This is a genomic window from Bradyrhizobium sp. CB3481, assembly GCF_029714305.1.
Classification (GTDB): domain Bacteria; phylum Pseudomonadota; class Alphaproteobacteria; order Rhizobiales; family Xanthobacteraceae; genus Bradyrhizobium.
Window position 1 is genome coordinate 2,141,641 of sequence record NZ_CP121647.1, and the last position, 56,407, is coordinate 2,198,047.

General features: G+C 59.2%; 52 protein-coding genes and 6 pseudogenes (2 of these 58 running past the window's edge). 20 read left to right on the plus strand and 38 right to left on the minus strand.

From position 1 onward, the window contains the following. From ugpC to QA643_RS10375, 9 genes are all read right to left on the minus strand, one after another. Positions 1–153, minus strand: the beginning of a protein-coding gene (gene ugpC / locus QA643_RS10335) for a sn-glycerol-3-phosphate ABC transporter ATP-binding protein UgpC (RefSeq protein WP_283033069.1). The gene continues 933 nt to the left of window position 1, outside the view; the window shows 153 of its 1,086 coding nt (coding positions 1–153); its start codon is at positions 151–153; the stop codon falls past the left edge of the window. Positions 154–158: 5 nt separating this feature from the next. Beyond that, positions 159–1,760 carry an FGGY-family carbohydrate kinase gene (locus QA643_RS10340; RefSeq protein ID WP_283033070.1) on the minus strand — a complete coding sequence of 534 codons (1,602 nt, stop codon included), beginning with the start codon at positions 1,758–1,760 and terminating at the stop codon, positions 159–161. Then, complete coding sequence (locus QA643_RS10345; RefSeq protein ID WP_283033071.1) at positions 1,757–2,734, minus strand: sugar-binding transcriptional regulator; 978 nt, start codon at positions 2,732–2,734, stop codon at positions 1,757–1,759. The genes QA643_RS10340 and QA643_RS10345 overlap by 4 nt, the downstream gene beginning before the upstream one ends. A 7-nt stretch (positions 2,735–2,741) precedes the next feature. After that, positions 2,742–3,635, minus strand: a complete 894-nt coding sequence (locus QA643_RS10350) for a TIM barrel protein (protein ID WP_283033072.1) — start codon at positions 3,633–3,635, stop codon at positions 2,742–2,744. 15 nt (positions 3,636–3,650) lie between these two features. Next, entirely contained in the window at positions 3,651–4,478 is an 828-nt protein-coding gene (locus QA643_RS10355; RefSeq protein ID WP_283033073.1) for a carbohydrate ABC transporter permease, read from the minus strand. Further along, on the minus strand, positions 4,475–5,431 hold the full coding sequence (locus tag QA643_RS10360) for a sugar ABC transporter permease (RefSeq protein ID WP_283033074.1): 957 nt from the start codon (positions 5,429–5,431) through the stop codon (positions 4,475–4,477). The genes QA643_RS10355 and QA643_RS10360 overlap by 4 nt, the downstream gene beginning before the upstream one ends. A gap of 4 nt (positions 5,432–5,435) precedes the next feature. Beyond that, a complete protein-coding gene (locus QA643_RS10365) occupies positions 5,436–5,987 on the minus strand; it encodes an SIS domain-containing protein (RefSeq protein WP_283033075.1) in 552 nt (183 codons plus the stop codon). Between the two features lie 89 nt (positions 5,988–6,076). Beyond that, positions 6,077–7,432, minus strand: a complete 1,356-nt coding sequence (locus QA643_RS10370; RefSeq protein WP_283033076.1) for a sugar ABC transporter substrate-binding protein — start codon at positions 7,430–7,432, stop codon at positions 6,077–6,079. Between the two features lie 55 nt (positions 7,433–7,487). Continuing rightward, complete coding sequence (locus tag QA643_RS10375) at positions 7,488–8,510, minus strand: alcohol dehydrogenase catalytic domain-containing protein (protein WP_283033077.1); 1,023 nt, start codon at positions 8,508–8,510, stop codon at positions 7,488–7,490. Positions 8,511–8,826: 316 nt separating this feature from the next. Here QA643_RS10375 and QA643_RS10380 point away from each other — a divergent pair, with 316 nt between their 5' ends. From QA643_RS10380 to QA643_RS10400, 4 genes and pseudogenes are all read left to right on the plus strand, one after another. Then, positions 8,827–9,024, plus strand: a complete 198-nt coding sequence (locus tag QA643_RS10380) for a hypothetical protein (RefSeq protein WP_283033078.1) — start codon at positions 8,827–8,829, stop codon at positions 9,022–9,024. 80 nt (positions 9,025–9,104) lie between these two features. After that, positions 9,105–9,497, plus strand: a complete 393-nt coding sequence (locus QA643_RS10385; protein ID WP_283035117.1) for a hypothetical protein — start codon at positions 9,105–9,107, stop codon at positions 9,495–9,497. Between the two features lie 391 nt (positions 9,498–9,888). After that, positions 9,889–10,371 carry an SgcJ/EcaC family oxidoreductase gene (locus QA643_RS10395; protein ID WP_283033080.1) on the plus strand — a complete coding sequence of 161 codons (483 nt, stop codon included), beginning with the start codon at positions 9,889–9,891 and terminating at the stop codon, positions 10,369–10,371. Positions 10,372–10,455: 84 nt separating this feature from the next. Then, positions 10,456–10,746: pseudogene (locus tag QA643_RS10400) on the plus strand (hypothetical protein); the annotation flags it as partial. A gap of 287 nt (positions 10,747–11,033) precedes the next feature. Here QA643_RS10400 and QA643_RS10405 read toward each other — a convergent pair. From QA643_RS10405 to QA643_RS10435, 7 genes are read right to left on the minus strand one after another with little or no spacing between them, the layout of a single operon-like run. Further along, positions 11,034–11,993 carry a formylglycine-generating enzyme family protein gene (locus QA643_RS10405; protein WP_283033081.1) on the minus strand — a complete coding sequence of 320 codons (960 nt, stop codon included), beginning with the start codon at positions 11,991–11,993 and terminating at the stop codon, positions 11,034–11,036. Between the two features lie 21 nt (positions 11,994–12,014). Continuing rightward, on the minus strand, positions 12,015–13,658 hold the full coding sequence (locus QA643_RS10410; RefSeq protein WP_283033082.1) for an arylsulfatase: 1,644 nt from the start codon (positions 13,656–13,658) through the stop codon (positions 12,015–12,017). A gap of 25 nt (positions 13,659–13,683) precedes the next feature. Then, positions 13,684–14,466 carry a GntR family transcriptional regulator gene (locus QA643_RS10415; RefSeq protein ID WP_283033083.1) on the minus strand — a complete coding sequence of 261 codons (783 nt, stop codon included), beginning with the start codon at positions 14,464–14,466 and terminating at the stop codon, positions 13,684–13,686. A 4-nt stretch (positions 14,467–14,470) separates the two neighbouring features. Beyond that, complete coding sequence (locus tag QA643_RS10420) at positions 14,471–15,523, minus strand: ABC transporter ATP-binding protein (RefSeq protein ID WP_283033084.1); 1,053 nt, start codon at positions 15,521–15,523, stop codon at positions 14,471–14,473. Next, positions 15,520–16,359, minus strand: coding sequence for a carbohydrate ABC transporter permease (locus tag QA643_RS10425; RefSeq protein WP_283033085.1), 840 nt, complete (start codon positions 16,357–16,359; stop codon positions 15,520–15,522). Before QA643_RS10425 ends, QA643_RS10420 begins: the two co-directional genes overlap by 4 nt. Further along, a complete protein-coding gene (locus tag QA643_RS10430; protein WP_283033086.1) occupies positions 16,356–17,288 on the minus strand; it encodes a sugar ABC transporter permease in 933 nt (310 codons plus the stop codon). Before QA643_RS10430 ends, QA643_RS10425 begins: the two co-directional genes overlap by 4 nt. A gap of 14 nt (positions 17,289–17,302) precedes the next feature. Further along, entirely contained in the window at positions 17,303–18,697 is a 1,395-nt protein-coding gene (locus tag QA643_RS10435) for a sugar ABC transporter substrate-binding protein (protein WP_283033087.1), read from the minus strand. Between the two features lie 2,996 nt (positions 18,698–21,693). On the opposite strand from QA643_RS10435, the gene QA643_RS10445 reads away from it, so the two are divergent. Further along, positions 21,694–21,915, plus strand: a complete 222-nt coding sequence (locus tag QA643_RS10445; protein ID WP_283033088.1) for a hypothetical protein — start codon at positions 21,694–21,696, stop codon at positions 21,913–21,915. A 247-nt stretch (positions 21,916–22,162) separates the two neighbouring features. On the opposite strand, the pseudogene QA643_RS10450 reads toward QA643_RS10445, so the two are convergent. The 8 genes and pseudogenes from QA643_RS10450 to QA643_RS10485 all read right to left on the minus strand — a co-directional run. Further along, positions 22,163–22,366 (minus strand): annotated as a pseudogene (locus tag QA643_RS10450) (PRC-barrel domain-containing protein); the annotation flags it as partial. 267 nt (positions 22,367–22,633) lie between these two features. After that, positions 22,634–22,723: pseudogene (locus QA643_RS10455) on the minus strand (SOS response-associated peptidase); the annotation flags it as partial. Between the two features lie 27 nt (positions 22,724–22,750). Continuing rightward, positions 22,751–22,990, minus strand: coding sequence for a hypothetical protein (locus QA643_RS10460; protein WP_283028218.1), 240 nt, complete (start codon positions 22,988–22,990; stop codon positions 22,751–22,753). Then, entirely contained in the window at positions 22,987–24,633 is a 1,647-nt protein-coding gene (locus QA643_RS10465; protein WP_283028219.1) for an IS66 family transposase, read from the minus strand. Before QA643_RS10465 ends, QA643_RS10460 begins: the two co-directional genes overlap by 4 nt. A 69-nt stretch (positions 24,634–24,702) precedes the next feature. Continuing rightward, positions 24,703–25,050: an IS66 family insertion sequence element accessory protein TnpB gene (gene tnpB / locus QA643_RS10470; RefSeq protein WP_349253214.1), complete on the minus strand. Its 348-nt coding sequence runs from the start codon at positions 25,048–25,050 to the stop codon at positions 24,703–24,705. Between the two features lie 236 nt (positions 25,051–25,286). Beyond that, positions 25,287–25,442, minus strand: a pseudogene (locus QA643_RS10475) (transposase); the annotation flags it as partial. Positions 25,443–25,530: 88 nt separating this feature from the next. After that, positions 25,531–26,031, minus strand: a pseudogene (locus tag QA643_RS10480) (SOS response-associated peptidase family protein); the annotation flags it as partial. Between the two features lie 682 nt (positions 26,032–26,713). Beyond that, on the minus strand, positions 26,714–27,118 hold the full coding sequence (locus tag QA643_RS10485; RefSeq protein WP_283034768.1) for a hypothetical protein: 405 nt from the start codon (positions 27,116–27,118) through the stop codon (positions 26,714–26,716). Between the two features lie 179 nt (positions 27,119–27,297). Here QA643_RS10485 and QA643_RS10490 point away from each other — a divergent pair, with 179 nt between their 5' ends. From QA643_RS10490 to QA643_RS10500, 3 genes are all read left to right on the plus strand, one after another. Continuing rightward, positions 27,298–27,525, plus strand: coding sequence for a hypothetical protein (locus QA643_RS10490; RefSeq protein ID WP_283033089.1), 228 nt, complete (start codon positions 27,298–27,300; stop codon positions 27,523–27,525). Between the two features lie 608 nt (positions 27,526–28,133). Beyond that, complete coding sequence (locus QA643_RS10495) at positions 28,134–28,313, plus strand: hypothetical protein (RefSeq protein WP_283033090.1); 180 nt, start codon at positions 28,134–28,136, stop codon at positions 28,311–28,313. A gap of 418 nt (positions 28,314–28,731) precedes the next feature. Next, positions 28,732–28,980, plus strand: a complete 249-nt coding sequence (locus QA643_RS10500) for a hypothetical protein (RefSeq protein ID WP_283033091.1) — start codon at positions 28,732–28,734, stop codon at positions 28,978–28,980. Positions 28,981–32,177: 3,197 nt separating this feature from the next. Here the strand turns inward: QA643_RS10500 and QA643_RS10515 are convergent. From QA643_RS10515 to QA643_RS10530, 4 genes are all read right to left on the minus strand, one after another. Further along, positions 32,178–32,633, minus strand: a complete 456-nt coding sequence (locus tag QA643_RS10515) for a nuclear transport factor 2 family protein (RefSeq protein WP_283033093.1) — start codon at positions 32,631–32,633, stop codon at positions 32,178–32,180. Positions 32,634–33,294: 661 nt separating this feature from the next. Next, positions 33,295–33,555 carry a hypothetical protein gene (locus QA643_RS10520; protein WP_283033094.1) on the minus strand — a complete coding sequence of 87 codons (261 nt, stop codon included), beginning with the start codon at positions 33,553–33,555 and terminating at the stop codon, positions 33,295–33,297. A gap of 312 nt (positions 33,556–33,867) precedes the next feature. After that, positions 33,868–34,077 (minus strand): PRC-barrel domain containing protein, encoded by a 210-nt coding sequence (locus QA643_RS10525; protein ID WP_283033095.1) that lies wholly within the window; start codon positions 34,075–34,077, stop codon positions 33,868–33,870. A gap of 161 nt (positions 34,078–34,238) precedes the next feature. After that, on the minus strand, positions 34,239–34,877 hold the full coding sequence (locus QA643_RS10530) for a phasin family protein (protein ID WP_283033096.1): 639 nt from the start codon (positions 34,875–34,877) through the stop codon (positions 34,239–34,241). Positions 34,878–35,434: 557 nt separating this feature from the next. On the opposite strand from QA643_RS10530, the gene QA643_RS10535 reads away from it, so the two are divergent. The 5 genes from QA643_RS10535 to QA643_RS10555 all read left to right on the plus strand — a co-directional run bounded on the left by QA643_RS10535 (position 35,435) and on the right by QA643_RS10555 (position 40,221). Continuing rightward, complete coding sequence (locus tag QA643_RS10535; protein ID WP_283033097.1) at positions 35,435–35,917, plus strand: Phasin protein; 483 nt, start codon at positions 35,435–35,437, stop codon at positions 35,915–35,917. Between the two features lie 247 nt (positions 35,918–36,164). Then, entirely contained in the window at positions 36,165–37,043 is an 879-nt protein-coding gene (locus QA643_RS10540; RefSeq protein WP_283033098.1) for a BA14K family protein, read from the plus strand. Between the two features lie 583 nt (positions 37,044–37,626). Next, positions 37,627–37,800, plus strand: a complete 174-nt coding sequence (locus QA643_RS10545) for a hypothetical protein (RefSeq protein ID WP_283033099.1) — start codon at positions 37,627–37,629, stop codon at positions 37,798–37,800. Positions 37,801–37,867: 67 nt separating this feature from the next. Then, on the plus strand, positions 37,868–38,140 hold the full coding sequence (locus QA643_RS10550; protein WP_283033100.1) for a hypothetical protein: 273 nt from the start codon (positions 37,868–37,870) through the stop codon (positions 38,138–38,140). 1,175 nt (positions 38,141–39,315) lie between these two features. Beyond that, positions 39,316–40,221 (plus strand): hypothetical protein, encoded by a 906-nt coding sequence (locus tag QA643_RS10555; protein WP_283033101.1) that lies wholly within the window; start codon positions 39,316–39,318, stop codon positions 40,219–40,221. 1,340 nt (positions 40,222–41,561) lie between these two features. Here the strand turns inward: QA643_RS10555 and QA643_RS10560 are convergent. Both QA643_RS10560 and QA643_RS10565 read right to left on the minus strand, forming a co-directional pair. Further along, positions 41,562–41,864 carry an H-NS histone family protein gene (locus QA643_RS10560; RefSeq protein ID WP_349253262.1) on the minus strand — a complete coding sequence of 101 codons (303 nt, stop codon included), beginning with the start codon at positions 41,862–41,864 and terminating at the stop codon, positions 41,562–41,564. A 77-nt stretch (positions 41,865–41,941) separates the two neighbouring features. Further along, complete coding sequence (locus QA643_RS10565; RefSeq protein ID WP_283033102.1) at positions 41,942–42,556, minus strand: PEPxxWA-CTERM sorting domain-containing protein; 615 nt, start codon at positions 42,554–42,556, stop codon at positions 41,942–41,944. Between the two features lie 261 nt (positions 42,557–42,817). Here QA643_RS10565 and QA643_RS10570 point away from each other — a divergent pair, with 261 nt between their 5' ends. Then, positions 42,818–43,558, plus strand: coding sequence for a hypothetical protein (locus tag QA643_RS10570; protein ID WP_283033103.1), 741 nt, complete (start codon positions 42,818–42,820; stop codon positions 43,556–43,558). 770 nt (positions 43,559–44,328) lie between these two features. Here QA643_RS10570 and QA643_RS10575 read toward each other — a convergent pair. Then, positions 44,329–44,472 (minus strand): annotated as a pseudogene (locus QA643_RS10575) (VapC toxin family PIN domain ribonuclease); the annotation flags it as partial. Positions 44,473–44,726: 254 nt separating this feature from the next. On the opposite strand from QA643_RS10575, the gene QA643_RS10580 reads away from it, so the two are divergent. From QA643_RS10580 to QA643_RS10590, 3 genes are all read left to right on the plus strand, one after another. Continuing rightward, complete coding sequence (locus QA643_RS10580) at positions 44,727–45,410, plus strand: PEPxxWA-CTERM sorting domain-containing protein (RefSeq protein WP_283033104.1); 684 nt, start codon at positions 44,727–44,729, stop codon at positions 45,408–45,410. An 83-nt stretch (positions 45,411–45,493) separates the two neighbouring features. Further along, on the plus strand, positions 45,494–45,766 hold the full coding sequence (locus QA643_RS10585; protein ID WP_283033105.1) for an H-NS family nucleoid-associated regulatory protein: 273 nt from the start codon (positions 45,494–45,496) through the stop codon (positions 45,764–45,766). Positions 45,767–46,568: 802 nt separating this feature from the next. Beyond that, entirely contained in the window at positions 46,569–46,874 is a 306-nt protein-coding gene (locus QA643_RS10590; RefSeq protein WP_283033106.1) for a hypothetical protein, read from the plus strand. 127 nt (positions 46,875–47,001) lie between these two features. On the opposite strand, the gene QA643_RS10595 is transcribed toward QA643_RS10590, so the two are convergent. The 6 genes from QA643_RS10595 to QA643_RS10620 all read right to left on the minus strand — a co-directional run bounded on the left by QA643_RS10595 (position 47,002) and on the right by QA643_RS10620 (position 53,436). Beyond that, complete coding sequence (locus QA643_RS10595) at positions 47,002–48,501, minus strand: glycosyl transferase family protein (RefSeq protein ID WP_283033107.1); 1,500 nt, start codon at positions 48,499–48,501, stop codon at positions 47,002–47,004. A 3-nt stretch (positions 48,502–48,504) separates the two neighbouring features. Next, a complete protein-coding gene (gene wecB, locus QA643_RS10600) occupies positions 48,505–49,632 on the minus strand; it encodes a UDP-N-acetylglucosamine 2-epimerase (non-hydrolyzing) (RefSeq protein WP_283033108.1) in 1,128 nt (375 codons plus the stop codon). A gap of 786 nt (positions 49,633–50,418) precedes the next feature. Further along, entirely contained in the window at positions 50,419–50,619 is a 201-nt protein-coding gene (locus QA643_RS10605; protein WP_283033109.1) for a hypothetical protein, read from the minus strand. Positions 50,620–50,961: 342 nt separating this feature from the next. Then, complete coding sequence (locus QA643_RS10610) at positions 50,962–51,633, minus strand: PEPxxWA-CTERM sorting domain-containing protein (protein ID WP_283033110.1); 672 nt, start codon at positions 51,631–51,633, stop codon at positions 50,962–50,964. Between the two features lie 241 nt (positions 51,634–51,874). Beyond that, positions 51,875–52,894, minus strand: coding sequence for a hypothetical protein (locus tag QA643_RS10615; RefSeq protein WP_283033111.1), 1,020 nt, complete (start codon positions 52,892–52,894; stop codon positions 51,875–51,877). Between the two features lie 137 nt (positions 52,895–53,031). Then, positions 53,032–53,436 (minus strand): hypothetical protein, encoded by a 405-nt coding sequence (locus tag QA643_RS10620; protein ID WP_283033112.1) that lies wholly within the window; start codon positions 53,434–53,436, stop codon positions 53,032–53,034. 263 nt (positions 53,437–53,699) lie between these two features. Between QA643_RS10620 and QA643_RS10625 the strand changes: the two genes are divergently transcribed. After that, positions 53,700–54,047, plus strand: coding sequence for a hypothetical protein (locus QA643_RS10625; RefSeq protein ID WP_283033113.1), 348 nt, complete (start codon positions 53,700–53,702; stop codon positions 54,045–54,047). A gap of 52 nt (positions 54,048–54,099) precedes the next feature. Here the strand turns inward: QA643_RS10625 and QA643_RS10630 are convergent, their stop codons facing one another. Beyond that, on the minus strand, positions 54,100–54,363 hold the full coding sequence (locus QA643_RS10630) for a hypothetical protein (RefSeq protein WP_283033114.1): 264 nt from the start codon (positions 54,361–54,363) through the stop codon (positions 54,100–54,102). A gap of 312 nt (positions 54,364–54,675) precedes the next feature. On the opposite strand from QA643_RS10630, the gene QA643_RS10635 reads away from it, so the two are divergent. Next, positions 54,676–56,019, plus strand: a complete 1,344-nt coding sequence (locus tag QA643_RS10635; protein WP_283033115.1) for an undecaprenyl-phosphate glucose phosphotransferase — start codon at positions 54,676–54,678, stop codon at positions 56,017–56,019. Positions 56,020–56,294: 275 nt separating this feature from the next. Further along, positions 56,295–56,407: the 5' end (the start) of an H-NS histone family protein gene (locus QA643_RS10640; protein ID WP_283033116.1), read on the plus strand. Its footprint extends 268 nt past the window's final position; 113 of the gene's 381 nt are visible here — the first part of the coding sequence; it begins with the start codon at positions 56,295–56,297; its stop codon lies beyond the right edge, outside the window.

Sequence of the window (56,407 nt, forward strand, 5' to 3'; positions counted from 1 at the left end):
GCCCGCGATCATGCGCAATAACGTAGACTTCCCGCAGCCCGACGGGCCGACGAAGACGACGAACTCGCCCTTTTCCGCTTCCAGGCTGACGCCGTGGATTACAGGGATCGATCCGTAGCGTTTGACAACCTTGTCGAGTTTGAGAAAGGACATCGCGTTCAGAATACTCCTGTGGACGCGGAGGGACGGCCAGCCAGCCGCCGACCCTCGGCCTCGATTTCGTTGCGGACTGCGAATAGCTTCAGGTAGGTCGAATAGGCGACGTCGTTGGCCATCGCCCATGCTGGATCTGCCGTGTGGATGGTTTGCTCCGGCGCCATGGCGTCGAGCGCGGCGAACAGATCCGGATGCAGCCCGGCGGCGACGGCGGCGACCATTGCAGTGCCGAGCAGCACCGGTTCGGGTGCATGGGAGATCACGAGGTCCGCGCCAAGCGCATCGCGATACAGGCGCACCATCAGCGGGTTCTTGGCGTGTCCGCCGGAGAGGCACACGCGATCGATCGCATAACCATGCGCGTTTAGATGCTCGCGGATGTGCCGGCTTTGCAGCGCGAGCGCGCGGGCCGTCGCGTAGTAGTGTTCGAGGAAGGAGCGCGGGCTCGTTTCCAGGCCGATGCCGCTGACCAGCGCGCGCACCGTCCCATCACCATAGGGCGCGCGATTGCCAAGCCAGTCGGGTACGATATGCCGTCGTGCGGCGAAGGCGCGGCCTTCTAGATCGAGCAGCGCGAGGATGTCGCGGGCGGTCTCCGCATGCCGCTCCGGCGAAGCCTTGCCCGGGCTCGCGGGATGCTGATCCAGCACGGTGTCAAGCGCAGCGCCCGAGATGCTCATTCCGGCCTCGTGCATCCAATAGCCGGGAAATACCGCGTCCTTGAAAGGCCCCCAGATGCCGGAGACGTGCCGCTCATCCTCCGCCCAGCACATGTAGCAGGTTGACGTGCCACCGATCAGCGCCAAGGAGCGGTTCATCTTGTCGCGAAATCCGCGGCTTGCGACGCCGAGAGCGCCTGCTTCCGCGTCGATCAGGCCGATCGCGACCGGAGTGCCGGGCGCGATGCCGAGCGCCTGCGCCGCCTCCGAGGAAACCGTCCCTTGGACTTCGCCGACTCGGCCCGGCGGCTCGGCGAGATTGCCGCGCTGCAGAAGATCGGGCAGACCGAGCGTTGCCAGCAGTTCGCGGCGCCACGGGCTGGGATCAGCGGGCAGGTAGGGAAACTTGCAGGCAAGCCCGCAGACGGAGTGACGATCAACGCCGGTCAGGCGACGGGCCACTTCGTCCGAGAGATCGCGTACAGCGGTGATGCGCGCCCAGGCCTCCGGCCTGTGTCGCTTCACCCACAGAATCTTGGGCAAATACATCTCCGGGGAGACCGTGCCGCCGACATGATCGAGATAGCGGTCGCCGGACGCCTCGATCTCCTCGGCCTCGCGCTCGCCACGATGGTCCATCCAGCAGATGACGTCCGCATCGCCTTCAAGCGGCCGTTCACCTTGCGCCTCGAAAAAAGTGGAGGAGGTCGCGTCGACAGCAATGCCCGCAATCGCAGCCGCCGCTCCCGGTGCTTCGCTGACAGCTGCCCGGATTGCGGCACACACTGCCGCCCAGATATCGTCCATTCGATAGACGGCGTGGTTTTCCGCCGGGTGCAGCAGCTCGAACGGATGACTGCGTGCTGTCACCAGCCGGCCCGACGCATCGAACAGGCCGGCGCGAGCCGACAGGGTGCCGACATCGATAGCCAGAAGCAGGCTCATTGCAGCAGCACCTCCGCCGCCGATTCGTCGGTGACGAGACAGCGCACATAGCGCGCGTTCAGAATGCCTCGGATCACCGGCGCCTTGGGTACTCCGCCCGAAGCCAGGATGGAGATCGGGTATGCCTTCAGTTCCAGTGGGCTTAGGGCCATGACGCGGGAGTTGAGAGGGTGGTCGACCGGCCGGCCATATTCGTCGAGGAATGTTCCGAGCAGGTCACCGACCGCGCCGGCCTCCCACAGCCCGTCCAGCGCTTCGCTCACGATATGGGTCGACGCAAGCAGCGAGCGTGGCGTCAGGTCGCCGCAGGACACAAGCGCGATCTGGCCTTCGCGCGCTCGGCGCATTACGTCCGCGAGACCGTAATGGGTCAGGAGCATCGAACGGCTCTCGACCGACGGGCAATAAATCGGTGCGGCGACATAGTAGCATTCGGCGCCGATCAGGCGCGCAAACTCGGTCGCGACCTCGAAAGTGTTGGTGCCGGCACCGCGTGTCAGGCCGCCCATCAGCGAAGTCACCCATCCCTGAGCGAATCGTCGCTGTTTAAGCGCGCGCGCAGCGGCGCTCAACGTGCGACCCCAGCCGACACCGAGGCCGATGCCATCTTTCAGCAGGGGATGAAGCATCGTGCTCGCGGCTTCCCCGACCACTTGCTGCAGTGCGTCGGGATCGGGCAAGGTCGGCACCACGGAAACATCATCGAGCGCAAAGCGTGCCTTCAGCTTCTCTTCCAGCGCGACGCAATTGGCGAGTGGCAGCTTGATTTCGACGCTGACGAGCCCGTCCTGCCGAGCCTGTCCGAGAATCTTGTTGACCCTGAGCCGCGTCAGCCCCAGCCGATCGGCGATCTCCTGCTGCGTCATCGCGCCGACATAGTAGTACCAGCAGGCTCGTGCCTGGATTTGCGCTTCAGTCAGGTCCTCGGCGTTTATGCGCATTGTCGTCATGTCTCTGTTGGGTGTGTCGCTCACGGTCCCCTCACGCATACGCCGGCTTTAGAAGTGCAACCGACCGCTTGATCGCCTCAAGCACGGAAGCGTCGTCGCGCTCGAAGGGATAGAAGACCTCGAGAAATACAGGTGTTTGGCCGAGTCCGTGCGCCCTTTGCTGGGCAGCCATCGCAACGGGATCGAGTCGGCCGGGCTCGGTAAAATCCCAGTGCCGGTCATATTGGAAATCGGTTTGCTGCACATGGATCACGCCGACATTGGCTCCGAGCGCCGCAAACCAGTCGGCCATGCCGGCCCGGTAGCTTCCGTAGAGCGGCTCGAACGTCCCGTGGCCCCAATCCAGGCAGAACTTCCACGGCACCGCCGACGTCTTGAGGTCGGCGGCCATCGTGAGCGCCTGATCCACCGTCCAGGGCCACTCGCGCCGCATCGGCGTAGGCTCAACGTATAGTTCGACGAGCCCTTCGGCCTTTGCGGCGTCAGCCAATTTGTGCATGCGCGCGATCAAGTCTTGATAGTCTGCGCGGGGCAGGGCGTCGGCCTCGCGACCGTCGCGGCGCGCGGCAATCGCGCCGAGCGGCCCGCCGACACGCACGATGCCGGCGCAAGTCGCAAAACGATAAGCGCGCCGCAGCCAGGCTTCTGCGACATCGCGCACGCCAGGATCGGGATGCAGCAGTTGGTTGAACGTGTAGTGAGCAAGGCCGATGAAAGCGCTATGCACGTTGATGCCAGTCGCGTCTGTGCATCGACGGATGTCACGGGCAAGCGATACCAGTAGATCGTCGGGCCAGGTCGGATCGACGAGATCGAACGACAGCTGAACGACATCAAGGTCGAGATCTTCGCGGACCAGCGGGGCCCAGAGCTCAGGCGTTACCCAGCGCTTGACGCAGAAAGAAAGATTCACGCCGAACGGCATGGCCTCGGATTCCCGTTATTTGGTCGCGCCCATGGTCAGTCCGCGTATCATGTGTCGGCTGACGAGCATTGCAAAGACCGTCACCGGCAGCACGATCACCGTGCCTGTCGCCATGATCTTTCCCCAGGGCAGCTCGTAGCCCGACATGAAGTTCGTGGCCACCACTGGAGCGGTCTTGAGTCCCTGGCTTGTGATCAGCACGAGCGCATAGAGCAATTCGTTCCAGGAGAAGATGAAGGCGAAGATGGCGGAAACAGCGACGCCGGGTAGACCAAGCGGCAGGTAGATGCGCCAGAATATGTCGAACTGCGATGCGCCCTCCAGCCGCGCCGACTGCTCCAGATCTGGTGGAATGGAGCGGAATTGGTCGGTACAGATCCAGACGACGATCGGAAGGTTGAAGGTGAGATAGATCAGCACGAGCACCAGGTGCGTATTTAATAGGCCGACCTGCCTTGAGAGCAGGTAAACCGGCAGCGCGAGCACGATCGGGCTGATCATGCGATTCGAGATGAACCAGAACCAGAGATCCGCCTTGCCGCGAAACTCGAAACGCGCAAGGGCGTAGGCCGCGGGCGTGCCGAGAACGACGGACAACAGCGTGGTCGAGACCGCAACGATTAGCGAATTGAGGACTGCCGTGGTCACCTTCGTGTCGGCGAAGATGTCCATGTAATTCGAAAGCGTCGGACGGAAGAACCAGACAGGCGGCGAGGCGAGCAGCTCGGTCTGGTCCTTCAGACTGGATGTGATCATCCAGTAGAAGGGAAATAGAGCGAAGGCGAGAACGACGAGCAGGCCTAGCGCGTGCAGCAGCGAGCGAATCCGTGTTGCGGCCATCATTCGATCTCCCGATAGAAGATGTGAATGTAGAGGCGGCTGAGCACGATGGTGAGTATCAGCAGCAGGATCGCCTGTGCGGAAGCCAACCCGAGGTCGAAGACCTTGAAGCCGACCCGCTGGACATAGATCGAGATGAGATCAGTGGCAGCGCCAGGCCCGCCGCGCGTCATCACGAATACCGTATCGAACAGCTTCAGCACGTCAGCGGAGCGCAGGATCAAGATTGCGGTAAGACCCGGCAGCATGTAGGGGAGCTGCACGTAGCGGAGCAGGGCCCAGGGGCTCTTCGTCTCAAGCCGAGCGGCTTCCTCGATCTCGACCGGCACCATCGACAGGCCCGCGAGGAAGATCAGCGCGACGAACGGCGTCCACTGCCAGATGTCCATTACGACGATTGCGACAAAGGCTCCCGTCGGATTACCAAGCCAGTCGGATGAGGAGACGCCGAGCCAGCTCATGAACTGGTTGGCGACGCCGAAATCGCGATTGAAGACGAGGCGGCCTATCAACCCCACGACGGCATAGGTCGTTGCCAGCGGGACCACCAGCGAAACGCGGGTGATCGCGCGCAAGAGACCCCAACCTGGCCGATGTAGCATCAGCGCGATCAAAATGCCGAGCGCGATCTGCACCGGCACCACGCTCAGATAGAACTTGCCGGTGAGCAGAAGGCTGTCCCAGAAACCCCTGTCGTGGAGCACGGCGAAATAATTGTCGAAACCGACGAAGGGGAAACCGTCCTGCAGGTCGGCGCGCCGCGTGATGTTGTAGCGCCGGAATGAGGTCGCGATCGCGAAGAGGGTCGGATAAATGCCGATCGAGAACAGGACGATGACCGCCGGCGCGAGGAAGAAGAACGGCATCCAGCGGCTATAGCCGGGGTGATGGCGCCGCGCGCCGCGGGCGTCAGGCGACGCCAATTGCGTGGACAGATTTTGCGGTACCGACGTCAAGAGGTTATTCCAGGTTCGTGTGGTTAGCGCGCATCGCCTCAGGGGTGACTCCGAGGCGTTCCCGCAACCGGAGGATCATGATCTCGAACAGGATGTACTGGGCACCTTCGAAAAGCGACCCCATCGGCAGCACCGAGCCTGACGGGCCAGTATCGTCGGCCATGGTTTGCGCGGGGACCGACAACACGGCATCGGCCGCGCGCGCGCATTGACCGTTCGGCTGAGCGGTGATGACCAGGGACCGGGCACCGTCGCGGCGCGCAACGCCCATCAGGGCTGCCACGGTTGAAAAATGGCCCGGTCCCGCCGAGGTGATCAGCAAGTCACCTGTCCCAAGGTGCGGCGTCGTCATGTCGCCGACCATAGCTGCCTGGCGGCCAAGGTGGAATAGGCGCATGCAGAATCCCTTCATCTGCAGCCCCTCACGGCCGACGCCGTAGAGCGCGATGCGTTTCGCGCCTGCAATCTCGTCGATGGCCCGGTCGACGGCGCTCTCATCGATGCGGTCGAACACGCATCTGAGTTCGTCGAGTGCGGCGCGATAGAGCGTCGTCATGACTTGGCCTCCGAGCAGGAGCATCCGGGTTGCGAATGCCTGGAGCAAGGACAGCGAACGCGTGCAAAACGCGTTCGCTGTTGGGCGGCTCACTGCCGCAGGGCTTTCTTGCCGTCGTAGTAGCCTTCCTTCTTGAGAATGTTTTCCATACGCGCGCCGATCTGCTTGGCGCCGTCTTCGGTCGAGACTTCGCCGAGCATCATCTTCGAGCCGACCTCGGCAACGATCTCGGAGATAGAGGCCCAGGCCGGAAAGCGCGGACGGAACTCCGGAACGCCCTTCTGCCAGGAGGCGACCATCGGCTCGACGAATTTGTACTTCGCCTTGATGTCCGCTTGTTCGTAGACCGAGCTGCGCCCGGAGACGCCACCCGCCTCGACATAGGCGCGGGCGATATCCTCCGAGGTTGCCCATTGGATGAATAGCCAGGACGCCTTCTGCTGCTGCGGGCTGGCCTGGGACGCGACGGCGAGCGAGAAGCCGCCGAGCGCGGGTAGACGGCCGGCCGGTCCGGCGGGTTCAGGTGCGACCGCAAGGCAATCGCCGAGCTTGGAGGTCTTCGGATCGGTCAGCGTGCCATAGAAGGCCGACCATTCCGTGATCATCGCCACCTGGCCCTGGGCCAACGCGTTGACCGCCTCGACGTGGTCATAGGAGACGACGCCCGGCGGCATGTACTTCATCAGGTCCTGGCGGAACTTCAAGCCAGTCTGGCTTTCCTTCGACATCAGGTTCGAATGGAACGTCTTGTCGAGCAGGGAGCCGCCGAAAGGCCAGAGCACGCGCATGAAACTGTCGGCTGACTGCGTCTCGCCGCGCAACGACTGCAGGGCGAAGGCATATTGTTTCTTCTCGGGGTTGGTCAGCTTCGGAGCGTAAGTGGTGTAGAGCTCTTCCCAGGTCGCGGGCGGTTTTTCGAAGCCGGCGTCCTTCAGCATGCATTTGTTGTAGAAGAGCAGGCCCGAGTAGTTGTCGAAGGGCAGGCCGTAGACCTTGCCGCCCCATGAGCCAAATGCATCGAGCAGCAGCGGGAAGAAACCCTTGAGATTGAGGCCGGGGTCGGTGATTGACGCGTCGCTGGTGAACGTCTCAATCGGAGCGATCCAGCCATTCTCTGCGAACTCGCCGATCCAGACGAGATCGACCAGTGCCATGGTCAGATCGCCCTTCGAGCTGAAGTTGAGCACCTGCTTCTCGCGGCTGTTCTCGTAGGGCACGATCTCGTAGTTCACCTTGATCCCGGTTTTTTTCTCGAACTCGGGCAACAGCTTGATGATGGCGCGGTAGCCGGGGCGATCGAGAAAGATGATGTTGATCTCGGTGCCCTTGTAAGGCGCGGCTGCTTTGTCGAGCGCCCATTCGGCCTGGGCAAGGGTGGGGTCGCCGACGGCGGCACCTGCGGTGATAGCGAGCGCGCTAAGCGTCGCCAGAAGCCATTTTCTCATCGTGATCCTCCCTTTTTGTTATCTATCGTCAGCTACGTGTCAGTCCGGCGTCGGGTCATGTCCTCTTCAAATCGACGAGAACCTTGACATAGCCCGGTGCGTTCTCGGCGAGCGCCGTGAGCACGCCGGGCGTTTCCTCCAGCCCGATGCGATGGGTGACGATCGAGCGCACGTCGACCTTCCCCGCTGCGAGGAACTCGATGGCGAGCGGATAGACGTCTCCCATCCGCCGCGCGAACTTGATGTTGAGGCCGCGGCGACGCGCATCCGCGGCCGGCAAGGCGTAGATGTCGCCGTCCGGAATGCCGACAAGCACGACGCGTCCGCCAATGCGTGTCGCGGTCACGGCGTCGCGGAAGCCGAACGGCGAATTCGTCGCCTCCATCACGAGAGGACAACCGCCTTTGGACCATTCGATGAGGTCGGCGGCGGTTTCGCCAACCCGGTCCGCGCCGATTCTTTCGGCCATTGCACGGCGATGCGCCAGCGGATCGCAGGCGAGGACTTGTCCAGCGCCGGTCGCCTTCAGCACCTGGATGATGAGCAGGCCAATCGAACCGCAACCTAGTACGGCCACACGCTCCAGCATGCGCGGCTTGGCGAGTTTGACAGCGTGAATTGCCACGCCGAGCGGCTCCAGCATCACGGCATCGAGCGCGTCGAAGCTCACCGGCAGTGCAACGAGCTGCGATCGAGGCGCCCAGATACGCTCCGTCATTGCGCCATCGAATGGGGGAGCGCCGATAAACTCAACGTTAGGACACAGATTGTGATGGCCTTCACGGCACCAGTCGCACTGACCGCACGCCTTGTTCGGGTCGACGGCAACGAGTTGTCCGCGCGTGAGACCGAGCTCTTCCACGTCTTCACAAAGGTAGCCGCCGAACTCGTGCCCGGGGACAAAGGGCTCCTTGATAACCGTGGCGCCGATACCGCCGTCCTTGAAATAATGCAGATCGCTGCCACAGAGGCCGACTGAGGCGACGTCCATGAGGACTTCGCCCGCGCGTCCCTCCCGCAGATTGAACTGCGCTACCCGCGCCTTGTTTGCGCCATCGACGAAAAGAGCTCGGCTCATCAACCACCCGCCTTGCACCGGGGTTCCTGCGCCAACGCCGTGGCACCGCAAGTCTATTACATTCGTATTTCTTTGGATGCAACATATGAAAAATCATAAAAACATTTGTAGAGCCGTCTATAATTGATGCAAAGAGTTCAAGTTTTTCAATCGGTTAGAAGGCGGTTTGTGCACGGCGCGTGCACCGGGAGATCAATATTTGTCGAAGGCAAGCCCTGGGGCCGCCCGCTCTTCGGAACGATGTGGTCCCCTCAGAAGCTTCTCAGAAGACTCAGACGATCTTGAGGATTGGACCGCGGGCGCGGCACGAGAGCTAATGGTGCTCGTCACGACCGCCGCTCTTCTCCGGCTTTATCCGGAAGGGCCGGCAGCGCAATGGACCGGCGCTCACAAAGGACATGCCTTCTTTGCCTACGCCAACAACTACCTCATCGACCTGATGGTCGCGATCATCATCGACGTCGAGGCGACGCGAGCGATCCGGCAGGCAGAAGTCGGCGGGCACGCACAATGATTGAGCGTGCTGAAGAGCGCCTTCTCTGTCCCGAGCGCTTGGGCCCCCGATAGTGCCTATGGCTCGGCGGAGATTCTGGGATGGCGAGTCAGCGAGCAGGCGATCAAGCTGCAATTCCGGTGTTCGACAAGTCGGCCCGCGCGGATCGGACGTTCTCGCGCGAAGACTTCGCCTACGATCAACAGCGCGACGTTTACATCCGCCCGGCGGGCAAGGTGCTGACTTCCGCGGGGATCCTGGTGAATGACGGAGCGACAAGGCTCTATCGCGCCATTAAACATGATTGCGACGCCTGCACGCTTACAATCGGGCCTCATCGCGAGTCGCTGGCCCGCACCAAATCGTTATTTCCGGCCCTTTCGTCCTCGGCACATTATCGAAAGCCGCCGCGATACATCGGTGGTTCGCTAGTTTCGATCCATATGCAAGTGTCTCACCTTTCGCATGTAATAGCCCTGCGTCTGAAGAGCTGATCTGATTTCCTCGCTGACTTTTGCCACCCTCTTCTTGCTCTTGCGCCATTTTGCCAGCGCCGCAACGGGCGGCATCGGGCACCCCTTCTTCACAACGAGCAGATCACGTCTCGTACTTAGATAAATATCCATACGCCTGTCTCCTAAAGCCGACGGACATTAGCGCTAGAGAGCGGAGCATGGGTTACCCAAACGCAACACCAAGTAACTGTTGTGCGCCCTCCTAATTTACCATTGGCCGGAACGGATCGAAGCGTCTTGACCAAGGTAAAGCGGCTGAGGCGCGATGAGCAGCTAGTTCTCGCGACTACTTGGCATTGGCTGCGTGAAGAAACATGCTAGCCTATGAAAATAGGCGTTGAAATCGACAGTGGACGTTCGGAGTTTGGCAATGATCAAAAATCTTTTTGCACTGACCTTGCTTGCAACAGTTATGTCGTCTTCGGCAAACGCTAAAGATGAACCCCAAGAAGCTGCTATTCGTGCCATTGTGGCAGACCAAGTTGCTGCATGGGACGCAGGCGACGGAGCACGGTTTTGTCAATCTGCAGCGCCAGACATCTCGGCGTTCAACACGTCGGGGGCTGACATGTCTGGCAAAGAGGTTTTTTGCCAAAGACAGCTTCAAATTCTCGGCGGCATCTTCAAAGGCACTACGAAGAAGCAAGTCATTCGACGCCTTCGTTTCATTACTGACGACGTGGCGGTGGTCGATATTGACAATGAAATACATGGCCTGAAGGCCACGCCAAGCGGGGCACCCCTAGCTGCTGACGGTGTAAGCCGAACGCGTCTTATGGAGGTTTTCGTTCGACGCGATGGTCGCTGGCTAATGGAAGCATTTTACAACATCGATATCAAATCTCCAAAATAGACGAGCCTAATATTATCCGCCCATCTAGCACACCTGGCGCTTAGAGGATTGCCCATAGCCGTTCCTGACGCTGTTATTGCCACCATGAGCACCAAGAAGCGTGAGGTCATATGGGGCGGCCGCGTCATGGGCGCGAAGGTGCGCGCCGAGACGGTCCGCCAAGAAGCTAGGAAAGCCACCCGTGCGGCCGATCGCGCCGAGGCGGAAGCATGGTCAGTCCGCATGGAAGGCTATGGCGGGCCAGCGCAGCAAAGTCCGACGATCGCTCAGTGCCTCAACGGCGGGTGCGGCTGGCTGGAGATCGAATGCTGCCGCTGCTAGACGAGGGCGAGCCCGCCGCTGGATGCCATCCGCAGGGCTCGGGACACGCCGATCTGAAAGCTGGATCCGTCATTCCGATGCCTGGCGCCGCAAACAGGACGACCTGCCGGGCCGCCCCGAAGCCATTCGCCGGCTCGTAGAGCTGGGGCTGAAGGCGAAGATGAAGTGATTAATCGGGTCAGACGAACGGTGCTGATGTCTCGGGCCGCTCGACGTCCAAGACCGATGCAAACTGAGTTTGTTCGGGACTGACGAGCAAGATGCCATCAGCTTAACTCGCTGACAGGGTTCGGTAAAAGCTTATCAGATGCTCTAAATCTGCGATAAAAGTGATGGTGCAATCAACACCCGGTGCGGACGACGCGAAAACCGATATTGCTCGCAGAGCTGTCTGGCGTGTTCGAGCTTCGTGCCGCCACGCGATAACGATTGCAATAGGAATCATGACAGAGGAAAGAACCACCGCGCAGCGAGCGGTTGGGAGCTGGGGCATTGTGGAAAGGATCTTCGGCCGCCGTAACCTGATGGTATCGGGGCGAGAACGTATCTTCGCACCATTCCCAGACATTGCCGGCGACGTTGTGTAAGCCGTAGCCGTTCGCCTCAAAGGCATGGACCGGCGCGGTGCCGAGATAGCCGTCTTCCATCGTATTGAGGTGGGGAAAATTTCCCTGCCAGATATTGCAGCGATGCTCGCCCGCGGGCGTCAACTCATTGCCCCAGGGAAAGGTGGCCTGCTCGAGCCCGCCGCGGGCGGCCGTTTCCCATTCGGCTTCCGTGGGCAATCGGGTCCCTGACCACTGGCAGTAAGCCTTGGCGTCATTCCAGGAAATATGCACGGCAGGATGGTCGCTCCGGCCGAGGATGGTCGAGTGTGGTCCCTCGGGCTGCGCCCAATAGGCGTGCGACACCGCGACCCACCACGGCGTCTCGGCTGCGCGATTTAGCGGCTCACGCTTCGCGTTGTCCGACAGCAAACCCTCAAACACAAAGCTCCAACCGTAGCGTTCAGCGTCCGTGGTATAGCCAGTCTGCCTTACGAACTCCGCGAACTGCACATTGCTCACCGAATAGCAAGCGATTGCGAAAGTAGCGACATTGACCCTGCGCACTGGTCCTTCGCCATCATCGGGAAAACGCTTGTCGTCGGAGCCTATCACGAACGATCCACCGATCGGCGGGCTCCAGCGGCGCGGGATGGGCGTCTCACTGGGCGCGATCGTCGTTGCCGATGCGGTAGCCGTCAGCGCCGGATCGCCGGCGCGACGTTCGGCACAGCAGCGGTGAGTTCCGTCAGTCATCAGACACCACCGGCACGGCCGTTAGTTCTGCTTCTCTTCTTCCCAGAACGCCGTCTCGCCCTGCGCCTGCATCAGCGCGAGGATTTTCTCGCGCGGGATCACGCCGCAGCGGTCGGCCCAGCGCTGATATTGCTCGGCCATGTCGCGGACGCGCTCCGGATATTGGGCGGTAAGGTCGTGCATCTCGGTGCGATCTAGCTCCATGTCATAGAGTTCCCACGGCCCGGGATATTTCCGCACCAGCTTCCATTTTCCCACACGCACGGCGGCATTGCCCTCATGCTCCCAGAACAGCGGACCGCGACCGCCATAGGCGGAGGAGAACGACGGCACTAGGCTCTCGCCCTCGCAGGGCAGAATATCGTGGCCGTTGTTTTCCGTCGGATAGGTCGCACCGGATACGTCGAGGATCGTCGCCATCACGTCGGGCAGCTGGCTCGGATTGTGCCGCAGCCCGCCGCGCTCCTTGATGCCGCGCGGCCAGTGCACGATGAAGGGCGTGGCGATGCCGCCTTCATGGATCCAGTGCTTGTAGAGCCGGAACGGCGTGTTGGAGAGATTCGCCCAGGCGGTGCCGTAGCTCTGATAAGTGTGCTCCCCGCCTGGCATCAGCGTGGGATCGTTGCCGAACTGCACGGGCTCGCCCTTGCGCGTCTTCGCCTTAGCAATCATCAGCTGATCGACCAGCTCGCGCGCGGTGACCCCTTGCGGAATGTCCTCGGCGCAGGCGCCGTTGTCGGACAGGAAAATGATCAGCGTGTTCTCCATGTTGCCGGTTTCTTCCAGCGCCTTTAGGATCCGGCCGATGCCCTGGTCCATGCGGTCGATCTGCGCGGCATAGACCTCCATGCAGCGCAGCGTCCACTCGCGATGCTCGGCTTCGTCGAACGGCGGTTGGGTCGGGTCGCGATCGGTGAGTTGCCAGTTGGGATGGATGATGCCGCCATCGATCAGCCGCTTCAGCCGTTGCTCACGCAGGCGATCCCAGCCGGCGTCGAAGCGTCCCTTATATTTCGCGATATCTTCGTCATGTGCGTGCAGCGGCCAGTGCGGCGCGGTGTAGGCGACATATTGGAAGAACGGCTGGTCGGGATGTTCCGTCTTGTGCTGGCGGATATAAGCGGCCGCCTGATCGCTGATAGCGTCGGTATAGAAGAACGACGAATCGTTCTCCGCCTCATGCTCGATATTGTCGTTGCCGCGCGTCAGCGTGTTCGGATTGTAGAAGCTGCCCGCGCCGATGATCGTGCCGTAAAAATAATCAAAGCCGCGCTGCGTCGGCCAGGCATCGGTCGGCTCGGTCAAATTGCTCGCGATGTGCCACTTGCCGCTGAGATACGAAGTATAGTTCTTCTGCTTCAGCACTTCGGCAATGGTTACGCAGCTCTTGTTCAGATTGCCGGCATAACCTTCGGGGCCGTTGCTGTAGGTGAGAATGCCGATGCCGGTCTGATGCGGATGCAAGCCCGTCAGCAGCGACGCGCGTGACGGGCTGCAGCGGGCGGTGTTATAGAATTGCGAGTAGCGCAGGCCGTTGGCCGCGAGTTGGTCGAGGTTCGGCGTTTCAACCTCGCCGCCATAGCAGCCGATATCCGAGAACCCCATGTCGTCGTTAAGGATCAAGAGGATGTTGGGGAGATCGGAAGTCTTGCCGCCATTTGCCATAGTTTTCGGTCCTTCTTGCGTACGTTCAGGAATGCTGCCGCGTCAGGCTGATGCTGAGTCGGAAGTAGTCGGTCAGGTACACTGCGCGCAGCAGCTCTAGTGGCCGTCCGTCGGTGCCGAGCGTCAAACGCTCGATGGCGAGCAGGGGGCTGCCGCCTTTCACGCCGAGCAATTTGGCGCTGGTGGAATCGGCGAGCGCGGCACTGATGGTCTGCTTGGCTTCCTTGATGGGATGGCCGAGCTCTTCCTCGAACACCCGGTACATGATGATGGAGATGAGGTCGCGCTTCTCGAGTTCGAGGCCAATGTCGGGCGGATAGAATGCATGCTCGATCGCGATCGGCGTGTCATCGGCCAACCGCAGTCGCTTGAGCTGCCATACCGCGCGCTCCCTCAATTGTTCGCGCACCTCAGTGTCGTGCCGATTGGTCATGCCTTGCTGCAACACCTTGGCGCCAGGCTGATAGCCGGCGTCGCGAATGGTTTCCGAAAAACCCATCAGCCGGCCGACCCAGTTTTCAGGCTGGTTGGAGCGCAGGAAGGTGCCGCGCCCGCGCGTGCGTGCAAACATGCCTTCGCTCACCAGCGGCGAGATGGCGTTGCGGATGGTGATGCGGCTGACGCCAAAATACCGGCCGAGCTCGGCTTCGGTCATCAGCCGGCCGCTCTTGTCGATCAGCTGGCCGTCGCGCACCTGGCGGCGGATCGTCTCGCGGATCTGGATGTGCAGCGGCGCCGATCCTGCGGTGGCATCAACCGGCGTGGCGGCGGAGAGTGGGGCAGGCTTTTTTCGGGTGCGGAGGGGCATGTGGTCAAAGCCGCTTTCCGGTCTCGGGATCGAACAGATGGATGTCGTGCGGGCGTGCCGCCACCGTGATGACGTCGCCCTCACGCGGCACGTCCTCATGGTTGGCGCGTACGCGCATCAAGGTGCCGGCGCAGTCGACGTCGAGCACGGCGGTGTCGCCGAGGTCCTCAACCAGATCGACCTTGGCCTTCAGCCCGTCCGGCGCGAGACGCAGCGCGCCGGGCCGGATGCCCGCGATCACGTCGCGCGCGCCTGCGCTCTGCAGGGCGGTCTTCAACGCATGGCCGGCGATGGTGACGCTGCCGTTAGCATAGCGGGCGGGCACCAGGTTCATCGGCGGGTTGCCGATGAAGCCAGCAATGTCGATCGAGTTCGGCCGGGCAAACACTTCCGCCGGTGTGCCGACCTGCTGGATTTCGCCCGCCATGAACACAGCCATGCGGTCGGCCAGCGTCATCGCCTCTTCCTGGTCGTGGGTGACATAAACCGCGGTGACGCCGAGCGAGCGCTGCAGCTTCTTCAGTTCGGCCCGCGTCTCGATCCGCAGCTTGGCGTCGAGATTGGAGAGCGGCTCGTCGAGTAGGAACAGTCGCGCCTTGCGCACGATGGCGCGGGCGAGCGCACAGCGCTGCTGCTGGCCGCCGGAGAGTTGCCCGGGCTTACGGTCGAGTAGATGATCGATCTTGACCTTGCGCGCCGCTTCCTTCACCGCGGGCCGGATCTCCTTTTTCGGCAGGTTGCTCATCTCGAGCGGGAAGGCGATGTTTTCCGCGACGGTCATATGCGGATAGAGCGCATAGCTCTGGAACACCATGGCGATGTCGCGATCGCGCGCATCGACGGAGGTTACGTCCTTGCCGTCGATGAAGACGCAGCCGGCGGTCGGGGCATCAAGCCCGGCGAGAATCCGCAAAGTCGTGCTCTTGCCGGAACCGGAGGGACCCAGCAGGGCGAAGAACTCGCCGGGCTTGATTTCGAAATTGACGTTTCTGAGCGCGGCGAACTCGCCGTGCATCTTGACGATGTCCTGGAAACGCACTGTTCCGCGGCCGCTCATCGGCGCCCTCCACCCTTGACGGCGCCGACTGTCAATCCCTTGACGATATGTTTTTGCGCGACCACGCCGAGCACGACAACGGGCAGCATCGCCAGCACCGAGACGGCGGCAAGCTTCGCCCAAAGCGTTTGCTCGACGGAAACGAAATTGAACATCGCAACCGTCACCGGCCGTACCGTATTGCCGCTCAGGACAACGGCGAACAGGAATTCGTTCCAGGCATTGAGGAACACGAACACGACGGTCACGGCGATGCCGCCCCGCACTTGCGGGATGATGATCCGCCACAGCGTGCGCAGCCGGCTCGCGCCGTCGAGATAGGCGGCTTCCTCCATCTCGAACGGGATGTCTTCGAAATAGGAGACCAAAAGCCAGATTGCGAAGGGCAGCGAGAAGGAGAGATAGATCAGGATGATGCCCTGATATGTATCGATCCAGCCGATGTCCTTCAGCACCAGGAAGTACGGGATAATGATGCCGACCGGCGGCAGCATTTGTGTCGCCAGCACATAGAAGCCGGCGAACTTCTTGCCGCGAAACCGCAGCCGCGCGAGCGCATAAGCCGCGGGCACCGCCATCAGCATGGTGACAACCGTGGTGCCGATCGAGATCACCATGCTGGAGATCAGGTTCGGCAGGATCGAGCCGGAGCCGAACAGCACGTCGCGATAGGCTTCCAGTGTCGGCGAGAAGAACAGCTTTGGCGGATAGGCCAGCGCGTCGCGGTCGGTCTTCAGCGAGTTCAGCACGCTCCAGACCACGGGGAATGCCCAAGCCAGCAAAAACACGAGCGAGATCGCCAGCAGCGCAAAGAGGCGAAGGCGTTTTGCGTTCACTTGGCTCTCCGCATCGCAAAGAGAATGGCCGAGATCAGGATGGTGACCATCAGAAGCGCCACCGCCAGCGCCGAGCCGTAGCCGATGGAGAGCTCCGTGAAGGACTTCCGGTAGGCATAGAGATTGAGGATTTCCGTCGCGGTGCCGGGACCGCCCCCGGTCACGGTGAAGATCGCGGCAAAGGCAGTCAGCGCCACCATAGTGCGCATGATGATCACCATCACGATGGCCGGACGTAACAAGGGAAGGGTGATGCGCCGAAAGCGCTGCCAGGCGGTGGCGCGATCGAGCCGCGCCGCCTCGTAGATATCCTCAGGCAGCGCGGCGAGCGAGGCGAGCAGCACCATGAAGGCGAACGGCGTCCACTGCCAGGTATGGATCACGATCACCGAGACCATGGCAAGGAAGGGATCGCCGAGCCAGTTCTTGCTGCCGAGCCCGGCATTGATGGCAAGGAAATCGACAATGCCGAACTCCGGCGCGAGCATGAAGGTGCGCCAGATCATGCCGACCACGGCCGGCGATAGTACGACAGGCAGGATCGCGATGATGCGAAACCAGCCCTGGCCGCGCTTCATGTCCATCACCAAGAGCGCCAGTGCCAGCCCAATGATGACCTGCAGTATGACAGTCGAGCCGGTGTAGACGAGGCTGATCAGGAGCGACGACCAGAACCGTTCGTCGGCCAGCAATACTCGGTAGTTTTCGACGCCGACGAAGCCGTTCATGAACGGCATAGCCAGATCCATTCGGAACGCGCTGGTCCAGACTAGGAACAGCAGCGGGAAGGTGGTGGTCGCTAGCAGCGCCAGAAACGCCGGCGCCAGCAGTACCGCCGCGAACCGGCACTGGCGCTGCGCCAGCACACGGCCGTAATCGCTTGCGACGATTGCGGTCGCCTTGTCGGTTGTTATTGCGGCCGACGCCATCGATCAGCCGAGCGTTAACCGCGCATCATCGGCTCGATGCGCTTCTGCGCATCATCGAGCGCGGCCTTCACGGTGGCCTGGCTGGAGAGGGCGGACTGGATGGCGGTCGCCATGGTGTCGCCGATAGCCGGCCATTGCGGCACGCGCGGCCGCCAGTCGACGTCGGTATCGTTCTCCAGCGCCTGCATGGTGGCTTCGACGAAATTGTCGCCAAAGCCGTTCATCAGCTTTACATAGTCCGGATCCTTCCAGATTGAGGTGCGGTTGACGCCGGAGCGCTTGGTCGGACCTGCAAAGCGATGTGCGGTGCGCGCCTGCGTCTCTGCGCTCGCTGCCCACTGGATGAACAGCCAGGTCGCCTTTTTCTTCTTGTCGGGTAGCGCGGCGTTGATCGGGAAACCCCAGTTCCAGATCGAGGTGACGCGCTTGCCGGACGGGCCCTTGGGCCAGCGCGCATAAGCGATCTTGCCGATCACCTTGGACTTCTCGGGATGGTTGACAACCGACGCCGAGGAATGCGCATCGATATAGTTCGCGACCGTCCCTTGCGAAAAGGCGTCGGCAATATCAGGCCAGTTCCAGTTCGCCGCCGCCTGAGGCGCATATTTGCGCATCACGTCGACATACCAGCCGAGGGCCGCCTCGGCCTCGGAGCCGTTGACGATGAGCTTGCCGTCCTTCATCCAGATGCCGCCGAACTCGCGGAAGATCGAGGGGTAGATGTACATGTTCTGCCCCGCGCCGGCGACGCCGCGCAGCGCGCAGCCCCAGACGCGGTCGTTTGGATTGTTTAGCGCTGCCGCGTTGGCAACATAGGCCTCCAGCGTGTCGGCCGGCTTCAGGCCCTTCGCGTCGTAGAGGTCCTTGCGATAGACTTGGATGGTGACTTCGCCGTCGTACGGCACGCCGTAGAGCTTGCCGTCGATGCTGTCGGCGCTGCGCCAGGCCGGGATGATGTCGTCGAATTTGAACCAGGCCTCATCGGTCAGCGATTTATCTTTAAGATACGTATCGAGCGGCTCCACCCATTTGTTCGCGACATAAAGCGAATAATACATAGGGTCGGCAGCGTGCGTGGCGTAAGTGCCGGTCTTCGAGGTGAGGTCGATCACGCATTTCTGCCGGATCTGGGCCGGCGGAATTTTCTCGAAGCGGACGTCGATGCCGGTCAGCGTCTTGAACTGCGGGACGAGCGTGATGAGGTTCTCGAAATAGCTCGCGGGGATCACAGCGACCGTGATGGTCTCGCCCGACGCTTGCTGCCAGTCGATCTCGGCCGCCTTGTAGGGCGCAAGGTCAGCCTCCTGCGCCGCAGCCTGTCGCAACAGGGCAGGGCCCATCCCGATCAGGGTGGCGGCTGCCGTGCCGGTCCTGAGGAACGTACGTCGCGTGGGCCTGAATGACCGCATCTCCTGTCCTCCCCTCGGCTTTCGTTTAGCCCGGCTTTGCCGGTTAAGTTAAGACAATGTGCCAAATGTTATAACAAGTCAACTCATCGGCTAACTCGAAGGCGGCGCGTATGCTGAATCAGCGCTGAGCCTTTGCAGCCTTCTCGATGTGTTGGGCGACTCCTTCGAGAGCTGTACGGCTAGGTGTCGAAACGTAAGAGCGTCGCGCTCGCATCTGCAGCGTCCGATCTCGCTGAGGGTGAGCCAACGCACAGATCCGTCCATTGGATTTCGACAGTTGAGAACACCCACACGGCTAGTTCTTGCAACAAAGTGAACTTTGCCCGCTCTGCTGAGACAAGCCTCACCATCACGTTGCGCAGCGACCAGCGTAAGCCCCGCCGTGGTTATGGCGAATAGCGTGAGCGGTAATATGTAGTCGGCACCTCAAAGCGAGGATAAATCGCGACGATTGATAGGCCTATCGACAGTGCCGAAGCCAGGAGCCCCGAACCGCGATCAAGCAGCAGGCCAGAGACAAAGACACTTGGCAGCAGCAAAAAAAGACGTGTCAATGCTATTTGCGCCTGAAGTCCAAGCTCCATCAGACCGCTGTTCTGCATAGTCAGCGCCGTGAAGCCGTAACCGTGCAAGCGCTGGAAACTTTCGGTCGGGCAGTAGCTCGATCCAGCGATCCATTCCGGATAAAGCTGTAAGTTGGCCCGCGTCCCCGCCGGAACATGGGAAGGATGAGGCCGTTGAAGGTCTGCATCAACGTCCGGCTAACATCCGAAGGGATATGTCCATGTACTTGCGCCGGAGAGTCCCTCTCATCGTTTTCCTCAGCCTCCTAACTTACATGCAATCAAGGGCGGCCGGCTTGGAGTGGCGAAGGTACAGCATTCCGACCACCGGCCTCAGCGTAGACGTTCCAACATCGATTTTTGAGCAGGATGGGGGTGCGATAGACGGGAACCTTGGCCGGCAGCTCTTCACAAAAGATCGCCGGGCCAACCTCACAATCAGGTCTTTTCCCAATCCGAGTAACGACTCGCCTGCCGTTTTTTTGCAGAGAATGAACCCTCCAGCCGGCATCCAGTACAGGAGAGTGACACCCGAGTTTTTCGCCGTGTCCAGTATTCGAGATGATCGCACTTGGTATAATCGATGTAATCAAGCCAACCGATTCATGAACTGCGTCTTGATCAACTACCCGGCGTCGGAGGAGCGCCAATGGGATGCGGTTGTCACGCGGATCAGCTTGTCGCTGGCGAAATAGCGCGGGAGTCGAAGCATGGCTTCCTCCGTGATTGCGGTGCCTCGCATTGTTGATCGAGGCGCGCTATCGGCCCCCAGGGCGCAGCCTTAGCTATTGGCCACATTCGACCTTGACCTAGATCAAACAATTCCCTTCGATCTGCTGCTTGCAGCCATCCTGGTCTAGGTCAACAGCGTTACCAGTTCTCGAAACTCATCATGCCGCAACGATGACATGCGGGCTGGCATACTGCTGCATCTTCGGCGCTGTTTCCGTGATTAAAGGCGCGCTGCTGCGAAAAGCTGCAGCCGCACAGACAGAGCTGAAGCATTTCAACCAAAGAGGCTCAAGCTGGCGCGCCGGGCCAGCCCAAGTCCGGACGCAGATTCTGAGCACTCGGTGCTGACGAGGGCGCAGCTTTCGCACCTGAACAGCCTGCATTCCGCGTGATTGCCCAAGAACTTCATCGGCTGTAAGCAAAGTTCGCATGCCCTCACGGGCGTACTGCGTCCACCCTCTCCAAAAATAATCTTCATTTCCAAGTCCCCACGTGCCGCTCGGCATAGGAATCTGATTCACACCGCCTTTAAAGAGACAAATGCCGTCCGATGATCAAAGCGCAGGCGCTCTATGCCTCTTCATGCGTGCCGGCATCTGCTTCTAACGATCTGTCCCGCGTCACCAAACTTGAGAGCTGTCTGCTGGACTTCGCCAAACACTGCGTATGAAACCACCACCTCGTCACCTTCGGCCTGCAAACCTTCAAGTTCGCCGGCTGGACTCTGAGCGAATTGCAGCTGCCAATATATTGCGGCACGCGCCAACTGCTGGCGCGTGTCCATTGCAGCATTCCAGCGACGCGCTCTCAGAGTACAGGTCTGCTATCGAAAGATCGCTTACGCGGTAAGCGTCCAGCCAATCGATCGCGGCGGCCATCGGTCGAAGAAACTCATTTGTCCTACCTACTTGCCATCAAGCCAGCGGGTTAGGACCTATCCACTGAATACCAGCTGAACTCCTTGTTCAGGATGGTGCAGCAGCACCGAAACCTAGGACACCTTGCGAGCGGCTTGGAGGATCCTCGAACAATCCGCAGCCGCCGCCCAATCGAACCAATGGCGTCTGCACGTTGGCTGACACTTGGCTAATATGCTCAGCGCTGTGACCCGGCGGCATAAGCGGCATGGGGCGTATCGTCGCCATGATTTAGGCCTATGAACGAGTGGCTTCAATCGCCCGGCCTGAGATCGCTCGACTATGTTGCTCGGTCTCCTATCCGGATCGGTCGGTCTCACGCTCCTGATGGCGCGGACAGTGGTTATGATCCATTTTGACCGGAAAGCCTTCGAGTAGGGCCGCCTAAGTTCGCGCCCTTTTCATTTCGAAGAGGTTCGACGCTGATGTCCGGAACGAATGCTCAAACCCGACTGAAGGCAAACGACCCCGGCGCTATACGCTACGCCAAGGCCGCCAACCCGGTTGGGTTTTCTTCCGGCCTTGGGGCAAGGGCATCAGCCGGAAGCCTAGATTAGACGTTTTGCGGAACTCAGAGTTCCTTACCTATGCTATTCCTCGCCCCAAATGCGATGCTCGAAGCCACCAAGAGGCCGCTCGGGGCGCCTGTTTTTTCCCTGACTAACCCGCCGGATCAATGTAACTCGCAGCTACACCGAAACCCCCGCTAAGCGTTTTTGGCCGTGAACGGGTTCCCGTGGTAGAAATGCCCTTTGTAACGCAGATGGGCTGGGAGGGTTAGAAAATGGCTATCTACCTACATTTGCAAACCCACGTTATGGGGCCGAAAGAGGTTAGCCGCATCACGGACGCTTACGAGAAGACGCTACGTACCCTCTGCGTCAAAGATCGCGACGACCCACTGACGGAAATGATCGCGAAGACGATAATCAAAGTCGCGCAAACCGGTATCAAGGACCCCGCACAGATTTCGGTTCTGGCAATTAAGGAACTTGAAACCCGGTAGAGCCTGGCCGATCTCATCGCCTCTCACGCTGGAACCGAAACCATTTTTACTTGCCAGAATTTACCAACGGGGCGTGGCAAGCGATGAGGCGCGCTATGACCCGGCTCCCAGCGGGCGACGTGTTTCTTACAGTCGCCGTCACGTCTGTCACTTTCCTAATCGAGATCGGGTTTTTCATCTTGGTCGGAATGTTTTGAAAGGAACGCGGCGCTCTGGGCAGCGTGCAGTCGACGCGAAAGGACCAGTTCTCCGGGAACTTGATGATTGAAACTGGCCATCTTCCATCATGACCTTTGATCGAAATCCGAAGCCCGTGCAATTCATCCAGCCAAACGTTCTCGACGGTACCAGCCCTTCCGTCGGTAAGGACGACGGCTTTGCCGATCAATTCAGATTGCGCTTCACCGGGCTCGTTCAAAATCCTTGACGCACGGTGTTTCACCGATGGCATTGCTCGTCCATGTTCGGCCGAACCATCTGCGGCTCAACGGCGAGGTTTTTTCCAATGCCCCGGATCGGGAACGATTGACGGTGAACGCTCCTGCAGTTCGCGGAGCCGGTCGACGTGCTTTCTAATGCTCGCTGGCAGTTCGGCCTCTGGTTTTAGCGACGCCCGCAATCTCTCGCCGATCTCTTGAACGATGGCGCGGCTGTGCCGGTGGTAAACGTCAACGCGGTTGAGCATACGCAACTCTCCGCTTGTGAGCGCGGCCAACAATTGCGGCAACGCCTTCGCCTCATCCCAAGGGGCGTGCAACCAAACATCGCACTCCTCTTTCAGGATTACCGGCATCGGCTTGGGGTGGATCGTATCCATTCGGCGTAGGCCGCAGGGTTAGCGCCTGAGCAATCCAGGGTTCTCTTTGTAGAACCTAATCAGCTCGATGAGGTTTTCGATTCCGAAGTCGGTGAACGCCTGGACGCCGTCTTCTCCGACGCCATAGACCCAGATGACGCCGTCCTCGATTTCCATTTCGTTGGCGATGTCCCACAGCCAATCTTCATCTTCGCCGAGGTCCTTGGCGACCTTGGTAATAGTGGTGACGTGATGGACCTTGTTGACGTGGGTGGTCATGCCGCTCGAGCGGAGAGCGTTGATGCCGGCGTCCAATTCCAGGGCAGAAGTTCGTCCAGCCGATGAGCCGGATGGGCGGCGATGCGGGCGAGGATATCGGTGAGCCAGGCTTGCGGGTCGATGCCGTTCATTTTTGCCGTGATGATGAGGCTGTACATAGCTGCCGCGCGCCGCCCTCCGCGATCAGATCCGCAGAACAGCCAGGACTTCCGTCCAAGAGCGATGCCTCGCAAGCCTCGTTCGGCGGCATTGTTGGAGAGACACACGCGTCCGTCTTCGAGGAACAGCGTAAAGCTCGCCCAACGCTTCAGGATGTAGTTGAACGCCTTGGCCAGGTCGTGACCGCGGGACAGTTTGGCGAGCTGCTCGCGCATGTAGACCTGAAGGTCCTCGACCAGAGGCCGGCTCAGCGTCTGTCGCACCTGAAGTCGCCCTTCGGGGCTCCTGCCATTGATGGAGCGTTCGATCTCGAACAGCGCATCGATCCGCCGCACGACCTCGATCGCGATCGGAGAGAGCGGGATTTCCTTCTTTCCGGCACCCTTGCGCCGCGCATTCTCTTCGATGTCGGCCATGGCAAAGAACGGGCGCCTTCCATGTGACCAGCAGGCAGCCTCCCGGATCGGTCCGGGCTCGCGCCCGGCCAGATAGAGCTGGTTGTACCCGTCATAGGCGTCGGCCTGCAGGATGCCGGCATACCGGGCCAGATGCTGCTGGGGATGTTCGCCCTTGCGGTCGCGTGAGTAGTAGAACATCGCTGCTGGCGGACCCGCGCCCCCAAACGGCCGGTCGTCCCGAACGTAGATCCAGCACCGTCCCGTATCGGTCTTGCCCTTGGCCAGCACCGGCACCGTCGTATCGTCGGCATGAAGCCGCTCGGCTGCCATGACATGGGCTTCTACCAGGCGCAGCAGGGGATCCAGCGACGCACAGACCGACCCCACGGCATCGGCCATGGTCGACAGCGCGATCGGCACCCCTTCCAGGGCATAGCGCTCGGCCTGGCGGTTCAAGGGCTGATGCTGGCCGAACTTCTCGAACATGATCATGGCCAGGAGGCTCGGGCCGGCCCATCCCCGGGCGATGGCATGGAATGGCGCCGGCGGCTGGCTGATCTTCTCGCAATCGCGGCAGGAGAACTTCTCCCGGACCGTCTCGATCACCTTCCACTGGCGCGGCACTACTTCCAGCGTGCGCGTCACGTCCTCGCCGAGCTTGCGAAGGCGATTGCTGCCGCAGCATTCACAAGCCGTAGGTCCTTCGATCACCACCCGCTCCCTGGGAAGGTGCTCAGGGAAGGTCTGGCGCTCAGCGCGCTTGCGCGTAAATCCGCGCACCGTCGTCTTCGCCACGGCTCGTTCCGCCGCAAGCTCGTCCTCGGTGGCGTCGGCTTCCAGCTCTTCGAACGTCAGTGCCAACTGCTCGATCAGCCGCGCCGAACGTTCCGACCGCTGCCCATAGATCTGATGCTTCAGCTTGGCAATCTGCAACTGCTGCTGGGCGATCAGCGCTTCGTCTTCCGACGCCTTCGCGCGAGCGACCGCGAGCTCGGCGGCGATCTCCAAACCCTTCGCGCGCTCGACCGCCAGCGCCTCCTTCAGGGCGGCAACGTCATCCGGAACAGTGTCGCGGTCGGCATCCATGCGACGCAGTGAATCACAGATTGGACGCGATGGGACTCCCAAAATGGCAGCAACCGCAGATTTCTTCGCTCAGCCCGCGCTTTGCGGCCGCCAGCTTAGTTGCGGATTCCGCCAGTCGATGCCCTCGAGCATATAGGCCATCTGCGCCGCTGAGATCGATACCGCGCCGGCCGACGCCGAGGGCCAGATGAACTTCCCACGGTCGAGGCGCTTGGCGTAGAGCGACATGCCCAGCCCATCGTGCCAAAGAATCTTGACGAGGTCACCGCGGCGGCCCCGGAAGATGTAGAGATCGCCGGCATGGGGATCGCGCTTCAAGCTCTCCTGAACTGTAAGAGCCAGGCTTTGCATGCCACGACGCATGTCGGTGTGGCCAGTGGCGATCCAAACCCTGACGCCGCTCGGAATCGGGATCATCGTCGCCGCAGCAGCTCAAGAATTCGCTGCAGCGCCTCAACGTCCACGTCACGGTCAACGCGAACGCGGCAGCCTCCGCCAAGCTCGATCTCGATGATTCCAGCCCTTGCACGTTGCGCAGGCGGTGAAGCCACTGGTTGTGGCGCGTCGCTCGAAGTCGGAGCCGCCATCGGTGTGATTTCGACCGGAACGAGAGCTGGCACAGAATCTCCGCCCAGTCGACCCTGGCGCGCCTGTCGACGCCAAGTGAACAGCAGGCTGTGAGCCACCCCATGCCGGCGCGCGACGCCGCAGACCGTCTCGCCAGCCTGCAAGGTCTCTTCGACAAGGCGAACCTTCTCGTCGTAACTCCATCGCCGCCGACGCTCGGCGCCCAACACATTGACCTGCATTCGCCACGTGACCTTAAAGCTAGACTTAAGGTCAAATCCTCGGGCCGCCAATCAAACTACACAAGGCGGCCGCCGCCGGAGGGATACGGTGGATCGGCTCGACGACGGCGTTCGCCGATGTGGTCAGGAAGCCATAAACCAAATGCGGTCCGGCGATCGGCTTGGACTTGGTGCCTCGATCGCCGTTGAACTCGGTCCAGATGCCAGCGAACGCAAACGGCGGCCGCTCCTAATTGAGCGCGAACCAGACGACATCCTTCTTCTTGGTTTCCGGGTTCGGCTCGGGCGCGTATTGAGCGAAGCTGTTGGCGGGCACCAAGCAGCGGTTCTCCGCCTTTAGCCAGGCCCGCCAGTGCGGCGATGACGTGTTGCGGATATTGGTGGCCGGCGGCCCGCCAGTTCGCGGCGGCGCCGGCATGCCCACCGCATCAGCACCATCTCGCGATCGGCCGCGGCGTTGCTAACTACCGGCGCCGGATAGTCTGGAAACACGGCCCGACATCGGCGCCAGGTTGCCGACGTATCGGTTCATCACGCGGAACAGCGCGACGGATCGCCTCTTGCCTCGTGGTGATCGAATAGTGCACATCAGGTTTACGGGGTTTGGGCCGGTTCAAGAAGAACTGTCGGTTACCGAGGGCCGCCTCGGCATATTGGTCGATCGCCCACCTGTCGCCGACGATCGGCCAGTTCCCGGCGGCGTGCCCGGTTGGCTGAAACGAGCAACCAAGATGGCCGCGAACTGCGGCCGGATGCTCTGAGCCACTCGCCCGGCGACATGGAACAGTCAGCGTTCGCCCTCGTTACACCGCATCGTGCTCAAGGGAGACTCCCACATGTTGAAGATCGCTTTTGCCTTGGCGACAGCCACGGTGGCTCTGGCTACGACCCCGCTTACCATTCCGGCCAACGCCCAAGGCGTCAAGATGGCTCAAGGCGTTGATGTCCAAATCGGACGGGATCGCGAGGACCGCTACTATAGGGACCGTAACCGCTACGACCGCGACACCACAGTTGGCGTCGGCCCCGGAGGCGTCACCGTCGGCCCAAGACAACGCTGCCGCACAGAGACTGTCACGGTCGACCGTGATGATGGTCGTAGGGTTACCCGCAGGGAGCGCCGCTGCGACTAGCGTCAATCGCTCTTTCCGGGAACATAGCCATTGGCTCGGCCCGGTCAGGATGCGCATTCGGCTCCTCGTAGGCACGGCGGGGAGCGAGGCAGCGCGTTACGGCCCGATATCGACGACCGTGGTCAAACGCCTGATCTATCAGCGGGAACGCTTCGGAAGCTTCGGAAGTCTGTGAGGGTTGAATGTCGGCGGCGGCGCGGTCGGCTCGGGCGCTGTCACCGATTGCTCGCTCAGAATGAGCGTTCCCTCAAGAAGCACTCCCGGCACCTGCTCGGCCGTTCCTACGTACCTAGCTATCTTGCCGTCGCACGTTCCTTCAAGCTTCATTGTGAGCTCATCAGCGCCAAAGACCGTTGCGTGTCCTTCGGTATGCCGTTTAGTTGTTATGATCGCGGTGAACCGATCTCCATCGACTTCGCAGGAGCCGCTGTAGCTCATGATGCTATCACCGCCCCCGATTTTGCCGTCTTGGACGTGGGCGATGCCGGTGCCTTGGCCTAGCGGGGTCTTGAACCACGCCGCATAAGTGCCGTCTGGAAGCATGCCAGGAAACCTCTCAACAACAGCCCTGGCATAGTTCGGCATGACTGCCACTAAGAGACGGTTAATTCCGGACACACGGCTGCGGAATCGTGAAGTTAGGATGGGCAGTTCCACGGAACTCCACTGGTGGAACCGCGCCGGACACATGCAGCGTCGTCGCTCCGTTCCCCATACTCGTCATGAGCGAAACGACGCAATCCATCTTCGCGAACTCCTTCCAGATTGCTTGGGCCTATCTGGAAGCAACGGGTGAACTGGGCAATCCCGATCGGGCCGCACTGCACCTGCTCAATACTGTTGAAGCCATGATGCGGCAGGGCGAAAGACGACAACTCCTCCTCGCCAACAAAGCGATTACTGCCTATCAGCGGTTCAGAGCGGAGCAGGCGCTGTCCATTGCCTCCTAGAGGAAAGGGAGCACTTTGATATCGCTCAACGGCTGACGTGAGCGCCGCTTGTGCTTCGGATTACTTTGCGCCGCCCCAGTTTGCCGTTAGGCGATCCAGGCCGCTTCCATTGGGCTGGTTGTTGTCTTGCTGCCACGTTCGCCCAAAAACAGTTAAGGCTTTGAGGCAAGTGGCTAGCTCGCTCCCATGACATTCAGGTAGCGTTCAGGTCAGCCGTCTTAACTCGGATGACTAGGCAAGTAGGTGAGCCCCGTGACCCGATGGCCCTCGCGATAGATTGGCTCGATGCTTACCGCGCTGCCCGCATCAACAGATTGTCGGGATGTACAGCCCTGACGCGGTGATCGAGTGCGCTTGTGGCGGCCGCAAGATCATCCACAGCAGTCAGGAAGGTACTGCGGCCTACTGGCGGCACCGTCTTGTTGAAAGCCCTGCTTATGGACTGGAAGATTTGCAGGTGGACGGTGCTGCCGTAGCCATCTCCTACCGGACGAGCAGCGGGATCATTCGGGCGCTGCGGGACATCGCTGATAATGGGCTAATCGTTCGCTGTGGCTGCGGGCCTGTGACCCGCGATTTTACGAACGTGTCGCGAGGAGGAAGCGAAGATGCAGGACACGTTAGCCCAGTTGGAGAAACTTCGCAGTGACGCGGCGGAATGTGAGCTAATCCGCGACTTGGCTACCGATCCCAAGAAGCGCGAGCTATTCGACCGGCTCGCGGCACACCTCACGGTATTAGCGTCTGAGGTTGAGAGGGCGATGCTGGAGAGCAGCAAGGGCCAATAGTGGCAACCGGGCGGATGCCAAGCAGTCAGGCATTCGGCCTGATCTTGAACACCGCTTTCCAATCTGAAAAGAAGTACGCCCCTGTCCATTCATGGACGGGCGTCCCGCAGCTTCCGCAATAGAACTCTCCCGGACAGTCATCCGCTGTTCGTTCCTGGCTCGCTCGATAGATCGTCCTGCAATGGGGACATGAGAAATGAACGGTGATGTGGGTGTCGCTGTTCATGACAAGCCACCTCTGTTCTCCAGAAGCACCGGGATTGGGCTGGCGTTGCGACAAGGCTGTCCGGCGCCCATCAAGGGCGAATCAATGTAATAAAGGAACGTAGCCTGATCCTACATCAGCCCAATGAGGCTCCAAATAGCAACAAATCGCCGCCTTTTCAGTTACGGGTGTTTGTTATCTGAATGAGAGCCGATGCCTCGCTATTGCTTCGACTTGCGCAAGAACGGCGAACTTGCCGCTGACGAAGAAGGCTTGGACCTGCCCAATCTACAGGTCGTCCAGATAGAGGCCGCTCGTTCTTTGGTCGACATGGCTAGACACGCAGTCTGGGATAAGGCCGAGACCATTCTCGGGCACCGCATGGCTATCGAGGTCCGGGACGACAAAGGTCCCGTTCTACAAGCCAAGTTCACATTTGAACTTGAGCGGCACGAACAGTAAGGCCGGCTGCTGGTGGCCCGACGCATGACGCTGTGGGACGACATACGTCGGGCTAGCCACAACGGGTTCACCCACCGGAATGGCTGAATCAGCCGCGCTGGCTGGAGAAGAGGCTATAGCTTTCATTCGAATGTAGAACTTCGTGGGACTACGGTAGGCGACAAACGAGCTGACGCGGTTGCTCCGGCGATCAATGGATAGCGGTCGCTCCAATCGTACCCGTTTCGGTAGTTTCGTAGTCCGCCTCGCGCCCGGCGCGGCGCAGCCGACCGAAATCATCTGCGACCAGGTGAGCCGTTTCGTCGTTGCCGCTCGGGACGATCGAGGCGTCCAATTGGACCTACGCATAATCAACTCCACGCAATTACGACTCAAACTGACTTCGACCAAATCCTTCCGACGGGAAGAACTGGATCCCGGAACATTATGCCGCGTTGCTTGGAGCATCAGGAGATGTCGCAGGATGGCGACGGCAAAGAAGAAATCAAGTCGCGGGCGCAAACAGGACCGGGCGCGCGTGGCCGGCGGTCAGGATTATGAGGGTCGGTACGAGAAGAAAGCCGGACGATCGGCGAGTGGGTCTGTGAGAACCACGCCGAGCGCCCTTTCTTAGGGGAGAGCGCTTGCGATTGCGGTCCCGCCGGTGCGCCGTGTCCAATCTGTAATAAGACCGATCCAGACGCTCCTGCGGACGTCCCTTCCATGCCGCCGGGCTTCATCGCCGAAGCAAGGTGAACGTGCCAGGCACCCGAGGATTTATTGCGGCACGCACATCTGGGATTGCCGATCCCAGCGATGGTATGGGCCACAAGGTGGGCTCGGGCGGGAGGTTGCCGGACACACGTTCCGGACGGGGAGAGCCTGCTGCCATCCATCGCGGACACAACCACCTCGCGGCGCGACACTGCACCCAACACCACATCCGCCTGCAGCCGAAGCTGGCTCGCCAAGAGCGCACACTGCGAGGCAAAGGCCGAGGCACACAGCGCGTAGGATCATTTTGCGAAGCTCCGGCGTGATTAAGTTGTGGCCCCGGCGCGGGAAGAAACCGGGGCCACAGCGTGCCTTCAGCAGGCTTTGGGGGCAGGAAGCTGAAGGCCGAAGTAAATGCGGATCAAAGGCGATTGTTCCTGATCCAACCGAGCGCATGGTGTCTCTCGAGCGCCGGGGCGGCTGGCCTGTTGAGGGCGCGCAGCATGGAGCACGCAATGAAAGAGGCCGCCAATCTAGGCGGCCTCTTTGTCCTCTTGGAAGCCGCTATCTGCGGCCTGGCGGGCCGATGTGGGTGTGGTTCGAGTCTCCGAAACCCCAGCCCGGTTTTGAACCGCCTTTACCCCCTGAACCCGCTGAACCAGCGATAGCTCGCGAATTCAGGCTGGTGCCGAGGAGGAGTGTTATGGCGGGCGGTGTCACAATCGCAAACCGGCCTGCCTTCTTGAGAAAGTCGCGACGCGCCCGGATCTATCGGCGAGTCCGAGGCCGCTAGCCTACCTCCAGACGCTGCTTGGGGGGGCGACGGAAAAAGCTGGAGGCTCCCGTATATGCCCATCGTAAATGATCGTTCCTGCAGGCGCCGGCTCACCCTGGCGGGCGCTCCTTTGAGCAAGATCAAGGAACGCTGCTCTATCGATTACGTTCTGTTTCACACCGAGCGACTCGAAGCACCGAGTCGTTGAGGTTGCGAGGCCCGGACTCCTAGGCACCCTGGGCCTCGTTTACTGGTTGTAGGAATAGATCTTGAAATGCTAAGTGAGGTCACCAGCTTAGCTTAAATGGCCGGCGGCCCTATGCCGACCACTTCCAATTGCCCTGCCTCAACAGAAGCGATGGTCAGCACAGGGGTCAAATGGCCAACATGTTCGCTTTTCCGAGCCACGACAGATTCGAAGTGGAACGAGCCGTTAACCGGTATTTTCTCACAAACAATTCCTTGGTTCCGCGGCTCTGCCTATACAAGAAGATTTGCGGGTGCTGGGTTACTATTTTGACATTCGAGAGGGCGACGAATTCGCCCTGAGAAGACGGCATGGAACTCTCATCCATCCAAGCCGTGCAGGAAAGAAGCCGCCCGGTCGCTGGCCGATATGGCCGGTGACGCGATCCGCCAGCAGTACGACGGCGCCAGGCACCAAATGGCAATCGAAATCCGAGACGACAACGGACCCGTACTGCAGGTGAGGATCACCTACGAGATCATTGAGATCGGTTCATACAGACTCGGGAGTAAGTGTGAAAGTGTGTTCAGTTGTGAACAGACAGTAGCTCGCCAAGTTGAGCTAATTCGGTATTGGCACTCTTTCCTGATTCCTAAGGGCGGGGCGTACCGTGCAAAAGAGGCGTCGTCTTAAGCAAATCCAATCCCTTGAAGAGCGTCTATCCGAAACTGCCAAGCGTTTACGTGAGGAAGCTAGGTTGCTTCCACCTGGGCTTCTTAGACAGACACTTTTGCGGAAAGCCCGACAAGCTGAGACCGGCTCACATATAAGCCAATGGCTCTCATCACCGGGACTGAGGTCGCCGGAGTAATGGTTGATCGTCTCAAGAGCGCCACAGAGCATCTGGAAGCGCCTGGCTGCCCGAACTGTCAGATCGAAATGAAATGGTTCTGCTCTAAGCTGGTCAGGGAGGAGCCGGTGCCGGTCATCGAACACCAATTCATCTGTCCGAGTTGCAGACGGGTGGAGCGGTCGCGAACCGAACTCGCGCCAGTCCGAGTGCTACCGGACAAGCTGTCCGCCCCCCGTCTAGCCGCCGCGTGAGCGACTTTAGCGTCTGCCCACACTACCGCGCTTGCTTTCGTGGAAGTCTGGCCTGACGTCGGCACCTCGCTTACCACGCTTCTTGCACACAAACCGCGGCTCAACGTCCGACAGCCGAACATCGTCCGGCCGGCGGTCGGCGGGGAGGGTGGTCGAGTGACTGCAGCAGTACCAGAAGACGTCCACGCGGAACACACGCCCGACTGCCTCATCTCTCCAAAGGTAATTTTCTGTTCGCCTGGCATGCGCCCAATGCTACCAAAAACCGGCCGCAGCCAGAATTAGCCATTCCAAAGCGGGGTGCGTGTCGTCCGGAAGCGCAGTGCGGCTTGACCGGGATACGGCATCAGCTTGGCGAGAGTTCCTTCCTTGAATCAGGGCTGTGGTAGTCAGGCTCAACGGGCCCGACCAACAGCGCTTCCAGCGCGTGTTCAGCAGTTAAGGCATACGGCTGGCGTGGTGGTGCACCAGCAGCCACTTGTTACTGCGCTTTTCGAATATGTTCGTCGCAAGCGCCGATATGTCCAGCACGTCACCGTTCGCTCGATGCGCGTACACCTTTTCAATACCTACGACCCAAGCGACGTTGCCGTTGATCGTTATCTGCGGATTGTCCATCACAACTGAGAAGTCTTTGTACCTGCCCGGATGATCCGCATAACTTTTTTGGACGGCCTCCCAACCCAGGATCGGTACTTTACTTGCGGGGTGTATAACGGAAACAGACCCGTCCTGGGCCCAAGTCGCCTCAATAGCCCTGACGTGCAGCTTGGAAAACGCCTGCTCGACCTGCGTGTTCGCTGCAAGCACGTCAGCCTTATCATCTGCGCGTGCTGAGACCGCTCCGGATGCCACCAAGAGCATGGGTACGAGCGAGCGACTGAAAGGCTTCATATGTGGTGGCTCCATTGCGAGGCGCATTCTCCCAAGATTGACCCAGCGCCGCGTCGCTCGCAAGCGGCCGATTTGGGACCAGGCCCAGTCTCCCACCACCGAAACTGCCGCCGCGGCAACGACGCATCCCGAGATAAAGCCGAGCAAGCGATGAAGCGAGCGATTCAGGGGTTCTGCGGCGGCGTGCTGATCCCGATGGCTTTTACGCTCATCATCACCTTGCTGAGCCGGAGACCCCCGCGGCCCCTAATTGCACCCGGTAAGGCGCAAGAGGCGCAGCGGGCCGAGAAGGTGGCCTGTAACCTTCCGCGGATCTGAAAGAAGGTCACCCACGGTCGTCCTCGTTAAGAACGACCGCTTCAGCATCTGTTGGCTTGGGCATTGCCATCTCATGGATGGCGACGGCTCCGGGTGAGAGCCGTCCCCCCCTCACCAGGGGGCGGCCCTCGGTGAGGCACCGCCGCTAACTGGAGGCCTCCGACGCCGCGAGTGCGGCATCTATGTCGCGGTCGGCGGCAGACCACGACTCTCTAGCCGGCTCCGAAAAAGTGAGTAGCTTGACCTACGACAAAACCTTTCGGATGTGAGGCGCCGATTAGCGCGGCTGCGAGGCGAGCCTTTTCTCGCGTGTACTGAACGGTAGTTCGCTTGTCGTCGAAATCTACCGGTCCATTACAACTGTGCGTTCGCGGTCTTCACGATTTTTCTCGATGGTCGCAATCATCTCTGGCGTTTCAAATTCATCTTCTTTGACCTTCGCCACGTTCCGTGCGCTGTCGCGATAAATGGCGACTCGACTAGAACCTGTCGTGGTGTTTCGTTCGAGTACGGCGAGACTGGTCGTGGGCTTAGTTTCTTCTGACCTGACCGGGAGAACCGCTAGCGCGCTTGCTGCCAGGAGCGCGATCAAAACATACCGCATGGACTTGCTCCAGCTTCATTACCCGACAGATCAACAGGAGAGCTATGGAGCTGGTTCCGCCGATTTTCTGCCGCGGAATGCCCAATCGTAGCGGCCCCCGGCTGAATTCCTAGTGCGCGACGCTGGCACCAAAGCTATTGCCAGCGCCGAGTGGTTCCATGAGGTCAAGTCGCTTTCGGTCTCATGGTTCTGCGCAAAAGAGGTGCGCCTGAGGGCGGCCACGACTGGATCATGCAGTTTCCCTGGATCGCCGAGACTGCCCTGCAACATCCGCTCCAAGCAGTTCGTGCTCCGTACGGCCTGGATTGAAAATCACGCCTGAAGCAGCTTGATCGTAGAAACCGGCCACTTGCCAGGATGACCTGCGATGGAGATCCGCAAACCGTGCATTTCATCCAAAAAAATCGCCTCGACGGTACCTGCCTTCCCGTCGGAGAGCACAACGGCCTTTCCGATCAGCTCCACCTCAGCTTTGTGATACTCTCGAAGAATTGCAGATGCGTGCTGTTTGGGGAAGGGCATCAGGTCCGGTGTCCCGCCGAGTGGAGTTCCTCGATTGCCTTCTTCACCCTTTGTGACTTGGCTTGCGGCCAAGCGAGTAACAAGCGTCGTTGTCGCGTAGCGTAGCCCTGAGGAGAAGAGCGGCTGCAGCCGCTCTTCTTTAACGATCTCTGCCCGGTCGGTTAGGCGCTGCGCCGGAACTCTTCCATGCTTTGTTTCATCTGCTTTCCGGTGTCCTCAGCCATCTTGAGCGACATATCGGCTACCCGCCGACTGCTCTCCAAGGCAGTTTCGATGGTCTCTCGCACCATGTCGCTTTGTACGGCCGCGAAGTCCTGAGGAGTTCGGCAAGTCCATAATTCATTCATGCGTTCCATATTCTTTTCGAGCTGGTGCCGAACCATCTGGAAGTACTCCCGAGACATTCCGCTCATCACCCTGGCAGCAGCGGTGCCGGTATAAAGCACCGTTTGTGCGTTGCGCGCCGATCGCTGCGTTGCTTCCGTAGCCTGTTGCACAGCGTCTTCTGACACGCCGAGCGTGCGACCGAGTTGCTCGGCAGACCGCCCCATCGCCGATGTAGCGGTTTCTAGACCGAGACGCCACGCGTCCTGCAAGGTCTCGACGTTCTGTTTAAATAGGTCCGCACCGGCTCGAGCCACTTGCTCACCAGTCTCAGCCGCAGCTTGCCCAACACGCGACGTCTGCTCGGCTGCAGCTTGTCCGATACGGGTGGTCTGCTCAGCAGCCCTCTCGCCGGCGCGTCGAGCTGCCTCTTCATTGCCTTGCGTAAACTTGTCCTCTTGGCGTGGATTCGCCATTTCTGTTCTCCGGTCATTTGTAGGTTGATGACTTGCCCCAGCCTCCCGGTAAGAACCAGACCTAGGTAAGACCGTTCCTAAGTCCACAATTATTACGGCTCGACGTGGAAGAGAAAATTGGAACACTTACTGCACTGATGCTGGCACACATTGCGTCCTTCGTTTCGCCCTTAACAATCAACGCTGTTCCAACTGCGTCGGGAAGAAGTGGGGCTTTCCCGCGCCGAATCGACTTTGATGGGACGCCGATGGATCCCAAAGACATTGCGTTTGAAATCGTTCAAGCAGCGAATCCGTGTTGCTGGAGTGGACCGCTTTTCTTCATGCCAGTCGAATGCGCACGGGCGTCGCGCCTACCCGCGCTGACGCTGTTCTCGATGCCGAACTGGCCATTGAAAAAGCTTTGGAGCCTCGAAATCGCTCGAGGGGTAGCTGCTCCGACGTCGGCACTTAGTGACTAGAAGAATTTCGGGAGGAACTGGAAATTGGCTGTGTCTGGAACGGTAGCTCGCACGGCCTGTTGTCTTCCAAAGAACCAACGAGCTTTGGAGGCTCAGATGAGCAAGCGTAAGCCAGGCAAGGCGTCAAAGCGCGCCCGTAGCCCCGCCATAGCCGCAAGAGCCCACGGCAAGCGGCAGGCTGTCGTTAGAAGCGCGAAAGACAATCTCTTGCGCCCTGTTGCCGCTGGGCCGATTGAGTTTCATGACGATGCAAAAAAAGAAGCTCCCAACGTGGAGAAACAAGAGGCTCCGGAAGTCGAGAAACCAGAGGCTCCTATCACTGCGAATCCGGTGCAAGCCGCCCCCTGTCAGGAGAGAGGGTTTGATCCTGTTTCAGCGACGGGAACCATAGTGGCTTATCAAGTGAAGCTTGTCCAATTGACACAAGCCAATTTGCGGTTTGCCTTTGATTTCAGCCAAAAGCTCGCGACGATCAGGTCGCCATTCCAATTTGCCGACGTGGTTGTCGAATTTACAAAACGGCGCGCGGACATGTTGGGGGAGCAGGCGACAGAAATGGCCGAACTCACGAAACGGTAATTCAAGTCATCTCCGCCGCGCGGCACGCTTTCAATGGAGAGCAATTTGCGCGATCTTGCGCCCGCCACCACAAGTGCGACTGTGTTTTTCAACGCCAGAGCCGATCGAGCAGTATGCGACTTAGCCTGTTTTTGGCTGCGGTCCAAGTTTCGCACGAGCGTTTCAATCATTTAATAGCTGTTCACAAATGGACCGCAATCAATCGTCAAGTCCATGATATGCCGTCACCAGCGTCCGGGGCTTTGCCATGAACAGCGTACAAACGCATTTGGAAAAGATCCGCTCAGACGCCGCAGAATGTATGTTGTTGAGCAGGCTCGTCGCTGACGGGAAAGGTCAGGTGTTCATTAAGACGGCGGAGCATCTGAACGCGCTCGCGCTTGAACTTGAACAAACGACAAAAAGTGTCCTCCCAGCGGCCGGTGTTGAAAGCGTGCCAGGGCAATTTGCGGGAGGCCTTGAAGAATGCGTTGCCCCGTCAAGTATAAAGGACCTGCAAAACCAGGTTCGGCCGCGCAAAATGCTTACCATGTTACTACTTTGTTTGGTAGTTGTAGGAAGCGTTCTCGGCGCGTCTTCTGAAAAAGCTAGGGAGTATTGGTCTTTCTATTTGTTGAGGCCAACGCAGAAGATACCTTTTGCAAGCTCTGAACAAACAACACAGGTAGTCACCGCTTTGCTATCGCAAGAGCAGGCCGAGCGGAAGAAAATAATGGAACAGCTAAACGAGCTTACCGCTCGTCTAGATGTTCTCGTAACCTCATTGAAAAACGCTGACCCGGCACGTGAACAGATTGCAGAACGCGCAAACAATGACTTGGCCGTCCCAGAAGAAAAGTCCGGCAGATCTGCGGCTAAGGGACCGGGACCGTCTGAAGGAGAAAAATCGGCTACTGACGAAAATCTCGCTCCTGCGCGGGAGCGAGCGTCTTCAACAACGCCAGCGGACGCCGTTCTTCCTGAATCTGTCGATCGGGTTGGGGCGATAGCGAATTCAAAACGGGCTGAGGCAACTAACCGCAGGGCCGCCGCGGGCCCGCAAGGCTGCACACAGTTCCGCTCTTTCGATCCAGTATCGCAGACCTACACGACATGGGATGGACGACGGCGTGAGTGTCGGCAATGAACTTCTCACGTCCACGGCCTCAGGGCAACCTTGCCAATTGTTAGGAGCACGATCTTCTTTGCTGCGAACCTGACAATTCCTTCTACGGAAGCAGCACGAGCGCGGTGCATCAACCCTGTCGATCGCTTCCCTACAGGCGCGGGATGGGGCCGCTTTTTCGGTAGGGGACAGCCTCTCTTCCAGGTGGCGTGTTGGCGGACGCCTGCGCATCTGGTGCTCGCCTTAGTATCGTTTGTGCCGCCTCCCAATAAGCTGTCGCGGCTTTTTGATCCTCAGCAGAATCCTCATCTCTTGGGTTAATAAGGGTCTCTAGTTCATTAGTGGTGGATAGGTAGCTTCGCGGAAAGCGAGCGGAGGCATCAGAAGAAACACAAAGCATGAACCGCTGCACCGGCTGCGGCCACCGCAGGTATGATAGTGCGCCAAGTGGTCATTGTTGACCTCTGCCGAGCACTAGCGCGAAAGTTTTACCGTTGCTGGAAACACCAATGCCGACGAAACCGCCGCGCTGTCATCGTGTCAGTCTGACTGTGCGCCGGCCCAGTATCTTACTTGAACTATTGCAACGGAAGGCTCTCGTAAGATGTTTGAAGCTGTTCCAGCATTTCTCATCGTCATTAGCATCGCCATTCTGGTCGTCCACACGCTGGACGCGTTTCGAATGGGCGCGCGCCTTGAAATGATTTGCTGCCTCGACTGGCCGCGTCCAAGCGCGATCGTTCCTGGAAAGCAAGATAGAAGTGATTGCGACCACTGAAGTGTTTGCCTGGCCGAAAAGGAACTCGGCCCTGGAAGATGGAGTCTCAATCGTCTCAGGATAGTGCATGGCCTACATGGCCTCCACCGGGCCGGTGAAGTCTTCTGCCATCCACCGCGGACACAGCCGTCCAGGCAGCGCGACAGTGTTGCCGGCACAGGTAAGGAGGCGGATATTCATCGCGCAGTTCCTGGCAATTCAGCTTTCGGGGAGGAATCAGGGCCGCAGCATATCTTCAGGGGTTTTGGGGAAGCTGAAGGCAGAAGTAAATTCTACTTTGTTTGTTCCTGAGCCCGTGATCTTGCGCGTCAGTGGTGCTCGACAAAGTCTCGGCACCTAGCTTTGTTGCGGCTGCTCCCTGTATAAAGGATAGCAAATCTGAACGCCGAGCCGTCTATGGCTTGATCGTCTTAGCCTGTCGGCGAGGGCACGATGGATCCGGTTCGCGCTCCACACGTTGTTGTCCTATGACAGCGACATGGGCAATTTTGATTATTTGGCTCGCGGCGCAGCTTCCGCTCGCGACACTTGTCGGCAAGTCTATAAAGCTGGGCCGCGGCTCTTCAATGAGAGACGCACGACTGCATCCGGCTGTAGTTTGGTGCTGAGCTCTCTACCGGAGCGATCTGCGGACGCGCTGTGCTTTACCCTTAATGAGGAGCGTGTGTTCGGCGTGGCGTGGCCACTTTCTTTCATATCAGCTCGATCTCCAGGGTTGGGAGCTCCTCCTGACTTACCCATTATCCCAGCGCTTTCAAACGCGACAATTGCGCCGCCAGCGCTGCGCGGAAACTTGCGATATCTCGAAAGTTTGTCACGGTCTGCCTTCCGCTGAAAGCCTAGTTGCCTCTGCCTCTCACCTGTGAGGTGATCCCGCGAGGCGGTCGGGTAAGCGCTGGACGGCTCCACTGTTCTCCTAGCGAACGGCATCCCGTATTTCCCAAGTTAACAGATCTTGCCGGGTCCGCAGGACGCCTCGAAGGCCGGTCCGGCAAAAGCTTCCGTTGCGGAAGCGGGTAAGGGGTAATGGGTCGCTGCGCCGGCAGAGCCACGCCCACAACTGGAACCTTCTACTATGTTTCGAGTTATAATTCGCCTCATTGTGCACCGCGACTGCACGCAGATCAAAAGGCATTTCCGTGTGGCCAAAGCTTCCGTTGTTTTATGATCTATTCACCGTAGGGCTTTTGACCGGCGGTTGCCTGTTGATATGCCTTGGACACAGGGCCGAGAGCCAAAGCCGTGAGTCATTGGTAAATGCAGCAGGCGATGTTAGGTGCAGAGATGAAGCCGTTGATTCAGCTGCGGAGCCTCAACGGGAAGCAATGAAGCATGATGACGCCGCTGAACCACAAATCCAGCCTGAACTGGCTTTGCTCAACACGACCCTCGACGTGAACTCGGCTATGGAGGGTGAGTATTCGCCCGAGCATAATAAGTACGCGCGCAGTGTCTCAGCAGCATTAACGAAGTCTAGGCATCTGTCTGCTGGTTAGTGGATCGGAGGGCCGGGACGTGCATCAGCCAATTGAAACTGGCCCGAAGGACGGCAAAGCGGTCACCGAAGATCACGTAGCTGGTTGGTCTGAGCTAGCTCAGGACTCCGCTAAAAAGGGTGGGCACTGCGAGGTCGCTCCGATCTATTGGCATGCGATGAATCGCGCAAAACAGCTGGACAATAAGGAAAGCTCTGACGCGGTATTCCAGACGACATCGGGAGTCCCTGCGTCCCCAGGAATTGCCCCCTTTGCGATGGTGGCCTGCTCGGATTCACCTAGCGTGACGGCTGCTGACAATGAGATCGCACGTGCAGTGCACAAGGTGTCAGCCAAGCGTCGCCTCGCAACCTTGTGCGGTGTAGCCATGGTGGCCGCATCGCTAACCTCTATGTATTTCCGCGCTGATTTTGCAACCTATGTGGCTCGGCATAGTGAGACAATTGGCGCGCAGATGCCAATTTGGACCATCTCGCCTCCGCGGGCGGCCAACCTTGTGTTCGATGACACAGCGCCGCAGGGGCAGACGGTGGGCGTCAACTTGCCGGCTCGGGATGCGCAGGTTGTTGCTGCGAGTGCACCATTGCAGGGGTCTGACCTCTATGAGCGGACGAATGCCCTAGAAAAAGAGCTGCTTGCCTTGCGCGGAGCTCTCGCAGAAGCACAGGAGACCAAAGTTCGATCCATTCAGGCGGCGCAGGATGCCAGCACCGCTTTGCAGCAATCTTTGGAGAAGATGGCTCTCCTGGAGACTAGGCTTGAACTAGCACGCCGGCACATCGAACAAGGAGCGATCTCACCCCCGCGCTCCCGTCGGATTCCGCGTCGCAAGGCGGGCACTTCCTTCCAGCCGGATTTTTTCGGGCTTTTCAGCTCGTCGTCTCATCGAACGGCTCACCGGCGTTCTACCCACATCCGCCAATAAATTCGAAGTGCTTGAGCAAAGCTGCTATCGCTGCACGGGGCCAATTTGCACGCAAAGGCTCTGGGCCAGCGATTTTTCTTCTGATTGACTAACACCGAACCCGGGCCAACGAATTTGGCTGTTATTGCCGAGCGTCTGTAGTGAGCTGTATCAGACAAGTTGCCGACTTTTCCCGACAGGTCCTTGTGACTTATGCCGGTCGGGGATCACTATTTAATTGACACATTCCGCTTGTTCTCTTCGACCCGTCAGCCTGGTTTCATTGAAGCGTCGAACGACTTATCGCGAATGTTCATGGGAAACCCTGCAATGCGGGTCGGAGATCGAGTGCAATTGAGCGAACTCGGTACTTCGCGTGCTCCGAAATCGCGAAGCAAAAGGGGCGTAGTCGTTAAAGCAACAGCAAGCTCGCGCGAAGGGTCTCTACACGTTTTGTTCGACGGCAATAAGAGGCCTACCCGAATTCACAGCTCTTACTTAAAAGCAGCCGATCCTGGAAGCGTGATCAAGACCTGAACTTTGAAGGCCGCAGAAATACGGATTTCACTCAGGCCTTAATCCGCGTCTTCATGGACATTCGCTGGGATTGTTGTCTACTTGTGCTTGGCCTTTGGGCGCACCATTGTTCGCGGCATATCTTTTACGACCATCAAATCAGCCCGCGGGCCCGAGCCGTTTGGATTAGTTCAGCCCAGGGTCCATTCTACCGCTCTAAATAATGCCAAGCCCAGAAAATAGACCCAAGCGGTCATCCCCATGCAGGCGACACAGCCATAAGCGATAACAACCGCGTATCTTCTTACTCCGCTCGGGAGCGGGGCTAGCCGGACCTCGGCCGTCTCGCCGGCAACCGCCGAAACGTTAGAGGTCTCGGTCGGCAACAGATGGACGTGTTCACCCAAGTCAATCTGGGTTGCCATCTAACGAACCTTGCTCTCGACCGAGGCGTAAGATCCGTGTAGGTCGGCCAGCTTAGCTTCCCGTAAAGCCTCAAGTGCATGTGTGCTTGCGCGTAGCGCAATAACTTCGTCCAAGAGCTGATGGAGATCCTCCGCCACCCAACGCGATCTGGGTTGCGTAAGCAATGGGCTCTTTTTTATGGTCATATTGAAGTCCCCCTCAAGGCGACCTCACGGAGGCGCGGCGAACAAACGATCAGCCCAGGAGACAGTTCCTAATTTTTTGCCGGGTTTTCCCGGACCAAGTATGTCGTCATCCGGCGGGGGAGGACATCCTTGTGGCAGCTGCAGCCGGCCGAGCCCAACAAGGGGCTGCTGTCCGCGGCAGCTTGATGACGTCACCCGGACATATCCGCCCCATGGAGGAGGGACTGCGTCTAACTAGATTCGGAACTCATCCCGATTTCTTCCGGAAGCTATGAGTGTGGCTAACCACCGTGGGAGTTTGCCACGCCCCGACCAGGTCTCTGCAGGATTGTCCGGATTCCTAAACCTCGGAACGACGGGTGGATACGGACGACGACTGTCACTTGAGCCGCCGCTGGACCTCCGGCTGAGCTCATCCAGCTGCTCCTGAAGCTTGCGCCTCTCAGCCTCCAGCTTTCGATCAAGAATAGGAATTATCCGCTGGTGCAGATCCCAGAGATCGTCCAGCGACATCTTCTCCAGAAAATCCTTCCTCATCGTCACACCCCATTGGGGCAAAGTGACTCATTTTCGTATAAATGAACCGTAAAGAACGTGAACCAGCCGCTCGTGGCTTAGGCTATCGCAGGTGCTTTGCTCTGCCGACGATAACCCATATAGCCCAAGGCAGCGAAGCCAAGCAGCATCATCGCCCAAGTAGACGGCTCAGGAACGGCCGCGACCGTAAACACAAACGCGTGGTCGAAGTAGTTGAAATCGCTGTAGGGGAAAGTCAAATCTTCGAATGCCACATACGTGCCGGCTGGGCTGCCAGCGAACGCTTCGCCGGCTGCAGCGGTGGTCGAATAGATGTGGTTGCCATTGCCTCCGTTGAGCGCGGGATCGGAGTACCACGTCGCGTACCCGGTGACGAAATCTACAAAGGTGAGTACGTCTCCAGCTTCGACACGTCCAAAATTGAATGACTGGCCAATGGCGCTGGCATGGTTGTTTAAACCAGCCAGACCGGTCGATATGCCGTTGACCAATAGACCAAGCTGATTTTCCAGTGCGGCTCCGCTGCCGGCAAAATATGCAATAAGATCCCCGGTGGAGGCGGTCGTAAAGCTGTAGGTCTGGAGGTTCTCCGATCCGCTATTCGGGTAGACGATGGCCGCCGAGGCGCTATTCGCCCAGATCGAACAGGCTATGGCTGCAGCAAGGGTTGCTGGACGAAGCATGGCTCTCATAAACCCACCCCTTTGCCGTCTTTTCCCGACTATTAAATAGAGATTAAATCCGACGTCAACCCGACAAACCTCAGTCTTTAGTTCCGTGGCGGCAGTGTCGCATTGTTCCAAGCGATTGTTCCACAAAGAACAATGTACATTGCCACTTGTTCCCGGACATTGAATTAATTCGTGACTAGTTTTTTCCCGAGAAATCAGGAACGATAAAGTGGGGCTGCGATTGCAGTGGGGCTGAAACCTCTAGCTCAATCGGAGATCTCCATGATCCGGCCACTTTTGATGGCAGCGGCTGCTCTCACAGTCGGGCTGGCCGCTGCCACACCAGCTCGCGCAACTCTGGTGTTATTGGACCAAACCGCGCTGCAGGGACAGGGCGTCGGCGCCGCCACGACCCTTCTTACCCTGCAAGCCCCGGGCGCCTCCACAACTGAAAGCGGCGGCGTTCTCTTCAATGGCACGACGTTTGGAAATGCCCAGACGGGAGCGTCGCAGTCCACGACGTTCACATTTGCCAGCCTCGGGATCACCTCCGCAAACCAGCTGGCGCTGATCGTCAACCTCGCAGAGCCTGGATCGGAGAGTCCACCATCGGTGACCACGGCTCTGAGCCCACTTGCCACCAATGCTACGCTTGCCAATGCAATCACGTTGAACGTCTACAGTGCAAGTGGCGCGCTCCTGGAGCAGCACACCACGGCAGCCGGTCAGACGCTCAACCAGTTCCAGGGGGGTGTTGGTGGATCAGGGCTGGTGTTCGGGCTTACACCGGCCGAGCAGACACAGTTGAACAACACGATGGCGGCCAATGCCGGCCTTGAAGTGTTCACGGTGGGTGCCACCTTCGCCAACGCTCAGGGCGGTCTTGATGTCATCCAGGCCGGCATTCTCACGCCTGCGATCCCGGAAGCCTCCACCTGGGCAATGATGGTCCTCGGCTTTTTAGGGGTAGGTCTTGTTGCCTATCGCCGCCGGGGACAAGGGCCTTCATTCCGCGTTGCCTAAGTCGGCGTCTCACCGATAGTGCTCAACAGGGCAGCCTGCCCCTGTTGAGCACTTAGATTTCTCTGACTACAATATCCGACGAAGCAAGTTTTATACAGCGACTCAGTTCAGTTCTTCTGCGGTTCAAAGATCCGCGGAGGGGGCCATGCTGGAGCCAGATGAGGTTTCGGCGTAACTCCGGCTCAACGAGCTGGAGTGGGGTAGCAAACGGATTGCCGGAAGCTCGGGATTAGTTGCAACACGGCGAAGGACTGCGTGGGAGCCGGCGGCTGGACGCGCGGCGTATGTGAACTCCCAAGATTGGAACGAGCCCGTTGACGAGATTGACTGGGAAGCAAGAGCCGTTCGTCTCTTAATCGAAGCGGTATGCGATGCCGCGCCACGGCCTCCGACTTAACGCCAGGGACTAACTTTCGGACGTGCATGTGGCTTGCGCGTCGGGTCATTGACCGCTCCGCGCCCCAGAACTCAAGCGCATCGCGTTGGTGTTTTGGAGTTGTTGTTTGCGCGCAAGTGATTCCTTAAACAGGACTTTTGGACCGGCCACATCACCCGGTGCCCGCACTTGAATTACCGTCTCCCGCGGACGCGATTAAGCGTCAGGCTGCCGGATAGCCGGAGATGCACCGCCGGAACTTCCGCGGCGAGCCCTTCGGACGGCCCAGCTGCCCGAGCACGGGCTGACCGATAATCTGTAGGATGCGGTCTGCAAGGCGCCGGCAGCTTGTTGCGAGAGGCAGTCAACGCGGCGCGCCCGTTGTCCCTCAAGGAATGCCGCGCCGAAGTTCGGCGATCGAAGCGATACGGATGAACATCCGGCCCTGGTCAACGGCATCAACCCAACCGAGCACTTCCAGGTCGGGCGCCGGCCGCTGGACCGACGAACACAGAACTTGCGCGTGTAGAAAGAGCAAGCAGCTCGCAAGAGATGCGAGTCGACCTTCGCTAGGTTGTAAGGTTCAGTTTGCGTGATCTGTTGTTTCGTCGCGCCCTGCCTGTCTCAGAACGAGGCGGTAAATAGCACCTGCAAATCGCAGCGGCGGCGCAGTCCCTGGCCGATCTATGCCGTTCGGTATATGGCCAAGGCCGGGCGAGAACTTTAATGTTCGATTAATAGATTAAAAAGCCGTCTTATTGCCTTTCAACCAGCACGATGTGGAGTTTTCTCATGTTTAACAATTTTGTTCGAGGCGCGGTTCTGGCGGCCGTCGGGGCAATCTCACTTACCTTAAGCTCACCAGTTAAAGCCGATCTCGTGATTACAAGCGTGAACGGCAACGGCTCTTTCGATTACAACGTCCTCTTTAAAGACGTATATACCAACGTCGCTCCCGGTGGAGAGATTCTCGGATACGGGAATGGAGCGAATGGGCCCCAACTGATCACATTTACCAGCGGTGATATTCTCTCTACCGGTCCGCAAGGACAGGCAGTCATTCAAGCCGGAACTACCGGAGGGGGCGTTTTCGACGATCTCAGTTTTGCGGCTTCGGGAGCGGCTACAGGTTTCACCAGCCTGCTATTCAATATCCGTACCGATACGGCAACCCAAGTGCAATTCTCGGGCTTTGTCGACGCTCTAGCGGGCAGCTCGGAGACCCTCTTTAACCTGACAAACGGTAGTAATTTCTTCCTTGTAACTGCAACAAATAATCAATTGATCAGGTCCGGCACCTTCACCGCCATAGGTGGAAATTTCGATTCAATTGAGCAGATCCGGCTTGACGCTGCAGCCATTGCTCCGGCCGTCCCCGAGCCGTCGACCTGGGCCATGATGATCCTTGGCTTTGCAGGCGTCGGCTTCATCGCATATCGCCGTCGCTCCTACGGCACAACACTTCGTATCGTGTAATTCTATTATCTGCTGGAAAAGGGCTCCGCTGGGGCCCTTTTTACTGCATCATCATATCTTGCTCCGCGGCGGGAGAGCGGACGATGGCTCATGTTAATTTCGAATCTCTTCAGACTGATGAACTCTGGGCCATCCATGAGCAGATCGGCTACTTGCTAGCGAGGAAATTGCAAGCAGAGAAGAGCGTGATTGAAGCACGGCTCGTGGAATTGCGAAGGCGTTCCAATTTGCATCCGAAGTTTCAGAACCCGGATGAGCCCTCTCAGACTTGGTCCGGTCGCGGCAGGCCGCCGAAATGGGTCAGTAGCTTGCTCGCGACAGGCAAGACGATGGAAGACCTGCGTATTCTCAGCTGAGATGGGCGGCGCTTGGGTCACATTTAGGAGTCATGTGTGCGCGGTTCACAAGATCTACTAAACGATCTTCAAGCGTTGCAGCGGGCAGTTCTGGCCCTCTCAGAAGATCTTGATCAGATCGAACGCAGGCCTCACTGGTCGCTGCGGATCGCAAGCGAGGATTCGTCACCCGACAGCAAAGGTCTGGAGCAGGCCATATCCAACTTTGCATCTGCAATGGCGCGCTGCGGTGGCCCAGCGGCGAACTTGCGACGCAGCCGATCGATTAATGAATTCCAGGGAAACGAGCCCGTTTAAATCAGGGCCGTCCAAGCTCGTCTGCAATTTGTTGGGAGCCGGCTCTCGTACGGAGCTGGCAAATCGGAGCCACAAAACGGCAAGAAGCGAAGTCGTTTGTGGCGGCGATCTGGAAGCTTCGAATCTGGTGCTCCGCGATACGGAAATCCGGCTCTCAATAAAACACCATCCTGGTACCCGACACGGCAGCACGGGTTGGCGTAAGTTACTATTGAGACGGATTAGGAAAAAGTGAATGAAAACAACGGCTGGCCGACATCGGATTAGACGGGATCAGCCGAGTCCGGAGCTTCGGACGGATGGCGCCCTTGACCGCCAATTTTTCCAAAAAAGCAAATTCTACGGAATTTATTAGGGCGAAGTTACTGATGTGAGGAGAGGCGCGGGTCAGGTTTCCAAAAACGCCGAGTTCGATAAAACTGTAACGGTCGGTTTGAGCCGCGGGCAATAGTCCGCCGGCCAAATTCCCCCCGAGAGCCCGCGAGAGGCTTCTTGGGGGTGTTTGATGTTTTCACGTGATCTGGCTAGTTCCTCGAGCAGAGATGCGATTGACGGCTTCGACGCGATCTGTAGTGCGCTCGACCGGGGCCTCGATCCCGCCGGGACAAAGGGCTCGAGGACTAGTGACTTCCTCGCCATCGCCGCAGGCTGGCTCGTTCTCGGGGCGGTTATTCTCTACCCCTGCCTCCAACTCGTGGCGATCGTGATCTGCGCGGCATTCCTCGGAACACGTTCGTTTGCGCGTCTCATCCTTGGTCCGAGCCCGGCCGAAAATCATCAGCCCGAACGCCAGACCGTGCTGGCGGCCTAGCGCCTTTCCGGTTCTGATCGAATCAGAACCAGGCTTCGGTTTCTCGTTCTGACGAGATTTCCTGGTGCGAAACCGGTATCCATCCCGGATCAAGTCCGGGGCAGGCTTTCGTTTGGCAACGCCATGGCTATTCGGCTGCCGCACCATCGGCGGCCACCGCCGGCCGTGGCAGGGTGAGATCCCCCATATGCACCGGGTAGGAATGGGATGTCTTGTCCCACACCAGAGCCGTGCCGGAGATCCGGTGGCTCAGATAGATGCGCACGGCGCGCCAGGTGGCGAAGAAGTTGACGAAATTGCCGACGACAAGCCGCGGCGCGGCCATCAGCGCGTGGCGCAGATTGTAAATCATGCCGGTGAACGTCATCCGGTTGAACAGGCGCCAGACCAGAAACAGGAAGTTCAAAAAGAACAGCCACATCGCCCAGTCCTGGTTCAACAGCGAATAGACGAACTGCTTCTCGGGATCGAACGCCGCCCGATAGAGTTCGAAGATCGTGAGATTGGCGAGCGCAAAATAGGCCAGCATGACTGCAGGGCTGGTGATCACGCCCTTTCGGTCGCGCGCCAGGAAATACTTGGTGCCGAGCGAACCTTTCCAGCCGTGCTCCTGGGCGCCCTGGAAGACGATGCCGAGCAGCCAGCGCGCACGCTGGCGATAGGCGGCCTCGAGGCCTGACGGAAAGAATTCGCGCGTCGCCACCGGAAGCGTCCGGTGCAGAATGCCCGGATTGCCGCGGTCGATATCGATGTCGATCGCGTAGCTCGCCGGATAGGTGATGAAGGCGGACTTGAACCCGAGCTCGGAGACGCGGAACGCGATGTCGTAGTCTTCCGTGAACGCGGAGGTACGGAAGGCCTCGCCCTGATTCTGGTCGTTGAGATGCTGGATCGCCTCGCGGCTGAAGCAGGCCGAGACGCCGGCGCAAGGAATGACGCCGCTGATTCGCTGCCGGACCTCGAGGTCCTTGGTGTGCATCTCGGCGAACTCGTCCATGTAGAGCCCCGCGATCAGCGAGGTGATCGGCCGCGAAAACGAGTAGACCGGCAGCTGGATGAAATCGTAGAGGTCGACCAGCTTGTTGAAGAGCTTGAGCTCCAGCGGATGAATGAGGTCCTCGGAATCGTGCATCACGATTCCCGCGAACTGGATGTTCCGCTCGGCCTCGAACATGAAGATGTCGGAGATGGTCTGGTTCAGGCAGTCGGCCTTGCTGGTCGGGCCATCATGCGGCACCAGCACCATGTGAATGTTCTTGTAGAGCGCCTGCGCCCTGCGCACCTCGGCTTGGGTCAGTGGATCGTTCAGATAGACGCCGACGAAGTAATGCGCATGCTCGTAGCGCACGAGCCGCGAATTCGACGACAGCATCGAAAAAATGACGTCATGCTCCTTCCAGCAAGGCACCATGATGGCGATCGGTCGCTCGGGCAGTTGCTCGAGGATCTCCACGCTCGGCAGCTCCTTGGACTTAGCGTCCGCGGTGCCAATCAGCCTGCTGCTCCAGTACAGCAGGTCGACGAAGAGATCGTCGATGCTTGAGATCGTGATGATCACGGCCGCGATCAGCATCATGATCTCGACGACATAGAGGTACTGGAAGATGAAGGAGGCGACTTGTGTCATGAGCTAGGACGCGTGCTGAAGCTGAACGATTTCGGCGGAATGCATTTGCGGCGGCAGGACGAATTTCCGGTAGAGCGCCTCGACGATCCGCTTGCTGGCGTGGCCATCGCCGTAGGGAAACACCGGCCGGGCCATGCGGGCATATTTCGCGCTGTTCTTGTTCAGCTCGAACAGGGCGCCGAACACCGCATCGCGGGACGTGCCAACCAGCTCCACGACCCCCGATGCCACTGCCTCGGGCCGTTCCGTCACGTCGCGTAACACCAGAACGGGCTTGCCGAGCGCAGGCGCCTCTTCCTGGAGGCCGCCGCTGTCGGTCACCACGCACCAGGCGTTCTGGATCGCGGCGACGACGTCGCCATAGCCGAGCGGGTCGACCAGCCTGATTCTGGGGTGCCCCGAAAGAATCTCGATGGCCGTCTCGCGCGCGTTCGGATTGGGGTGAACGGGAAAATACACCGCGGTGTCGGGCGTGAGGTCGACAAAGGCCCGGATCGCCGTGAAGGCGTCGCGCAGCGGGGCGCCGAAATTCTCGCGCCGGTGCGCCGTGAGAAGGATGGTCCGCAGGCGGGGAAAGTCGGCGGGCCGCGCCGGCTTCGAGGCCGCGACTTCCAGCAGCGAATCGATCACCGTATTTCCGGATACGAGGATCTTCTCGCGCGCAATGTTTTCGCGCACCAGGTTCTGCGCGGCGGCCGAAGTGGGCGCGCAGTGCAGCGAAGTTGATACGGCGATGGAACGGCGATGGAATTCCTCGGGGAAGGGCGCATCAAGGCTCGGAGTGCGCAGTCCGGCTTCCACATGCACAAAGGGAATTTTGCGGTAGAACGCCGCAATCGACGATGCATAAGCGGTTGTCGTGTCGCCCTGTGCCAGAACGCAGTCCGGCCGGACTTGTCCGAAATATCGGTCCAGGCGGCCGATCAGCAGGCTGGCGAGCGCCGCCGGCGTGTGACAATGGCTCCGGTGCCGGATGGAGAGGTCCGGGCGCAGGTCGAATTCGGCCAGGGTGCTGTCGAGAAGGTCGCTCTGCTGGCCGGACGTCACCACGCGAACCATCGCCCATTCAACTTGCCGCAAGCGGCGGATGATGGGGGCTACCTTGATGACTTCGGGGCGGGTGCCAACCACGAAAACGAAGCTTCGAACAGGCGTCGAGTGGCTGAAATGCTCTCTGCGAGGGTGATGCATACTTGCTTTCTAAAAACGATCGCATCGTTCCCCGCGACACGAAAAAACAACCGAGATGCCGCCCCATCGCCAATCCATCCGACGGCACGATTGAAATCATAGGTGTTTTAGCCCGCAGCTATAATTCAGACAATTGATTTAAATGGATTTTTCGGAGATTACCGTGGAAACCGCACGCGACTTCGATGCATGGTAAATGTACGGTGCCGTAAATGTACGGGCGCCGCGGTTTTTCGTGCGCAGGATTAAGCGTTTAAACTCTAAAGCCCGCCGAATGACGGCCCCTAATCGCGGGAAGGAAACGCTCAGAATCGTCGGCCGTCGGCCGAGGCCTTTGCGATCAGTTCAGCGCCCGTTTCAGGACGCACATTTGCGATGGGGCCGTCGTCTGCGAGGCGTGGGGGATAGTCGCGCCGGCAGCTCGGGCGGAACGGCCGGGTGCACGCGCAAAACACCGGATTAATTCGCGTTCTGCTTTCCGAACTTCTTTACGAAGCTGTTGAAGTTCGAAATAGGCTTTTTGAACGTTGACCGACATTAATATCATTCTCAACCAATACCACTAGAAGTGAAGCATAGCCCATCGGCCGGTTGGGTCACAACGTAACAATGGAACCGGTAATGGCATATAACGGCAATCCCATATAGATGGGCTTGCTCCATGTCCCACGACATTATCGCCTAAACGTGACGATCGCGTGGCCCAGCTGGCGGCCGCCGCTGGATTTAACGCAGAACGCCACGCTGTACGGCAAAAACAAAATGATTGACGCACGTTTCCAGTCCGTCCCGTCGTTCTCGTTCGAGATTCTCGGCCGCTAAACGCAGGGAAGGATGCGGCCTTTGCTCGATCACGTCGAGGTCCGCAGAAACCGCCTCGAGGGCGAATCGCAGTCGTCTCAATTCGGTGCTGAGTTTGGTATCCACGGCCGCCACCGTAGGAAATGGAATTAATCAATTAATGTTTAAAGTTAGGATATAATGTCGGGCCAGTCAACTGCTGCAGAATCTGAAGTTTCCGCAATTTCAGAAGGTTACTTTGAACGTGAGTTGATCCTTTTATTCAGATAGTGTCCCAAAATCAGACACCGGTCCTACCCGTTTTATAGCCGCCTTCGGTCGTTTTGGCGCCATTTCAAATATCAGGGCGGTTTCGCGCGTCAGCACATGCAGATTTTCCGCCAGGGCCGCTGTCCCTCGTCTGCGAGACCCCGTGGAAAACGAAAAGGCCGCCCGAAGGCGGCCTTATTAAATCGCTCGCCTCGCCGATCAGGCTGCTTGACACGAGATCTGGTTGCGGCGGCGATAGGCCAGGAAGCCGACACCGGCAAAGCCCAGTACCATCATTGCCCAAGTCGAAGGCTCCGGAACGGCCGAGACCTGCTCGTTGAATCCCGTTACAAGGCCTTGATTGAACGCCTGGTAGGGGTAAGCGGAAAAACGCCCGTTCGTCTGCGGATTGTTCGCATCGACGTCGAGAAACAGATTTCCATCTCCCGACAGGCTGGGATTGTAAACCGTCAACATCAGATATCCGTTAGCCGGATTGTAGTTGAACGCCTGCGAGAGCGCGAATTCGAGCTTTCCATTTGCCAGCGCAGGAAGCGCGCCCGAGTAAACCAGGGACGATGGGTTGGGGAAGGCAACATTGGTTGCGTCGAAATTTGCGATGCTGGTGGAAGCAGATACGTAAGACAGGTAGAGCTGGAACTGACCCGTCGCCGGGGTGCCGCCCGGCGTCTTCGAATTATAGAAGGTGAGCGAGTTGATATTTATGGAGCTCAGCCCCGCATACACCTGTTGATAGGTGGATCCACCCAGGTACGTGTCGAACGGTATGCTGTTCGAGCTTTCCGCCGTACCGACGACGATCGCGTGAGAAGGCACGACTGCTGCGCCCAAGAAACCAAGCGCCGCCGCGGCGCGAAGCAAATTTTTCATCGGAAACCCCAAGCCTGTTAAATGGATCGCATTGATCCGTCGTTTCTTTGCGTCGCTCGCGTTTTACTCGCACGAGCGGCGCGCGGACTATGGTTGGGGTGTATGACAGCTGGACGACAAATATTTAAACGCGCGATCTATTCGCCATGGATGAAAATCAAAGCATCCAATCGGCAATATTCCAGCAAGATCGAACCGACACCTGAACGTCCCGAAAACCGAACAGGCTTCGCCGTGTGACCTAGCTGGAAGGGGTGTTGCGCCAGACGCTGGCCTCGTAACCGTCGATGACCTGCGAGGTGTGGGTGAACTCCTCGAGCTGCCGCAGCGGCTCGATGATCTTGCGCGCCACCAGCACCGTATTGGGCTCGGCATTCTTCTGCATGTGCCCGGCGACATCGATGACACGGTCGGAGATCGTTTCGAGCGGCGTAGAGTCGTCGAAGTAGACGAGCCCCGCATTCACGCCGCAGCGAACCGCGAAGTCCGCCTTCGAGAGCTTCACTTCGCTGTTGAAAACCTTGAGGCTCTTGATGACGTCCTTGCCGGACTGGCAGGCGTCCTCGACATGGGCGAAGCACGCCATCACGCCGTCGGGCGTCCATGCTGTCTTCAATACGCCTCTGGCGCGGAAGATGCTCTCCACGAGCTTTCGATATTCTTCGAAATCATATTGGATGGAAGCGGGGTCTTCGCCGGCCTTCATTCCCGCCGATCCGACCACGTCGATGGCGAGGAAGGCGACTTCGCGGCCGAACGTATCGAGCTTCTTCTTGGTTTCGGCAAATACCCTGAGCAGCTCCTGACGGTTCACGGCCTTGCCGCTTTCCGCCATTCGCAGCGTGGTTTCCAGTTCGGCGTCCAGCTTGGAGCCCGGCTTCACGCCCTCTTTGCGCCGCCAGGCCTGCGCCGACTTTCGTAGGAGCCGCCGGTTCTGAGCGGTCTGCGCGCGCTCGGCGAGTGCGCCCGAGAAGATCGTGATGACAATGGCGAGACCGATCAGAATCCAGTCGGACCGATCGCTGCCGGCGATGTTGGTCGGCACGTAGCGATGCAGCACCGGAACCGATTTGCTGAGAACATATTCGCGCGCCTCGAACAGCTTAGCCGGCACCGTTGCGTTCTTTGGATTGTCGAACAGGACAAACAGCTTCGGCCCCACGAGAACGATGATCAGGGCGAGCGTCGCGACGCCGAGCAGTTTCCTCAGTCCAAACAGCAAATGAACCAGGATCGATTTAGGAGCTTCGCGATGAACCACTTTGATTGTCCCCAGGCAGGGCGGGCGAGACGATCGGATAATCGGTCGGCCCGCTTATAGCTTGCCATCTGCTTGAGTGGCAAATCACTCCGCCCCGTCAAGAGGATAACCTTTCGAATGCGTCGGCGGCGCTGCCGTCAGGCGGATGGCGGCTTGTCGTCGTCCGTATCGGCGACCATCTCCAGGGCAGACATCGCCGCAGCCTTCAGGCGGATCGGATCTCGCTCGCCGTCGCCCGCTACCTTCAAAACGGTCGCGGCGAGCAATCGAAGCTGGTGGTCCGATGCGCCTTCAGGCAGCGAGGCCTCGGCGTCTTCGAGAGCCCGCGACATCAGCTCGATCGTTTGCGGACCAAAGGAAGGGCCGCCGAACTTGCCGTGGTCCAGTTCCTCGATGAGGCGGCGGGCCTTACCGGTCTGTTCGGTGTGCTCGGCGGGACCCGCCGCGGCGTTCTGCGACGCTTCCGGTTTCGGATCGGACGCGGGACTGCCGCCTGGGTGCGTGAGCCTTTCAGGCAGAACCAGTTCAAGAGCAAATTTCAAGGTGTCTCGAAATCTCATCTTGCGGCTGTCCGGTCGTCACCTCGGCAGATGCTTGGCAAGCCTACACGCTTGCACGGTCGTCGCTAATCCGAAAAATACGAATCATCCGGAAATCCAGACTTCCGGATTTTCGGGAAAATGCAACGTTGTTGATCATGCAGCGGTTCGATAGGCTGCGCAAAGCTTCTTTGCCGCCGCTGATCGGGCGGTCCGCTGGTTCAGCAGGCAGTGCAGCGAACCGGTACGCTCAAGGAGACTTCGATATGGCACGAGCTTTCAAGGTTCGCTCCGCAGCGCGCGATGCCGAGACCGACAGCGAACGGCTTAGTTCGATTTCGGCCGCGATCGAGACCGCGATCGCTTCGATCCGGAAGGAGCGGGATGCGTTGCGGGCACGGGTTGATGCGGCGCGCGATCAGGCGGCGTTCGCGACCGGCACGGATTACGACGAGTATCTGACGCGCGACGCCAAGGATGCCGCCCGGATCAAGGAATATGAGCAGCAGATGGCAAGCGGCGAGCAACGCACGCAGGAGCTCGAACGCCAGCTTGGCGGGCTCGATGCCATTCAGGAAGCCTTCAACCAGCATTTCGCCGGCAAGGTGCGTTAGCACTGACGGCCGCGGAATCCCGATAAATCCACGTTTAAATCGTAGCGTGGAATTATGCCCGTTCTGAGTGCCGAATATTGAACCGGGACCGCAGATGCAGATAAGCCGGCCGGGTCGTTAACCCCAGGAAATAGCCCAGCTGAACGGCGATAATGGGAAGCGCAACGGCGGCCAGGCCGTCCAGCATGCCCTGGCCATTGGCCCATGCCGAAATGATGTACGCGCCGGCGCCCAGGACGGAGAGCGGGAGCAGCGCCAGGACGTTAAAATGAAGCCCCACATAGATGCCGGCACCGCAGGCGAGGATGGGCAGCATGTGTCTTCTCGTTTTCAGAATACGGTTAAAAGCGTATTCAAATACTTATTAAATGTTGCGTCGCACTCCCGCCAAGTGTATGGTTCTCGATATTAACGAAGAGTTACCAGGGCCTTTGAAGGCCAGCCGGTTTATGGTCCTAACGCCATAATCGGACAGTTGGTATCAGTGATACTGCGCGGGCATTTTCTCATGTCGATCGGAGCGGATTTTGGCGACAAGGTAGGCCGGCTCGACCAATCCGCTGGCGGTCCTCCCGCTCGGTTCTCAAGCAACGCAGTTCCCTACATTTTGTCGACTGCGGATGCCTTCGTGATCCTGTTGTCCAGCTTGGCGGGGGGCATCCTCTATCAACTGTCCATCGGCAACGACGTGCCGAATATTCTTCCGCATTGCGCCGTCGGGCTGCTCGCGAGCTTCATCCATATCCTGCGCATGAGCGGAAGCGGCTATTATGATTTTCCCGACAGCGCCAAGCCGCGCGTCGAGATCGGCCAGATACTGATCTGCTGGTTTACGACGGGGCTGCTGCTCGCGTTCTTCGCGTTTCTGCTCAAGGTCGGCGTCGATTATTCGCGCGGCGCCTTTGTCGTGTTTTATTTCGTCGCGCCGGTCGGACTGCTTGCCGTCAGGAAGGGGACCAAGGTTGTCCTCGCGTCAGCGGTTTCGCACGGCGTGATTGGCCGGCGCGACATCGTGCTGATCGGCGATCTCAACGAGATCGCCGCGCTGGAGCCGCGGGATCTCCTGGTATTCTTCGGCACCGCCGAGGTCAGCCGCTTCACGCTCAGCGCCGAGGACGATCCGAAGGCGCGGGAGGCGACCGATGTTGCGGTGATTAACGCGGCCGCAAACTTCGTCAGGCGCAACAATTGCGGGGAGGTGATGCTCGCAATGCCTTGGGAGGACGCGGGCCGGCTGGAGTTCATCCGCGAGCACGTCAAGACGCTTCCCGTGGCGGTGCGGCTCTTGCCCGACATCAGAGTTCGAACCCTGACGCATTATGCGTCGTCGGCGCGGCAGCGCGTGTTGGCTATCGAGATTCAACGTGCGCCGCTGAGTGCGGCTGAACGCTTCGTCAAGCGCGTGATGGACGTCGTTATCGCGGTGCTGGCGCTGGTGTTCTTTCTGCCGATCATGGCGCTCACGGCTATGGCCATCAAGCTTGACAGTCCCGGACCGGTTATTTTCCGGCAGTTCCGCAAGGGATTTAATGGCAAGCAGTTCATGATGCTGAAATTCCGCACCATGACCGTCCAGGAAAACGGACCCTCCGTGGTGCAGGCGACGCGTGACGATCCGCGCGTCACGTCCATTGGCCGGCTGCTGCGGTCGGCTAGTATCGATGAATTGCCGCAGCTCTTGAATGTCCTCAAAGGCGACATGTCGCTGATCGGCCCGCGCCCGCACGCGCTCGCGCACGACAATTATTTCGAGACGGTGCTGAGCGAATATGCGTTCCGGCATCACGTCAAACCCGGCATGACCGGGTGGGCGCAATGCAATGGCGCGCGGGGCGGTACACCCACGATCGAGCACATTTCCGAGCGCGTAAAGCTCGATCTCTGGTACATCAACAACTGGAGCTTGTGGCTCGACGTCCAGATCCTGATCAAGACTTTCTTTGAGGTGCTGCGTAAGCGCAACGCTTACTGATCGAGGGAATCTCTACGGAACCAAACCAAAGGTTGTGGCTTCCCCCGGAAATTTCGTGATCTGGAGCTTTGTGGCCGCCCGCTTGTCTGGCGAACGTCAGGGAGTCCGTTGAGGTTTTGGGCCTGGTTGAGGATTTTGCAGATATTTGAACTACTTATGTCAAATACCGCGCAGACCCGTATCTTGCGGAGATTTTCCCCTAATCCTACAATTTTGCTGGAAAGGCCCGGCGCGGGATTTATAGTTCACTTCGAATCGTGATGGTCGCGGGCGGGATGAACAAGAAGCCAAATTTCGATGGAATGTCGGTAGACGAGTTATGGCAGCTCCACGAGGAGCTGAGTCAGGTGCTCTCGGTTCGATTGACCTCGGAAAAGCGCGAGCTTGA

What these genes read in the sequence shown, in the direction of transcription:
- QA643_RS10595 (WP_283033107.1), bottom strand. Translation starts at nt 48,501, where the DNA reads ATGACACAAGTCGCCTCCTTCATCTTCCAGTACCTCTATGTCGTCGAG.
- QA643_RS10580 (WP_283033104.1), top strand. Translation starts at nt 44,727, where the DNA reads ATGTTTAACAATTTTGTTCGAGGCGCGGTTCTGGCGGCCGTCGGGGCA.
- QA643_RS10385 (WP_283035117.1), top strand. Translation starts at nt 9,105, where the DNA reads ATGGCGAGTCAGCGAGCAGGCGATCAAGCTGCAATTCCGGTGTTCGAC.
- QA643_RS10420 (WP_283033084.1), bottom strand. Translation starts at nt 15,523, where the DNA reads ATGAGCGGCCGCGGAACAGTGCGTTTCCAGGACATCGTCAAGATGCAC.
- QA643_RS10410 (WP_283033082.1), bottom strand. Translation starts at nt 13,658, where the DNA reads ATGGCAAATGGCGGCAAGACTTCCGATCTCCCCAACATCCTCTTGATC.
- QA643_RS10445 (WP_283033088.1), top strand. Translation starts at nt 21,694, where the DNA reads ATGGCTATCTACCTACATTTGCAAACCCACGTTATGGGGCCGAAAGAG.
- QA643_RS10490 (WP_283033089.1), top strand. Translation starts at nt 27,298, where the DNA reads ATGAGCGAAACGACGCAATCCATCTTCGCGAACTCCTTCCAGATTGCT.
- QA643_RS10405 (WP_283033081.1), bottom strand. Translation starts at nt 11,993, where the DNA reads ATGACTGACGGAACTCACCGCTGCTGTGCCGAACGTCGCGCCGGCGAT.
- tnpB (WP_349253214.1), bottom strand. Translation starts at nt 25,050, where the DNA reads ATGATCCCGATTCCGAGCGGCGTCAGGGTTTGGATCGCCACTGGCCAC.
- QA643_RS10395 (WP_283033080.1), top strand. Translation starts at nt 9,889, where the DNA reads ATGATCAAAAATCTTTTTGCACTGACCTTGCTTGCAACAGTTATGTCG.
- QA643_RS10610 (WP_283033110.1), bottom strand. Translation starts at nt 51,633, where the DNA reads ATGAAAAATTTGCTTCGCGCCGCGGCGGCGCTTGGTTTCTTGGGCGCA.
- QA643_RS10485 (WP_283034768.1), bottom strand. Translation starts at nt 27,118, where the DNA reads ATGCTTCCAGACGGCACTTATGCGGCGTGGTTCAAGACCCCGCTAGGC.
- QA643_RS10545 (WP_283033099.1), top strand. Translation starts at nt 37,627, where the DNA reads ATGTTTGAAGCTGTTCCAGCATTTCTCATCGTCATTAGCATCGCCATT.
- QA643_RS10565 (WP_283033102.1), bottom strand. Translation starts at nt 42,556, where the DNA reads ATGAGAGCCATGCTTCGTCCAGCAACCCTTGCTGCAGCCATAGCCTGT.
- QA643_RS10375 (WP_283033077.1), bottom strand. Translation starts at nt 8,510, where the DNA reads ATGAGCCGAGCTCTTTTCGTCGATGGCGCAAACAAGGCGCGGGTAGCG.
- QA643_RS10430 (WP_283033086.1), bottom strand. Translation starts at nt 17,288, where the DNA reads ATGGCGTCGGCCGCAATAACAACCGACAAGGCGACCGCAATCGTCGCA.
- QA643_RS10355 (WP_283033073.1), bottom strand. Translation starts at nt 4,478, where the DNA reads ATGATGGCCGCAACACGGATTCGCTCGCTGCTGCACGCGCTAGGCCTG.
- QA643_RS10380 (WP_283033078.1), top strand. Translation starts at nt 8,827, where the DNA reads ATGGTGCTCGTCACGACCGCCGCTCTTCTCCGGCTTTATCCGGAAGGG.
- QA643_RS10515 (WP_283033093.1), bottom strand. Translation starts at nt 32,633, where the DNA reads ATGAAGCCTTTCAGTCGCTCGCTCGTACCCATGCTCTTGGTGGCATCC.
- QA643_RS10350 (WP_283033072.1), bottom strand. Translation starts at nt 3,635, where the DNA reads ATGCCGTTCGGCGTGAATCTTTCTTTCTGCGTCAAGCGCTGGGTAACG.
- QA643_RS10435 (WP_283033087.1), bottom strand. Translation starts at nt 18,697, where the DNA reads ATGCGGTCATTCAGGCCCACGCGACGTACGTTCCTCAGGACCGGCACG.
- QA643_RS10465 (WP_283028219.1), bottom strand. Translation starts at nt 24,633, where the DNA reads ATGGATGCCGACCGCGACACTGTTCCGGATGACGTTGCCGCCCTGAAG.
- QA643_RS10625 (WP_283033113.1), top strand. Translation starts at nt 53,700, where the DNA reads ATGGCACGAGCTTTCAAGGTTCGCTCCGCAGCGCGCGATGCCGAGACC.
- QA643_RS10365 (WP_283033075.1), bottom strand. Translation starts at nt 5,987, where the DNA reads ATGACGACGCTCTATCGCGCCGCACTCGACGAACTCAGATGCGTGTTC.
- QA643_RS10500 (WP_283033091.1), top strand. Translation starts at nt 28,732, where the DNA reads ATGCCTCGCTATTGCTTCGACTTGCGCAAGAACGGCGAACTTGCCGCT.
- QA643_RS10525 (WP_283033095.1), bottom strand. Translation starts at nt 34,077, where the DNA reads ATGCCCTTCCCCAAACAGCACGCATCTGCAATTCTTCGAGAGTATCAC.
- QA643_RS10520 (WP_283033094.1), bottom strand. Translation starts at nt 33,555, where the DNA reads ATGCGGTATGTTTTGATCGCGCTCCTGGCAGCAAGCGCGCTAGCGGTT.
- QA643_RS10585 (WP_283033105.1), top strand. Translation starts at nt 45,494, where the DNA reads ATGGCTCATGTTAATTTCGAATCTCTTCAGACTGATGAACTCTGGGCC.
- QA643_RS10535 (WP_283033097.1), top strand. Translation starts at nt 35,435, where the DNA reads ATGAGCAAGCGTAAGCCAGGCAAGGCGTCAAAGCGCGCCCGTAGCCCC.
- QA643_RS10570 (WP_283033103.1), top strand. Translation starts at nt 42,818, where the DNA reads ATGATCCGGCCACTTTTGATGGCAGCGGCTGCTCTCACAGTCGGGCTG.
- QA643_RS10370 (WP_283033076.1), bottom strand. Translation starts at nt 7,432, where the DNA reads ATGAGAAAATGGCTTCTGGCGACGCTTAGCGCGCTCGCTATCACCGCA.
- QA643_RS10590 (WP_283033106.1), top strand. Translation starts at nt 46,569, where the DNA reads ATGTTTTCACGTGATCTGGCTAGTTCCTCGAGCAGAGATGCGATTGAC.
- QA643_RS10460 (WP_283028218.1), bottom strand. Translation starts at nt 22,990, where the DNA reads ATGACCACCCACGTCAACAAGGTCCATCACGTCACCACTATTACCAAG.
- QA643_RS10495 (WP_283033090.1), top strand. Translation starts at nt 28,134, where the DNA reads ATGCAGGACACGTTAGCCCAGTTGGAGAAACTTCGCAGTGACGCGGCG.
- QA643_RS10550 (WP_283033100.1), top strand. Translation starts at nt 37,868, where the DNA reads ATGGCCTACATGGCCTCCACCGGGCCGGTGAAGTCTTCTGCCATCCAC.
- QA643_RS10560 (WP_349253262.1), bottom strand. Translation starts at nt 41,864, where the DNA reads ATGAGGAAGGATTTTCTGGAGAAGATGTCGCTGGACGATCTCTGGGAT.
- QA643_RS10630 (WP_283033114.1), bottom strand. Translation starts at nt 54,363, where the DNA reads ATGCTGCCCATCCTCGCCTGCGGTGCCGGCATCTATGTGGGGCTTCAT.
- QA643_RS10415 (WP_283033083.1), bottom strand. Translation starts at nt 14,466, where the DNA reads ATGCCCCTCCGCACCCGAAAAAAGCCTGCCCCACTCTCCGCCGCCACG.
- QA643_RS10530 (WP_283033096.1), bottom strand. Translation starts at nt 34,877, where the DNA reads ATGGCGAATCCACGCCAAGAGGACAAGTTTACGCAAGGCAATGAAGAG.
- QA643_RS10340 (WP_283033070.1), bottom strand. Translation starts at nt 1,760, where the DNA reads ATGAGCCTGCTTCTGGCTATCGATGTCGGCACCCTGTCGGCTCGCGCC.
- QA643_RS10540 (WP_283033098.1), top strand. Translation starts at nt 36,165, where the DNA reads ATGAACAGCGTACAAACGCATTTGGAAAAGATCCGCTCAGACGCCGCA.